This window comes from Staphylococcus caprae, from assembly GCF_002902725.1.
In the GTDB taxonomy this organism is placed as follows: Bacteria; Bacillota; Bacilli; order Staphylococcales; family Staphylococcaceae; genus Staphylococcus; species Staphylococcus caprae.
The window spans coordinates 1-56166 of sequence record NZ_PPRT01000022.1; the positions used below are offsets into that span (position 1 = coordinate 1).

At 34.4% G+C, this 56166-nt stretch carries 70 protein-coding genes and 2 pseudogenes; 13 read left to right on the forward strand and 59 right to left on the reverse strand.

All coding sequences use genetic code 11. From position 1 onward, the window contains the following. The first annotated feature begins 157 nt into the window (after positions 1–157). The 4 genes from CD155_RS04225 to CD155_RS04240 all read left to right on the forward strand — a co-directional run bounded on the left by CD155_RS04225 (position 158) and on the right by CD155_RS04240 (position 7006). Positions 158–1408, forward strand: a complete 1251-nt coding sequence (locus tag CD155_RS04225) for an LCP family protein (protein ID WP_103212611.1) — start codon at positions 158–160, stop codon at positions 1406–1408. 58 nt (positions 1409–1466) lie between these two features. Beyond that, complete coding sequence (locus CD155_RS04230) at positions 1467–1937, forward strand: DUF2538 family protein (protein WP_070831927.1); 471 nt, start codon at positions 1467–1469, stop codon at positions 1935–1937. A gap of 219 nt (positions 1938–2156) precedes the next feature. Beyond that, positions 2157–2585 (forward strand): GNAT family N-acetyltransferase, encoded by a 429-nt coding sequence (locus CD155_RS04235; RefSeq protein WP_172605840.1) that lies wholly within the window; start codon positions 2157–2159, stop codon positions 2583–2585. 233 nt (positions 2586–2818) lie between these two features. Continuing rightward, on the forward strand, positions 2819–7006 hold the full coding sequence (locus CD155_RS04240; RefSeq protein WP_103212613.1) for a glucosaminidase domain-containing protein: 4188 nt from the start codon (positions 2819–2821) through the stop codon (positions 7004–7006). A 490-nt stretch (positions 7007–7496) separates the two neighbouring features. Here the strand turns inward: CD155_RS04240 and CD155_RS04245 are convergent, their stop codons facing one another. Then, positions 7497–7916: a MarR family transcriptional regulator gene (locus CD155_RS04245; protein ID WP_002442071.1), complete on the reverse strand. Its 420-nt coding sequence runs from the start codon at positions 7914–7916 to the stop codon at positions 7497–7499. Positions 7917–8071: 155 nt separating this feature from the next. Here CD155_RS04245 and CD155_RS04250 point away from each other — a divergent pair, with 155 nt between their 5' ends. After that, positions 8072–9079 carry an acyltransferase family protein gene (locus tag CD155_RS04250; protein ID WP_103212614.1) on the forward strand — a complete coding sequence of 336 codons (1008 nt, stop codon included), beginning with the start codon at positions 8072–8074 and terminating at the stop codon, positions 9077–9079. A 139-nt stretch (positions 9080–9218) separates the two neighbouring features. Beyond that, positions 9219–10391 carry an aminotransferase class I/II-fold pyridoxal phosphate-dependent enzyme gene (locus CD155_RS04255; RefSeq protein WP_103212615.1) on the forward strand — a complete coding sequence of 391 codons (1173 nt, stop codon included), beginning with the start codon at positions 9219–9221 and terminating at the stop codon, positions 10389–10391. A gap of 105 nt (positions 10392–10496) precedes the next feature. On the opposite strand, the gene menB is transcribed toward CD155_RS04255, so the two are convergent. From menB to CD155_RS04275, 4 genes are read right to left on the reverse strand one after another with little or no spacing between them, the layout of a single operon-like run. Next, complete coding sequence (menB, locus tag CD155_RS04260; RefSeq protein ID WP_002442063.1) at positions 10497–11315, reverse strand: 1,4-dihydroxy-2-naphthoyl-CoA synthase; 819 nt, start codon at positions 11313–11315, stop codon at positions 10497–10499. Further along, positions 11308–12111: a 2-succinyl-6-hydroxy-2,4-cyclohexadiene-1-carboxylate synthase gene (gene menH, locus CD155_RS04265; protein ID WP_103212616.1), complete on the reverse strand. Its 804-nt coding sequence runs from the start codon at positions 12109–12111 to the stop codon at positions 11308–11310. Before menH ends, menB begins: the two co-directional genes overlap by 8 nt. After that, positions 12098–13771 carry a 2-succinyl-5-enolpyruvyl-6-hydroxy-3-cyclohexene-1-carboxylic-acid synthase gene (gene menD, locus CD155_RS04270; protein ID WP_103212617.1) on the reverse strand — a complete coding sequence of 558 codons (1674 nt, stop codon included), beginning with the start codon at positions 13769–13771 and terminating at the stop codon, positions 12098–12100. The genes menH and menD overlap by 14 nt, the downstream gene beginning before the upstream one ends. After that, positions 13758–15119, reverse strand: coding sequence for an isochorismate synthase (locus CD155_RS04275; RefSeq protein ID WP_103212618.1), 1362 nt, complete (start codon positions 15117–15119; stop codon positions 13758–13760). Before CD155_RS04275 ends, menD begins: the two co-directional genes overlap by 14 nt. Positions 15120–15299: 180 nt before the next feature. On the opposite strand from CD155_RS04275, the gene CD155_RS04280 reads away from it, so the two are divergent. Next, a complete protein-coding gene (locus CD155_RS04280) occupies positions 15300–16238 on the forward strand; it encodes a 1,4-dihydroxy-2-naphthoate polyprenyltransferase (protein ID WP_037541296.1) in 939 nt (312 codons plus the stop codon). A gap of 55 nt (positions 16239–16293) precedes the next feature. Here CD155_RS04280 and CD155_RS04285 read toward each other — a convergent pair whose 3' ends face one another. Further along, positions 16294–16845 carry a GNAT family N-acetyltransferase gene (locus tag CD155_RS04285; RefSeq protein WP_172605871.1) on the reverse strand — a complete coding sequence of 184 codons (552 nt, stop codon included), beginning with the start codon at positions 16843–16845 and terminating at the stop codon, positions 16294–16296. A 194-nt stretch (positions 16846–17039) separates the two neighbouring features. On the opposite strand from CD155_RS04285, the gene CD155_RS13075 reads away from it, so the two are divergent. After that, complete coding sequence (locus tag CD155_RS13075) at positions 17040–17165, forward strand: SAR1012 family small protein (protein WP_002442051.1); 126 nt, start codon at positions 17040–17042, stop codon at positions 17163–17165. A gap of 467 nt (positions 17166–17632) precedes the next feature. Here the strand turns inward: CD155_RS13075 and CD155_RS04290 are convergent, their stop codons facing one another. Beyond that, entirely contained in the window at positions 17633–18127 is a 495-nt protein-coding gene (locus CD155_RS04290) for a hypothetical protein (RefSeq protein ID WP_103212620.1), read from the reverse strand. A 751-nt stretch (positions 18128–18878) separates the two neighbouring features. Here CD155_RS04290 and CD155_RS04300 point away from each other — a divergent pair. After that, a complete protein-coding gene (locus CD155_RS04300; RefSeq protein WP_103212621.1) occupies positions 18879–19445 on the forward strand; it encodes a hypothetical protein in 567 nt (188 codons plus the stop codon). Positions 19446–19463: 18 nt separating this feature from the next. Continuing rightward, complete coding sequence (locus CD155_RS04305) at positions 19464–19667, forward strand: hypothetical protein (RefSeq protein WP_172605841.1); 204 nt, start codon at positions 19464–19466, stop codon at positions 19665–19667. A gap of 540 nt (positions 19668–20207) precedes the next feature. On the opposite strand, the pseudogene CD155_RS04310 reads toward CD155_RS04305, so the two are convergent. The 48 genes and pseudogenes from CD155_RS04310 to CD155_RS12915 all read right to left on the reverse strand — a co-directional run bounded on the left by CD155_RS04310 (position 20208) and on the right by CD155_RS12915 (position 52920). Continuing rightward, positions 20208–21612, reverse strand: a pseudogene (locus CD155_RS04310) (N-acetylmuramoyl-L-alanine amidase). Next, positions 21612–21875: a phage holin gene (locus CD155_RS04315; RefSeq protein WP_172605872.1), complete on the reverse strand. Its 264-nt coding sequence runs from the start codon at positions 21873–21875 to the stop codon at positions 21612–21614. The pseudogene CD155_RS04310 and the gene CD155_RS04315 overlap by 1 nt, the downstream one beginning before the upstream one ends. Before the next feature lie 61 nt (positions 21876–21936). After that, positions 21937–22407 (reverse strand): hypothetical protein, encoded by a 471-nt coding sequence (locus tag CD155_RS04320; protein ID WP_103212624.1) that lies wholly within the window; start codon positions 22405–22407, stop codon positions 21937–21939. Beyond that, on the reverse strand, positions 22386–22811 hold the full coding sequence (locus CD155_RS04325) for a hypothetical protein (RefSeq protein WP_103212625.1): 426 nt from the start codon (positions 22809–22811) through the stop codon (positions 22386–22388). Before CD155_RS04325 ends, CD155_RS04320 begins: the two co-directional genes overlap by 22 nt. A gap of 57 nt (positions 22812–22868) precedes the next feature. Then, complete coding sequence (locus tag CD155_RS04330) at positions 22869–23189, reverse strand: hypothetical protein (protein WP_174888057.1); 321 nt, start codon at positions 23187–23189, stop codon at positions 22869–22871. 44 nt (positions 23190–23233) lie between these two features. Further along, positions 23234–23386, reverse strand: coding sequence for a hypothetical protein (locus CD155_RS12890; protein ID WP_172605842.1), 153 nt, complete (start codon positions 23384–23386; stop codon positions 23234–23236). Next, positions 23379–28139: a phage tail spike protein gene (locus CD155_RS04335; RefSeq protein ID WP_103212626.1), complete on the reverse strand. Its 4761-nt coding sequence runs from the start codon at positions 28137–28139 to the stop codon at positions 23379–23381. Before CD155_RS04335 ends, CD155_RS12890 begins: the two co-directional genes overlap by 8 nt. A gap of 12 nt (positions 28140–28151) precedes the next feature. Then, a complete protein-coding gene (locus tag CD155_RS04340) occupies positions 28152–29642 on the reverse strand; it encodes a phage distal tail protein (RefSeq protein ID WP_103212627.1) in 1491 nt (496 codons plus the stop codon). Positions 29643–29645: 3 nt separating this feature from the next. Beyond that, entirely contained in the window at positions 29646–35072 is a 5427-nt protein-coding gene (locus tag CD155_RS04345) for a peptidoglycan DD-metalloendopeptidase family protein (RefSeq protein WP_103212628.1), read from the reverse strand. Positions 35073–35124: 52 nt separating this feature from the next. Further along, complete coding sequence (locus tag CD155_RS04350; RefSeq protein WP_227416384.1) at positions 35125–35367, reverse strand: UPF0158 family protein; 243 nt, start codon at positions 35365–35367, stop codon at positions 35125–35127. After that, positions 35364–35681 (reverse strand): phage tail assembly chaperone G, encoded by a 318-nt coding sequence (gpG, locus tag CD155_RS04355; protein WP_002469772.1) that lies wholly within the window; start codon positions 35679–35681, stop codon positions 35364–35366. The genes CD155_RS04350 and gpG overlap by 4 nt, the downstream gene beginning before the upstream one ends. A gap of 100 nt (positions 35682–35781) precedes the next feature. Continuing rightward, complete coding sequence (locus tag CD155_RS04360) at positions 35782–36441, reverse strand: major tail protein (RefSeq protein WP_103212629.1); 660 nt, start codon at positions 36439–36441, stop codon at positions 35782–35784. A 56-nt stretch (positions 36442–36497) separates the two neighbouring features. After that, positions 36498–36893 carry a hypothetical protein gene (locus CD155_RS04365; protein WP_103212630.1) on the reverse strand — a complete coding sequence of 132 codons (396 nt, stop codon included), beginning with the start codon at positions 36891–36893 and terminating at the stop codon, positions 36498–36500. A gap of 1 nt (position 36894) precedes the next feature. Further along, positions 36895–37290, reverse strand: a complete 396-nt coding sequence (locus CD155_RS04370) for a hypothetical protein (protein WP_103212631.1) — start codon at positions 37288–37290, stop codon at positions 36895–36897. Further along, positions 37287–37637: a phage head-tail adapter protein gene (locus CD155_RS04375; protein ID WP_103212632.1), complete on the reverse strand. Its 351-nt coding sequence runs from the start codon at positions 37635–37637 to the stop codon at positions 37287–37289. Before CD155_RS04375 ends, CD155_RS04370 begins: the two co-directional genes overlap by 4 nt. After that, positions 37621–37908, reverse strand: a complete 288-nt coding sequence (locus tag CD155_RS04380; protein ID WP_103212633.1) for a hypothetical protein — start codon at positions 37906–37908, stop codon at positions 37621–37623. Before CD155_RS04380 ends, CD155_RS04375 begins: the two co-directional genes overlap by 17 nt. Positions 37909–37913: 5 nt before the next feature. Continuing rightward, on the reverse strand, positions 37914–38084 hold the full coding sequence (locus tag CD155_RS12895) for a hypothetical protein (RefSeq protein ID WP_172605843.1): 171 nt from the start codon (positions 38082–38084) through the stop codon (positions 37914–37916). 12 nt (positions 38085–38096) lie between these two features. Beyond that, complete coding sequence (locus CD155_RS04385; protein WP_103212634.1) at positions 38097–39305, reverse strand: phage major capsid protein; 1209 nt, start codon at positions 39303–39305, stop codon at positions 38097–38099. Positions 39306–39323: 18 nt separating this feature from the next. Continuing rightward, the gene (locus tag CD155_RS04390; protein WP_256605075.1) at positions 39324–40175 is read right to left on the reverse strand and encodes a head maturation protease, ClpP-related; all 852 of its coding nucleotides are present in this window, start codon (positions 40173–40175) and stop codon (positions 39324–39326) included. Positions 40176–40244: 69 nt separating this feature from the next. Next, on the reverse strand, positions 40245–41381 hold the full coding sequence (locus CD155_RS04395; protein ID WP_103212636.1) for a phage portal protein: 1137 nt from the start codon (positions 41379–41381) through the stop codon (positions 40245–40247). An 18-nt stretch (positions 41382–41399) separates the two neighbouring features. Then, entirely contained in the window at positions 41400–43052 is a 1653-nt protein-coding gene (locus tag CD155_RS04400; protein ID WP_103212637.1) for a terminase TerL endonuclease subunit, read from the reverse strand. Next, on the reverse strand, positions 43049–43399 hold the full coding sequence (locus CD155_RS04405; RefSeq protein WP_002469752.1) for a hypothetical protein: 351 nt from the start codon (positions 43397–43399) through the stop codon (positions 43049–43051). The genes CD155_RS04400 and CD155_RS04405 overlap by 4 nt, the downstream gene beginning before the upstream one ends. A gap of 141 nt (positions 43400–43540) precedes the next feature. Next, positions 43541–43852, reverse strand: coding sequence for an HNH endonuclease (locus CD155_RS04410; RefSeq protein ID WP_103212638.1), 312 nt, complete (start codon positions 43850–43852; stop codon positions 43541–43543). Positions 43853–43992: 140 nt separating this feature from the next. Further along, positions 43993–44406 (reverse strand): hypothetical protein, encoded by a 414-nt coding sequence (locus CD155_RS04415; protein ID WP_103212639.1) that lies wholly within the window; start codon positions 44404–44406, stop codon positions 43993–43995. 12 nt (positions 44407–44418) lie between these two features. Continuing rightward, positions 44419–44607 carry a DUF1514 family protein gene (locus tag CD155_RS04420; protein ID WP_103212640.1) on the reverse strand — a complete coding sequence of 63 codons (189 nt, stop codon included), beginning with the start codon at positions 44605–44607 and terminating at the stop codon, positions 44419–44421. A gap of 1 nt (position 44608) precedes the next feature. Beyond that, the gene (gene rinB, locus CD155_RS04425) at positions 44609–44767 is read right to left on the reverse strand and encodes a transcriptional activator RinB (protein WP_103212641.1); all 159 of its coding nucleotides are present in this window, start codon (positions 44765–44767) and stop codon (positions 44609–44611) included. Between the two features lie 5 nt (positions 44768–44772). Next, positions 44773–44913 (reverse strand): DUF1381 domain-containing protein, encoded by a 141-nt coding sequence (locus tag CD155_RS12785; RefSeq protein WP_115177463.1) that lies wholly within the window; start codon positions 44911–44913, stop codon positions 44773–44775. 36 nt (positions 44914–44949) lie between these two features. Continuing rightward, on the reverse strand, positions 44950–45375 hold the full coding sequence (gene dut, locus CD155_RS04430; RefSeq protein ID WP_103212642.1) for a dUTP diphosphatase: 426 nt from the start codon (positions 45373–45375) through the stop codon (positions 44950–44952). Position 45376: 1 nt separating this feature from the next. After that, positions 45377–45601 carry a DUF1024 family protein gene (locus CD155_RS04435; RefSeq protein WP_103212643.1) on the reverse strand — a complete coding sequence of 75 codons (225 nt, stop codon included), beginning with the start codon at positions 45599–45601 and terminating at the stop codon, positions 45377–45379. 20 nt (positions 45602–45621) lie between these two features. Next, positions 45622–45849 carry a hypothetical protein gene (locus tag CD155_RS04440; RefSeq protein ID WP_103212644.1) on the reverse strand — a complete coding sequence of 76 codons (228 nt, stop codon included), beginning with the start codon at positions 45847–45849 and terminating at the stop codon, positions 45622–45624. 28 nt (positions 45850–45877) lie between these two features. Continuing rightward, positions 45878–46282: a DNA N-6-adenine-methyltransferase gene (locus CD155_RS04445; protein WP_256605076.1), complete on the reverse strand. Its 405-nt coding sequence runs from the start codon at positions 46280–46282 to the stop codon at positions 45878–45880. A 13-nt stretch (positions 46283–46295) separates the two neighbouring features. Then, on the reverse strand, positions 46296–46454 hold the full coding sequence (locus tag CD155_RS12900; protein WP_002469958.1) for a hypothetical protein: 159 nt from the start codon (positions 46452–46454) through the stop codon (positions 46296–46298). Between the two features lie 202 nt (positions 46455–46656). Further along, positions 46657–47022 carry an SA1788 family PVL leukocidin-associated protein gene (locus tag CD155_RS04455; protein ID WP_103212645.1) on the reverse strand — a complete coding sequence of 122 codons (366 nt, stop codon included), beginning with the start codon at positions 47020–47022 and terminating at the stop codon, positions 46657–46659. Then, entirely contained in the window at positions 47023–47217 is a 195-nt protein-coding gene (locus CD155_RS04460; protein ID WP_103212646.1) for a hypothetical protein, read from the reverse strand. Then, entirely contained in the window at positions 47210–47617 is a 408-nt protein-coding gene (locus tag CD155_RS04465; RefSeq protein WP_002442307.1) for a DUF1064 domain-containing protein, read from the reverse strand. The genes CD155_RS04460 and CD155_RS04465 overlap by 8 nt, the downstream gene beginning before the upstream one ends. Positions 47618–47625: 8 nt before the next feature. Next, the gene (locus CD155_RS04470; RefSeq protein WP_002469995.1) at positions 47626–47871 is read right to left on the reverse strand and encodes a DUF3269 family protein; all 246 of its coding nucleotides are present in this window, start codon (positions 47869–47871) and stop codon (positions 47626–47628) included. Positions 47872–47873: 2 nt separating this feature from the next. Further along, positions 47874–48029 (reverse strand): hypothetical protein, encoded by a 156-nt coding sequence (locus CD155_RS12905; RefSeq protein WP_002442304.1) that lies wholly within the window; start codon positions 48027–48029, stop codon positions 47874–47876. Further along, positions 48023–48784, reverse strand: a complete 762-nt coding sequence (locus CD155_RS04475; RefSeq protein WP_370444556.1) for an ATP-binding protein — start codon at positions 48782–48784, stop codon at positions 48023–48025. Before CD155_RS04475 ends, CD155_RS12905 begins: the two co-directional genes overlap by 7 nt. Before the next feature lie 19 nt (positions 48785–48803). Then, a complete protein-coding gene (locus tag CD155_RS04480; RefSeq protein ID WP_103212648.1) occupies positions 48804–49580 on the reverse strand; it encodes a conserved phage C-terminal domain-containing protein in 777 nt (258 codons plus the stop codon). Continuing rightward, complete coding sequence (locus CD155_RS04485) at positions 49577–49816, reverse strand: helix-turn-helix domain-containing protein (protein ID WP_103212649.1); 240 nt, start codon at positions 49814–49816, stop codon at positions 49577–49579. Before CD155_RS04485 ends, CD155_RS04480 begins: the two co-directional genes overlap by 4 nt. Beyond that, positions 49797–50486, reverse strand: coding sequence for a putative HNHc nuclease (locus CD155_RS04490; protein WP_103212650.1), 690 nt, complete (start codon positions 50484–50486; stop codon positions 49797–49799). The genes CD155_RS04485 and CD155_RS04490 overlap by 20 nt, the downstream gene beginning before the upstream one ends. Before the next feature lie 14 nt (positions 50487–50500). Continuing rightward, positions 50501–51025 (reverse strand): single stranded DNA-binding domain-containing protein, encoded by a 525-nt coding sequence (locus tag CD155_RS04495; RefSeq protein ID WP_103212651.1) that lies wholly within the window; start codon positions 51023–51025, stop codon positions 50501–50503. A 28-nt stretch (positions 51026–51053) separates the two neighbouring features. Then, the gene (locus CD155_RS04500) at positions 51054–51830 is read right to left on the reverse strand and encodes an ATP-binding protein (protein WP_103212652.1); all 777 of its coding nucleotides are present in this window, start codon (positions 51828–51830) and stop codon (positions 51054–51056) included. Next, on the reverse strand, positions 51823–52044 hold the full coding sequence (locus tag CD155_RS04505; RefSeq protein ID WP_103212653.1) for a DUF2483 family protein: 222 nt from the start codon (positions 52042–52044) through the stop codon (positions 51823–51825). Before CD155_RS04505 ends, CD155_RS04500 begins: the two co-directional genes overlap by 8 nt. Beyond that, positions 52010–52292: pseudogene (locus CD155_RS04510) on the reverse strand (chordopoxvirus fusion protein). Before CD155_RS04510 ends, CD155_RS04505 begins: the two are co-directional and overlap by 35 nt. A gap of 64 nt (positions 52293–52356) precedes the next feature. Continuing rightward, complete coding sequence (locus CD155_RS12910; protein WP_172605844.1) at positions 52357–52530, reverse strand: hypothetical protein; 174 nt, start codon at positions 52528–52530, stop codon at positions 52357–52359. 13 nt (positions 52531–52543) lie between these two features. Further along, on the reverse strand, positions 52544–52753 hold the full coding sequence (locus CD155_RS04515; protein WP_103212655.1) for a hypothetical protein: 210 nt from the start codon (positions 52751–52753) through the stop codon (positions 52544–52546). After that, entirely contained in the window at positions 52753–52920 is a 168-nt protein-coding gene (locus tag CD155_RS12915) for a hypothetical protein (protein WP_172605845.1), read from the reverse strand. The genes CD155_RS04515 and CD155_RS12915 overlap by 1 nt, the downstream gene beginning before the upstream one ends. Before the next feature lie 60 nt (positions 52921–52980). Between CD155_RS12915 and CD155_RS12920 the strand changes: the two genes are divergently transcribed. Further along, on the forward strand, positions 52981–53157 hold the full coding sequence (locus CD155_RS12920; protein WP_172605846.1) for a hypothetical protein: 177 nt from the start codon (positions 52981–52983) through the stop codon (positions 53155–53157). A 137-nt stretch (positions 53158–53294) separates the two neighbouring features. Here CD155_RS12920 and CD155_RS04520 read toward each other — a convergent pair whose 3' ends face one another. Then, positions 53295–54062, reverse strand: a complete 768-nt coding sequence (locus CD155_RS04520) for a phage regulatory protein/antirepressor Ant (RefSeq protein WP_103212656.1) — start codon at positions 54060–54062, stop codon at positions 53295–53297. 47 nt (positions 54063–54109) lie between these two features. On the opposite strand from CD155_RS04520, the gene CD155_RS04525 reads away from it, so the two are divergent. Then, positions 54110–54487 carry a DUF2513 domain-containing protein gene (locus tag CD155_RS04525; protein WP_165764688.1) on the forward strand — a complete coding sequence of 126 codons (378 nt, stop codon included), beginning with the start codon at positions 54110–54112 and terminating at the stop codon, positions 54485–54487. Here CD155_RS04525 and CD155_RS12930 read toward each other — a convergent pair. The 3 genes from CD155_RS12930 to CD155_RS04535 are packed head-to-tail and all read right to left on the reverse strand — an operon-like array spanning position 54479 to position 55366. Next, the gene (locus CD155_RS12930) at positions 54479–54655 is read right to left on the reverse strand and encodes a hypothetical protein (protein ID WP_165764687.1); all 177 of its coding nucleotides are present in this window, start codon (positions 54653–54655) and stop codon (positions 54479–54481) included. The two genes, CD155_RS04525 and CD155_RS12930, sit on opposite strands and share 9 nt — an antisense overlap. Positions 54656–54667: 12 nt before the next feature. Further along, complete coding sequence (locus CD155_RS04530) at positions 54668–55114, reverse strand: hypothetical protein (RefSeq protein WP_103212657.1); 447 nt, start codon at positions 55112–55114, stop codon at positions 54668–54670. 24 nt (positions 55115–55138) lie between these two features. Then, entirely contained in the window at positions 55139–55366 is a 228-nt protein-coding gene (locus tag CD155_RS04535) for a BetR domain protein (protein ID WP_099816465.1), read from the reverse strand. A 171-nt stretch (positions 55367–55537) separates the two neighbouring features. Here CD155_RS04535 and CD155_RS04540 point away from each other — a divergent pair, with 171 nt between their 5' ends. Next, positions 55538–56149, forward strand: coding sequence for a LexA family protein (locus CD155_RS04540; RefSeq protein WP_103212658.1), 612 nt, complete (start codon positions 55538–55540; stop codon positions 56147–56149). Positions 56150–56166 lie beyond the last annotated feature (17 nt).

The following is a 56166-nucleotide window of genomic DNA, read 5'->3' on the forward strand; positions in this document are numbered from 1 at the left end:
ATATGAATCTAAGAGTTGTAATTTTGCTAATAAAGTAATACAATTTAAGGCTATAGTGCATAAGTACGAAATGTAATAGTACTTCTATTAATAATGCTTACATAACAACTTAGAATTAGATAATGATAAATTTTAAAATAAATTAGGAGCACTCCCGATGAACAAATTTTTAAAGTATTTTTTAATATTATTAACATTAGTTCTTGTCGTTGGTCCGATCCTATTTGCTACTCAATTATATAAAAGTTCAGAATCCGCTTTTGAAAAGTCTCAAGATAAAAATGACGCACAACGTCAATCAAATTTAAGAGATTCAAAAGTTAATCCTGAAAAACAACCTATTTCAATTTTATTCTTAGGAATAGATGATAATGAAGGTAGAGAAAAGAATGGACAAAGTATAGAACATTCCCGATCAGATGCAATGATATTATCCACATTCAATCAGAAAAAGCATCAAATTAGAATGCTTAGTATCCCACGAGATACAATTAGTTATATACCTAAAGTTGGTTATTACGATAAAATTACACATGCGCATGCCTATGGTGGCCCAATTGCTTCAATGGATTCAGTCGAAGCAACAATGAATGTACCAGTTGACTATTATGTTCGCGTTAATATGAAAGCTTTCGTTGAAGCAGTTGATGAATTAGGTGGCATTTATTACGATGTGCCTTATAACTTAAACGAACCAAATAGTGATGATACTGGAAGAATTAAAATTAAAAAAGGTTATCAAAAACTTAATGGTGATCAAGCTTTAGCAGTAGCCAGAACAAGACATCAAGATTCAGACTTAAAACGCGGACAAAGACAAATGGACTTAATTAAAATTCTTTTCCAAAAAGCACAAAGTTTAGATTCTATTGATAAATTAGATAATGTAGTAACGATTGTTGGTAAAAATGCTAAACACAACCTTACTAAAAAAGAAATTAAAGCTTTAGCAAAAATGTATTTATCTGGAGACACAGATATAAAAACTTCACAACTTGAAGGTAAAGATGACTACCTAGACGGCATTTATTATTACAATCCAAGCGTAAAAAGCATTATGAAATATTCAAATATCTTGCGCTCTGATTTAGGCTTATCTAAAATAACAGATAAAGATGAATTTTTAGATTACAGAGTTATCAAGCATTATGGTTCACTCGTGCCTCTAACAGAACTAGATGATAGTTTATTACGTAAGAATCAAAAAGATACTACAAGTGACGATAATGATAGTAACAATAACAACGATGAGAATACCAATAACAATGATAATGAACAGAATAACGTTCAAAATAATCAAACTACAGATAACCAAAATACTTACGAGAATAATAATCAAGACCAATATCAACAAAATGATTATCAAAACAATACTATGAATGATGGTAATAATATGAACGTACAATAAAAGGTTGAATAAGTATTCATATTTCAGTATTGGAACATTTAAGAGAGGAGCTAAAACAATGAGTCGTAAAACGTACGAAAAAGTCGCTCATATTAATGGCATGTTTAATATGTTAGAACAACAAATTATCCATAGTAAAGATATGGCGCTATTTCGAAATGAATTCTTCTATGTTAATCATGAACATAGAGAAAATTATGAGGCCCTTTTAATTTATTATAAGAATAGTATCGATAATCCAGTAGTAGACGGCGCATGTTATATTGTTGCCCTACCCGAAATTTTCGATAAAGTGGATGTGTTCGAATCTGAATTACCATTCACATGGGTTTATGATGAAAATGGTATTACAGAAACAATGAAAAGTATTAGCATACCATTACAATATTTAATAGCTGCTGCTCTTGAAGTTACAGATGTGAATCTCTTTAAACCATCAGGATTTACAATGGGGATGAATAACTGGAATATTGCACAATTACGTATATTTTGGCAATATTGTGCCATTGTTCGAAAGGAAGCTTTATAAAATAGCTTGATCCTTTCATTAATAAATAAAATAGTACTTAACCGCTAATAAGTTAGTTAGCTTTATTAGCGGTTTTTTTTATGCTTTTATCAAAAACGATGACGACTTCGATTTAAAGTGTGTACATTTTTATGTGTGAAAAATTCAATAAATTTTCATCTTGTTTTTGATTTATTTACTTAATTTCGGGAAGAACTAGAGATAATGGAGGTGTTTAAAATGTTTAAAAAAGTGCTTGATGATAATATGTTGAACGATTGTTATACAGTTAGAAAAAAAGTATTCGTTGAAGAACAAAATGTTCCCCTAGCCAATGAAATTGATGATAAAGAATCGATTTCTTACCATATTATTGGTTACAAAGTGAATGGAGAACCTTTTGCTACTGCAAGAATAAGACCAATTGATAACTATTCAGGGAAAATTGAACGTGTCGCGATTACAAAAGAAAACAGAGGTTTAGGTTATGGCATTCAATTAATGGAAGCCATTGAAGAAATTGCCAAAGATTTGAATTTTAAAGAATTGATGATGCATGCTCAAACACAAGCACAAGGCTTTTATACTCGTCTTGGATATAGCACTCACGGGGAAACCTTTATAGAAGAGAATATAGAGCACATTATTATGAAGAAAACTATGGAATGACCTTTCATCGAGAAAGCAACTTAATTAAAAATCAAAAATGTAATACTACGTATACATTTTAAGTCCCCTTTTTACTGAGGAACGCTGAAATCAGTGGTTTGGCCAAAAATTTTACAAAAAATCTTTATAAGCTACAGGTTAAAGTTATATTACAAATCTGTTAAAAGTAATACAGAAATTACAACTAATATTATAATTGACTCAAAATAACATATTAAGAGGAGTAAATAAATATGACGAAGAAATTCAATTACAAATTACCGTCGATGGTTGCATTAACGTTATTTGGAACTGCCTTTACTGCCCACCATGCACATGCTGCAGAAGAAACACAAGATCAAACTAAAAATTCAAATGTACTTGATGACCAAGCCACACTTAAGCAAGCCGAACAAGCTAAAAATGAAGTGACACAATCTGCACAAAATGTTTCAGGCACTCAAACTTATCAAGATCCAACAAAAGTTCAATCTAAACAAGATACTACTTCTAACAATTATGATGCATCATTAGATGAGTTAAACGATTCTTCTAGTAAAGCTTCTCAACAAGAACAATCGAATAATTCAAATCAACCTACAGATTCAAAGGAAACAAGTACACCATCAGTCAATACATATCAAGATTCAACTAAAGATATTAACAATAATGACATTTCTAAAGATGCTGTCACTTCAGAAGATAATGAAACTTCAAAAGTAGACAACACGAATAAAGAGATTTCAGAAACTGAACAACAAGAACCAACTGTTGAGAATGTTAATAAAGATGAAAACAGTAATAACAATATTCAAGCCTCTTCTAATCAAACTAATAACCTTAATAATCAAGAAAAACAAGAAGCTACATCTAATCAAGCATCTAACAATAAAACATCTCAACAGGCAACAACAGATTCAACTGAGAAATCTAATACTAAGGTAAGTCATACAAATAGTTCAGGTTATAATTTTGACGATGATGAAGATGACGTTGATACTACAAACGCTCAAAGTAAAAATACTAAAGCTGACCAACCTCAAGTTGCATCACTTTCAGCACAAAACAATGTAAATACTAAGTCAGAATCAAATCCTACTATTAAAAATAGTACTAACAGTACAAATACTAGCAAATCAGCAACTCAAAATACAAAAGTTTCTAACACTCAAGCTAATAACACGACAACTGAAAGTAATAACAAAGTTTCAACATTCAGTTCAGTTGCCAAACCTAGAATGATGTATGCAGTAAATAAGAAAACGACTTCTTCTTTACCTAAATACACACCTCAAGTGAAATCTTCAATCAATGATTATATTCGTAAGAAAAACTATAAAGCACCACAAATTGAAGAAAACTATACTTCTTATTTCCCTAAATATGGATATAGAAATGGTGTAGGTCGCCCAGAAGGTATCGTTGTACATGATACTGCAAATGATAATTCAACAATTGATGGCGAAATTAATTACATGAAGAATAATTACCAATCAGCCTTTGTTCATGCCTTTGTAGACGGTAACAGAATTGTAGAAACAGCTCCTACTGATTATCTATCTTGGGGTGCTGGGCCACAAGGTAACGAACGTTTCATTAATGTTGAGATTGTACACACTCACGATTATGATTCCTTTGCACGTTCTATGAACAACTATGCTGATTATGCTGCGACACAACTTCAATACTATGGTTTAAAACCTGATAGCGCAGAAAACGATGGTCAAGGTACAGTATGGACGCACTATGCAATTAGTAGATATCTAGGCGGAACTGACCATACAGACCCACATCAATACTTTAGAAGCCATAACTACTCTTATGCAGAGCTTTATGACTTAATTTATGAAAAATATTTAATCAAAACTGGTCAAGTGGCACCTTGGGGTACATCTTCTACAAGTCCATCTAAGCCATCTAAACCATCAGATAGTTCAAACAACAATAAATTAACTGTTTCTGCTAATAGTGGTGTTGCTCAAATTAAACCTAGCAATAGTGGCCTTTACACAACTGTTTATGACGAAAAAGGACATTCAACAGATCAAGCTCAAAAAACATTATCTGTTACTAAATCTGCAACACTTGGCAATAATAAATTCTATTTAGTCGAAGATTACAACACTGGTAAAAAGTATGGCTGGGTAAAACAAGGCGATGTTGTTTATAATACAGCTAAATCACCTGTTAAAGTTAACCAAACATATAATGTAAAAGCTGGTTCAACTTTATACACAGTACCTTGGGGTACGCCTAGTCAAGTAGCTTCAAAGGTTTCAGGTTCTGGAAATCAAACATTTAAAGCTACAAAACAACAACAAATTGATAAAGCCATTTATTTATACGGAACAGTGAACGGTAAATCTGGTTGGATTAGTAAATATTACTTAACAACACCTTCATCGTCTAATACGAAACCAAGTAAACCATCGACAGATAATAGTTCAAGTAATAATAAATTAACTGTTTCTGCTAACAGTGGTGTTGCTCAAATTAAAGCTAAAAATAATGGTGTTTACACAACTGTTTACGACAAAAAAGGTAAAACTACTGATCAAGTTCAACGTACATTATCAGTTACAAAATCAGCTACTTTAGGAAATGATAAATTCTACCTTGTAGAAGATTATAATACTGGTAAAAAATATGGTTGGGTAAAACAAGACGATGTTGTTTACAACACTGCTAAATCACCTGTCAAAGTTAATCAAAATTACAGTATTAAACCTGGTGTTAAATTATATACAGTGCCTTGGGGTACATATAACCAAGTTGCTAGCACTGTCTCAGGTTCTGGAAACCAAACATTTAAAGCTACAAAACAACAACAGATCGATAAAGCTACTTATTTATATGGTACAGTAAATGGTAAATCTGGTTGGGTTAGCAAATACTATCTAACTACTCCTACTCAATCTAAAGTAGCAGTATCTAAACCAAAGACTTCTACTAAAGCCGTAAGTACGAATAGTAAAGCTACAACAGCAGATAGAGCTGCTACAACGCAAACATCTGCTAAAGCGTCTAACACTAACTCGACTCAAACGATAAATAAAATCGCGCAAGTTAAAGCTAACAATTCAGGTATCAGAGCTTCTGTATTTGATAAAAAAGCTAAAAGTGGTGCTAAATATGGTAACCGTACTTACATCATTACGAAACAACGTACTGAAGGTAATAACACGTATGTCTTACTTCAAGATAGTACTCGAAACACACCATTAGGCTGGGTAAATGTTAAAGATGTAACAAGTCAAAATATTGGTAACCAATCTAAAGCTACTGGCCAATATAAAGTTAGCCAAACAAATAATGGATTATACTCTATTGCTTGGGGTACTAAAAATCAACAATTACTTCCATCAAATACAATTGTTAGTAAAACATTTAATGCTTCAAAATCACTTTATGTTGGAAAAGACTTGTATTTATATGGAACTGTTAACAATCGTACTGGATGGATTGCAGCAAAAGATCTTATCCAAAGTAATAAAGATGTACAAGCTCGTCCTTATAATTACACATTTGTAATCAGCAATAGTAATAGCTATTACTATGAAGATCTTGGTAAGAATGCACGTTACTCATTGAAACCTTATTACGACAAGACATTTGTAGTTTCTAAACAAAAAAATATCAATGGTGTAACTTGGTATTACGGAAAATTAACAAATGGTAAATATGTATGGATTAAATCAACAGATGTCGCTAAAGAATCTGTAAAATATGTTAATACTGGATATACTTTAACTCATGCTGCAGAGATACAAAATGACCTTTATGATACTCCACAAGTTCAAAAGGTTCCAGGCCAATGGACAAATGCTAATTATAATGAAATCAAAGACGCTATGGACCCTAACAAGTTAACTAAAGATTCAGGTGCTAGATATCAATTCTTACGCTTAGATCAGCCTCAATCTTTATCTGTAGCAGCGCTTAATGAATTATTAAAAGGACAAGGCGTATTAGAAGGACAAGGTGCAGCATTTAGTGAAGCAGCTAAAAAGTATGGCATCAATGAAATTTACTTAGTCGCACATGCTTTAGTCGAAACTGGAAATGGTACTTCACAATTAGCTAAAGGTGGAGACATTGTAAATGGTAAATTCACTGATAAAACAAAAACGAAATATCATAATGTCTTTGGTATAGGCGCTTATGACAGTAGCCCATTAATTGAAGGCATCAAATATGCCAAAAACGCTGGATGGGATTCAGTATCTAAGGCAATTATTGGTGGAGCTAAATTCATCGGTCAATCTTATATTAAAGCAGGACAAAATACGCTTTATAAAATGCGTTGGAACCCATCAAATCCAGGTACTCATCAATATGCTACAGATATTCACTGGGCAACTGTAAATGCTCAAACTATTAAAGGCTTTTACGATAAAATTGGTGAAGTTGGTAAATACTACGAAATTCCAAAATATAAATAATTATTAATGTTAAGCGGCTGGGACATAATTAATTGTCTCAGCTTCTTTAACATATTGGCAGTAGATGTCTGAATTAAAAGTGCGCTTATATCAAGCTTCTTTTAATCCTAGCCATCCTTGCCGGCGGGGCCCCAACACAGAGAATTTCTTTTTAAGAAATTCTACAAACAATGAAAGTTGGGTGAGGGACAACGAAAATAATTTCACTAAATTATATTCTGTCCCGCTCCCTTCATTATATATCAACGAGTTAACCGTCATAATTACTCTTATAAATTCCAAATTAAATCTCTCACATTAAACATAGAAGAGCATTAACAACGCAACTCTATACCAAAATCAACCTCCCCCTCCCATTCTTTTCTCCAATAAAAAAATAAGCAACTTTGATGAGTAATAAAGCATTACTTCAAAGTTACTTACCTTTTTAGTCAAATATTTAATTAGATGTATATTGCACCCTAAAACAAAAATTAAAATAAAGCGTGCATTAAATGTAAATATGTCTACTATTCAATTTATTTAATAGCTGATTTAGGCTTTCAATTTCCTCAGGCGATAAACACTGGCATCTTGCTTCAATCAATTCACATCTTGCAGTGTTAATTTGTTGAATAAGTGAGCGAGCCTCATCAGTTAAAATTAATTCCTTACATCGTAAATCTTCATGAGATTGTTGACTCGTAATATATCCCTTTAATACTAGTTTTTTAATCCATCGAGATACGATTGATTGTTCTCGGCTTATTTTCATCGTTAAATCATATTGTGATAAACGATCGTAATTATATAAAATACGTAATAATTCTAATTGCTCAGAAGTAATATCTGTGCGCTGTCCGAAACGTCTGTTTACTAAATTTAAATCATTATTTGTAAGTGTTATAAGTTTTTCAAGTTGTTTATACATGTTGTTCTACTCCACTATATTAAGTTGTTAATATTATATGCTTTATTTATAAAATATACAATACTATTATACACTTTGCACAAATTCGTTGCATAATTACCTACAAGTATACTAAATTAGAAGAAGTCTAAACAGAGAGAAAAAGGAGACGCTTTATGACAGCCATCAAGGATAGGGATTATTTTTTCGATAATGCCCGTGCAGTACTCATATTTTTAGTTGTCTTCGGTCATCTTTTACAACCTTATACTACCGAAGATAAATATTTATCAGCTCTATATTTGCTTATTTATAGTTTTCATATGCCGACATTTCTATTTATTTCAGGCTATTTTGCTAAAAATTTAGATAAGCCACATTACCTTGAAAAAATTGCGAAGAAATTACTTGTACCATATGTCATTTTTTTCGCATTCTTTTCGATATATTATTATTTAACGGGCAAAGAAGATGCAATTCAATTAGATCCATTTAACCCTGTCTTTGCATTATGGTTCTTACTTACACTATTCTTCTTCCACGTCGTACTAGTTATTGTTCGTAGATACAATCCTTATATCGTGTTATCTGTAGCAATACTGGTATCAGTGTTAGCAGGATTTTCAGGGAATATAGATAGTTATATGAGTATTTCAAGAACCATTGTATTCTTTCCTATTTTTTATATAGGTCATTTAGTCACTAAGGAACACACTATGAAACTACGTAATAAAAAGTGGGTACCCATATCAATCATTATTCTAGTAGCCTTCTTCATAGGTTATGTTATCCACCCTATCAACGGTGATTGGCTATTAGGTAGTTCTCCTTATACATCGTTAGAAAGTAACGGTGAAGACGTATATAGCCCATTCAAACGATTACTCTTATATATCATTATTCTAGTAACAATGGGTGCATTCCTTAATCTGACATCCCAGAAGAAGCGTTTCTATACCTATATTGGACGTCGAACAATGTTTGTCTACTTACTTCACGGCATTGTTATTGGTGTCTTAAGAGGTTTTGAAATATATCCATTCAAAGACAACGTTTCAATATTAACTTATTTATTCTTATTGATAAGTTCAGGCATTATTGTTCTCATTTTATCATCAAGATTTGTTTGCAAATGGACGAATCCTGTGATTAACCTACGCAGACCTTCAGAATTTAGAGATTAACAATTAAATATTAATGTATTTCATACCAGAATGTAGTGCTATAAATATGTTATGATAGTAATAATTTGAAAGAATTATGAGACTATTTTAACAATTCAAATACTACATTTTGGTATTTTTTTAGAGGTGTTTTCGGAAAATGAAGCTATCATTAAATACAAATTCAAAGTTTTTAAGAGCGCCAAGCATACGTCAATTTTCAAATCGAATTAAACACATCGATGATTGCGTAAACTTAACCATTGGCCAACCAGACTTCCCAATGCCAGACGTGGTTAAAGAGGCATATATCAATGCGATAAAAGAAGATAAAACAAGTTATTCACACAATAAAGGGCTACCAGAAACAAGACAAGCAATCAGCCACTACTTTAATCAAAAGTATGGATTTGCCTATAGCGAAGAGGAAATCATTGTCACAAATGGTGCCAGCGAAGCATTAGACACCTCTCTTCGAAGTATCATTGAACCAGGAGACGAAATTTTAATCCCAGGTCCCATTTATGCAGGCTATATTCCGCTTATTGAAACATTAGGTGGATCTCCTATTTATATGGATACAACGCAATCTGAGTTCAAAGTGACTTCAGAGCTTATTAAGAGCCATATAACGCATAAAACGAAAGCCATATTACTCAACTATCCTACTAACCCTACAGGCGTTATTCTGGAGCGCTCAGAGGTTAAAGCTATCGTAGAAACACTCGTCGATAAAGAACTATTTATTATTAGTGATGAAATTTATGCTGAAAATACATTCAAAGGCAATCATACGTCATTTGCAGAATTTGAAGAAATTCGAGACCAATTATTGCTTATTGGTGGTTTAAGTAAGTCACATTCTGCAACTGGTATTCGCATAGGCTTTTTAATAGGTCCAGAATACTTAATTGAAAAATTAACATTTATGCATGCCTACAATTGCATTTGTGCCAATGTTCCAGCTCAAATTGCCTGTATCGCTGCTTTAAATGAAGGATTAGAAGCACCTCAATATATGAATGAAGCCTACATTAAACGTCGCGATTACCTAAAAGATAAACTAGAATCACTCGGTTTTGATTTAACTGCTCAACCAGAAGGTGCATTCTACATCTTTCCAAGTATTAAAAAATTCACCGACAATGACTTTGATTTTTGTGTAGATGTTTTAGAGCAAGCACATGTTGCCATTGTTCCCGGCTCTTCATTCACAAACATAGGTAAAGGATATATTCGTATCTCATATGCCTATGAAATGGAAATGCTTAAAGAAGGCATGCGCCGTTTAGAAAAATATTTACAAGAGAATTATCCTGATAAAATGTCATAACATCTCGCTCTTCTTTTCATCTAAAAATCATCAATAAACAAAAAATCCACTCGATTGACATCATCTTATCAATCAAGTGGATTTATTTATATATTCACTAAACGCTTATGGGAATTTAGGGAATTGGTCGAAATCAGGATCACGTTTCTCTTTGAAAGCGTCACGACCCTCTTTCGCTTCATCAGTTGTATAGTAAAGTAATGTCGCGTCCCCAGCCATTTGTTGTAAGCCAGCTAAACCATCAGTATCTGCGTTCATCGCTGCTTTTAAGAAACGAAGTGCAGTTGGAGAATGTTTCATCATTTCTTTACACCATTGAACTGTTTCATCTTCAACTTTATCTAAAGGTACGACTGTGTTAACGAGTCCCATATCTAAAGCTTCTTGAGCATTGTATTGGCGACATAAGTACCAAATTTCTCTCGCTTTTTTATGACCCACGATACGAGCTAAATAACCTGAACCGTAACCTGCATCAAATGAACCTACTTTAGGTCCTGTTTGACCAAAGATTGCATTATCAGCAGCAATAGTTAAGTCACATACAACGTTTAATACGTTACCGCCACCAATCGCATAGCCTCTAACCATTGCGATAACTGGTTTAGGAATGACACGAATTAAGCGTTGTAAATCTAATACATTTAAACGAGGAATCTCATCTTCGCCTACATAACCACCATGTCCACGTTTCTTTTGATCTCCGCCTGAACAGAAAGCTTTGTCGCCTTCACCAGTTAAGATAATGACTGATATATTTTGATCATCACGTGCACGTGAGAATGCATCAATCATTTCAGCTACTGTTTTAGGTGTAAACGCATTACGTACTTCTGGACGATTAATCGTTACTTTTGCAATTCCTTCGAAAAATTCATATTTAATTTCATCATATTCTCTAAGTGTTTCCCACTGTCTAGTCATTTTGCTCCTCCTTTAAAAAACCTACTACCATTGTATCAAATTCCGTACTATCTTCCACATGAATTGTATGCCCAACATTCGAAATGTTTACCGTACGACTATGAGGTATCGCTTCAGCTAATTTTTGACCAATACGAACAAATTTTTCATCCTTTTCACCCGTTAAAATGAACGTGCGAACAGCTATCGATGAAATTTGAGGCCAAAGATTCGGCATATTGCCCGTACCATAATCACGTAGCGCTTTAGCCAACCTCACAGGGTTCTGGCTCATTCGATTCGCCCGTATGGCTTTCCGCACCTCAGCATCAAGCCCATACTGCGACCGGAAAAGCGGCAACTTCTCCCAATCATTCACAAATATCTCCAACCCAGCAATCTCAAGCACCTTCGCACGAGCCGCATCCACTTGAACACGTTCCACTTTATCCGCCTCATCTTGAATCCCCGCTGAAGTACTCTCTAAGAGCAACCCTCGTAGCGCTACACTGCCATATAAAGCATAGTATAGCGCTACGCGGCCGCCCATAGAATAGCCGAGTAGGTACACGTCATACGTGTCAAATTGCGACAGTACTTCATCAAGTGCATGCGCAATATACGGGAAATCCCAAGTATCTAGCATGTCTGAATTATCTTGACCATGTCCGGGTAAATCAATCGTTAATACATTCACATGTTGACTCAAATACGCCATATGACTATCGTACGTTGTTGAATCACTAATAAAACCATGTAACATAACAAGCAATTGCTTGCTATCATTTTCAGATTCAAAAAATTTAAAGTGTAACATTAACGATATCACTCAATTTCTTATATAAAATTTGATGTTGTTGCATATTATCTTCTCGACTAGTTAAAACCTCATAAATATGAGAATCCATAGAAGATAATTCAGCATATTTAAAGTCATTTAAGCTTTCAAAACGTTCGTAAGTAAAATCATAAAGTAACGCCGCATGTTCAAAATCTAAGCCAGTTGGCGTGCCAAATAAACGTTCGAAATAGTCACTGGCCGAATCTTTTTGAGGAAGATAAGAGAAGATACCTCCACCATCATTGTTCACTAAAACAATATTAATGTTGATGTCATTTAATTTCGCCATTAATAAGCCATTCATATCATGATAAAACGATAAATCACCGATTAATAACGTTACTTTTTTATGTGCTGCCATTCCAATAGCAGTAGATACGACGCCATCGATACCATTAGCGCCACGATTGGCATAAACTTCGGCTTCAGTTTCAAACATTAAATTATCAACGTCTCGGATTGGCATGCTGTTACCTACAAAAAGTGCGTCACCTTTAGATAATTTATGAATGACCTCTCCTACATAAACCGCTTCATCAGATGCATGATTGAGATAGTCTTTAATTTCAACTCGAGACTGCTGTTCTAGTGATTGCCATAGTTCCAACCAATCTTTACGTTGAACACTCTCTTCCTCCATCAATGATCTAAAGAAATCATTTGCCGAAATTTCATATGAAATATTAGGCGGCATTGGGAAAACATCAATTTTATCATTATTCTGCACTAAAATTTGGTACGCTTTCGTACGTTTTAACCATTGGTTTAATTTCTTAGAAATCACCGGTTTACCCACACGAATAACGAAATCCACATCTAAATCTAAACCTGCACGATAAAGTAAATCATATGTTGTTATCACATTGGGATGATTACTTTTACGTAATTGACTTAATGGGTCAGCTAAAATCGGCATATCATAAACTGTAGAGTACGTCAGAATTTGGTCGACTTCTTGATGTTGCATATCTCCTACAATGATAAGTCCTTTTTTCTTTTGCAGTATCGCACTAATCCCTTTTACCGCAATACTCTTTTGATAATGCGGTAATGTTTTAACTTGAGACTTCAGTAAATCTACACGATTCATATCAGGCGTTAATGGTTCTCTAAAAGGCATATTAAAATGAATCGGGCCTCGATGTGGGCCGTATAAATACTGGCTAGCAATTTGCATTTGATAGTGAATCGTATAAAGCATTTGCTCAGTGCCATCCGCGATAGGTAGATCAAATTGGAAATTAACATAATTACTAAACATATTAACTTGATTGATTGCCTGCGGTGCGCCCACACTACGTAATTCATGTGGTCTATCACTTGTTAACACAATCAGTGGCACTCGACTAATTTGACATTCAGCAATTGCAGGCGTGTAGTTCGCAGCTGCTGTACCTGACGTACATAATATCGCAACTGGCTTTCCGCTTCCTTTAATCAGCCCTAAAGCGAAGAATGCTGCGCTACGTTCATCAGGATGTATCCAGGTTTTAATTTTCGGATGTGCCTCAAATGCAAGCGCTAATGGTGTAGAACGAGATCCTGGACTAATAACAACTTCTCTTACGCCATACGCATATAATTCTGATGCAAACGTAAACACTTGTTGTGTCAAAGCATCGCTATGATTCGTCATAATTATCTACTCCTAATGCATTCATCATTGGTGAAAATTTGACTGCCGTTTCAGCAACTTCGCTATCAGGATCAGAATTCTTAACAATACCGCAACCTGCAAATAACGTTGCTTGATCACCCTTAATCAACATGGAACGAATCGCTACGATAAATTCACAATCATCGTACACGTCAATATAACCTACAGGAGATCCATAAAGGCCACGCGTACCGAATTCATTATTCTCAATAAATTCTAATGCTTCGGCTTTAGGATAACCACCCAACGCTGGTGTTGGATGTAAGCAATCGATTAAACCAATGTATGATTTGTCGTTTAAATGACCTTTTATTTCTGTATATAAATGATATAAATGATCATTCTTTAGAATATTTGGCGTTTCATTATAATCGATATCTTGCACAAAGGGTTTAATATCATTCAAAATACTTTCAACAACAAACTGATGTTCACCTAGGTTTTTCTTATCTTTTAAGAACGCCTTAATATTCTCTTCATCTTGTGCTTCATTATGAAAACGTTTAATTGTACCTGCTACAGCCTTTGTCGAAAGAATGCCATCTTCAACTTTAATTAATTGTTCAGGTGTTTGTGAAAAGAATATAGATTGATTAGATTCTAATAAGAAAATATAACTATTCTTCTCATTCTGGAGTGCTCGATTCAACACATAAGGAATATCAATTTCTTTATCAAACTTAATTAAACGTCTACGTGCAAGAACAATTTTTTTAGATTCATCAATCTTTTCAATGGATTCTTCAACGAGTTCACGCCAATCATCTTTATAAATATCTTCCATACGTGTGACGTTACCTCGTTCTGTTTCCGAAGAATCAACTTTCGTATGCTCGAAATACGAAACCAATTGTTTGAACGCTTCAATATCAAAATCTTGACGTTCAGTAGTATAAGTGATGAATGTACGTTCCCCTTCATTAGATATCAATACTTTAGGTAATACAAAGTGATTCAATCCATACTCTCGCCACTCATCATCAGACTTATGACTTGAAAATTGAAATCCGCCACATAATCTAAGATGGTGTCTACTTGTATCTGGATGAATTAATTCGATTTCATCTTTTAATTTTTCCCATTCCCTAAAGATAGACTGCTTATTTTCAAAGTTATTTTTAAACCTTTGAACAGCGTGATATCCAAAATATGAAGAATAATTGTCGTTCAATCGCATGTAAAAACGGTCTCCCGCTTCTTGTTCTGTTAAACGGAACAAAGCACTTGGTTCAATCGTTCTGTCTATTTCGACTTCTACAGAAACCCAGTCTTTGGTACTTGCGTATAACTTATCGACAATGTCTTCTTCTTTTACATTCACAGCCATTCTTATTTCACTTCTTTCTCCTTCGAATTTGACTCATTAATGTATTGTATCACTTTTATACGTAAGTGTTATCATTATTGCTTAAACTAAAAATGCAATTTTTCACGTCAATTGACCTTTAGCTATGATTCCTTTAAAATATTTATGATAAATATATAAAAATAAGAGGTTATGCATAATATGTCAGATCAATATCAACAATACTCAACCGTTAAGAAATACTGGCAGTTAATGAGACCTCATACCTTAACCGCAGCAGTTGTACCGGTTTTAGTTGGCACAGCCACTGCGAAAATTTATCTACTTGGTAGTGAAGACCATCTGAAATTTAGTTTATTCTTAGCCATGTTAATTGCATGTTTATTGATACAAGCAGCAACGAATATGTTTAATGAATACTATGATTTCAAAAAAGGTCTTGATGACCACAATTCTGTAGGTATCGGTGGCGCCATCGTGCGAAATGGTATGAGTCCGAAACTTGTCATGAACATAGCAATTGCATTTTACATTATCGCAGCACTGTTAGGTATCTTTTTAGCTATTCAAAGTTCATTCTGGATTATTCCAGTCGGAATCATTTGTATGGCTATCGGTTACCTTTATACTGGCGGACCAATGCCAATTTCATGGACTCCATTTGGTGAGCTATTCTCTGGCTTATTTATGGGTATGATTATCATTGTATTATCATTCTTCATCCAAACTGGAAACGTCCAAGGCTATGCGTTCTGGATTAGTATTCCAATCGTTATTACTATTGGCCTCATTAATATGGCTAATAATATCCGTGACCGTGTTAAAGACAAAGAAAGCGGCAGAAAAACTTTACCTATTTTATTAGGTAAACGCGCATCAATCATTTTTATGGCTGCAATGTATATTGTTGCTTATGTGTTCGTCATTTTCACAGCACTATTTAGAGCACCGGGTTCACTATTCTATTTATTAGTATTGTTATCATTCCCTATGCCAATTAAAGCTGTAAGACGATTCAATAAGAACGATACACCAGCTACAATGATGCCAGCAATGGCTGCCACAGGCAAAACCAACACATTCTTTGGACTTTTATATGCATTAGGTATATATATAAGTGCACTTTGTGGCGGTATCTAATTTCATATTTTCGATAACAAACTCGGCAATGAAATCATATTCAATTGTCGAGTTTTTAATTTAGTGTCATATGATGATACTTATGACCATATAAATCAATGTCCCCTACATCTTCGAAGCCTAACTTTTTATATAGCTTTAGCGCACCCTCATTATCATAATCACAATTCAAACTCCACTTTGCATTCGGATCACTATCAATCAAATGTTTAAATAACTGTGTTGCAATCCCCTGTCCACGATATTCCGGAAAAGTAGCTACCGCTTCAATATAAACTTCATCATCATAGGCTTCTTTTTGAGGTAAAGGAGTACCTAATTCACGAATATCATCTTCGAGTGGCAAATCTAACCACTGTTGTTCCAAATCTAACTCTTGTTTCCCAGGATAAGCAATGATACATCCCGCAACGCTGCCATCTTTCTCATATACCCAAATATGATCATAATACGTACGATATTTAACATTTACAATGCTTAATTCAATTGCTTCAATGACACGTTCTTGAGTCAAGGCCTTTGTTAAATCTAGTTCCATATCTTTCCATATGATATAACACAATTCAGCAATCTGTTTGTTATCACTTGGACGAGCCTTTCTAATCATCATACATTCCCCTTTATAAATTAGGTTGCAATGTCATTATATATAATTTATTTGATTAAATAAAATTATTGCTAAAACGACTGTTTTAACTTTGATGATGTATGAAATTTTCTAAAATTCTAAAATTTACTTTTAAGAGAATCAAAATTCGGGTAGTAGCTAGATAATAAAACTTTAATAAAGGGAGAATGATGATGGATATTTTAAGAAGAGTTTTTAGAATCTTAGTCACTGGCTATATTGTCAAAGTTATTAGAAACCTTATTTCAGGAAAATCAAGCCAAGACAACAAAAATGACAGTGACAATAAAGAAAAGTAGTGAGTGGAATAGAAATATCACTTAACAAAATGAATTGCGTAGTTCCACACCCTACTTGCATTGTTTGTAGAATTTCTTAAAAAAGAAATTCTCTATGTTGGGGGGACACAAGAGCAAGAATGAGTAACATTGAAAGGCGTTTGAGATAATAACTCTTTCAATTTAGAAAATACTCTACTTTGATAAAGAAATTAAAAATATTTCTTAAAGTTAAAGTGATGAGCGACAACACAAGCACTAGAATACTTTGTATTATAATAATCGAATAAAAGCTTTTATAATGGCGGCCATATAAAGTGTCGCCATTTTTTGCATGACATTAACTTCCAATCTATGAACCATTGTCTTACTAGACAGATTGTGATTTTTAGATTAACTATAGCGCAGTACACCAAAAATAGGATTTAACAATCACTAAATATGATTGCTAAATCCTATCTTTAAATGTAAACAAGTTTTAAATAATTTTAATTATCATTACTAATAAGTCTTATATTATTTTCCTGTTCTTCATCTATCTTTACATATTTAAACTCTTGATTTTTGTCAAATTCGTCTTTTTTTCGAACACATAATAATTTAAAATCTTTTCCATCTTTTTCTATTCCGTAAATATATAAAGATTTACTATTTTCTTTATATAACTTTATATTTTGAATGTCATGTCCAAAAATGTGACTAGAGAAGTCTGAAAGAATTAAATATTTTGTATTTCCTTCTTTTTTAATTTTATATTCACCTGTAAATTCTTCGCCAGCATTTGGTTTTCCTTGTGCTGAAACCACTTTGAATGTACCGTCATCTTTAAAAGTAAATATCGCATCTGTTTTTCCATCTACAATACCTTTAAACTCTCTGCCAGCAAGACCATCGCTACTTTTTCCACACCCTATTAATAATATAACCAAAGTACAAATACTGATCGGAATTAAAACTCTTTTAATTGATTTAAAATACCTCATGAAAACCACTCCAATTAAATAAATTTATTATATTATATCAAAAACACCAATTTGATAGTGAACACTTTCAACTTTTTTGAATATTATTCCTATTTTCTTATAAGGCTGCTCTTTATAGATTCTTAATTGAGAATAATCAAATGATTAGGACATTCAAATATTGAAATCACATGGAGTGCATATAGCCATTTATTAGAAGAATTAAAAGATAAGGAAGATGAAAGTTTAGACATTAAACTAACGTCGTTCTAAGGATTGGAGGAATAAGCCGACAACTAAGTCGACAACTTCAAGAAAAATTTCAAATATTGTCGGTCTCGTTGACATTTTAATTTAAAACAGACTTTTACAAATTTCTACCAAAATAAAAAAGAACGTTGATTTAACAACGTTCTAACGTAATTCAGTAAAACAAAAGTTTACTAATTTGTATTATTGTACGGAAACGGAGAGATAAAACTTGATTTTTAACAAATGCTAAAATGGCTTAACAACGCTATTTTTTGCGTTTTGTTTTGTAAGAAAAACTAAATAACTATAACTATTTTGACACGTATTTGACACGCGTGTTTTAGAAGATAAAGAAATGTAAGTTCTAAATAATAAAAGTTCTTCTCTATAAGTAGAAGTAATCTAGGTATTATAAAATAATTTAAACTATTTTATAAACTAACCTTTTTATACTTCATCTTTTAAGGTATTGTAGATGATAGGGGATGTTATTGGGAAATTTAAATTTCAGGAGGAAAACATGAAAAAGTCTACTAAAATGTTAATTGCTTTAATGTCAGGCGTTTTAATTGGAGAAGTTGGTCTTTATTCTGGAGGACAAGTTAAAGCTGCCAGTGAAATAGAAAATAATAAACAAGAATTTTCTACTCAATCAATGAGTTCTAATGAATCAGAAACCGATGTATACATCGAAAATAAAAAAGCTATGAAAAAAGCTATTGAAGAAATTCCAGAATCTGAATTTAAAAACCCAGAAGCCAAACAACAAGCTTTAAATAGCATTAATAAATCAGAAGAACGTGGCAAAGCTACAATGGGCGCTAAATATGCTGCTAAAGCTATAAAAGCTCTAATGAAGAAGATGGGACAAAAAGCTTGGGACAAAATGATTAGAAAAATTGAAAAAAGCACAGGTCGCCAACTTGTAATGTTTCATTATAATTCAATTACTAGTTTACTTAATTTTCTAGTTCATTCCCAAGATAAAGCCCAAACTGCTATAAGTAAATTTTTAAGAAAACAATTTGGTTTTAACAAATATGTAGCTAATGGGGTTGCTAAAGCTTTTGTTTTAATAGTTCTATAATAAATGAGGATGATTTTTATGAGTAATAAAGACAAAAAACATAATATGCCTAAATCACAGCAAATACTTCTAGCAATTGTAATAATACTAGCTGTTCTTAATTTTATTTTAGGTATGTTTGTATTACCCTTATCTTCTTTCACTTTAAGGGCACTTCAATTTATCAATGTTATAATTTTTGGTGTTTTTGTGTATAGACAAATTAGAAGAAAAGGATTTTAAATTTAGCCCCTCCTTAATGGGGCTTTTTTATTAATTGGTATCAGTTATCTAAGTTATTTTTAGATACAAAAACCACGCCTTTTATTGACGTGGTTAGTAAGATTATTATAATAAGAGTGGTTGTATTATTAAATAAAGTACACGTTTAATATTTTATCTTAAATATATAAACCACTTTATATAGGAGTATGAAACGGAAAATTAATGAGAAAAAGTTCTTAAAAGGCGGATATAATACCCGCCTATAACTGTTCAACATTTTTATATGACTCGACTGTATATTCAATAAAAATTCATCATCTAACATAACCTTGAAAATTACTATCCCCAAATTAGATCTTCTCCCAATACCAAGTATAAGCATTAATACTCGGTATTTTTACTATAACAATAATAAGTTTTATAGTCAAATATGTATAAAAATAGGGCAGTACTAGTGACTGCCCAAAAATGTTAAAGAAAAAGTATAAGCCTATACCTTCTGTGAAAGAAGGTAACTTTATTATACTATTTTATAATAGTTTTTCAAGCGTTTTCAAATCATTTCCACTTAATGCTACCCCAATATCTTTCTTTTTTAATTTTTTGTTGTTTATCAGTGATTTTACATATCGCACAATAAAAGTCTTTATTACTAGATCCAGGTTGAACATATTTAAATCGAACAAACCAATAACCATCTTTTTTGATAACTTGGTCGAATGGGACATAGTTACCGTCATAAAGCCATGAATTAGATTCTACTACTGTGCCGTTTAATCCTGGTGATTTTCTTACTTTGATTGTTCTGTCTGCTGTAAATGTTCCTTCCCAATTCCAAGTATTTTTAGACGTAGACGGTTTACTTGCTTTCGCATTGATCTGTCTGCCATTGATAGCCTCAGCGATTCTTTTAGTAAAACTATCTAAATGTGAAGTGATATAGTCCATATCTTTTTTAGATGTAATGAAACCTAATTCAATTAAACGATAATTTAAGCCCAACTGTCCTGTTACATTAGCATTGAGTAAATCATTTCTAGGTGTTACGCCTCTTATTTTACCTACTGTTTTACCTAATGTACTAGATAATGCTTTGTCAATATCGTCTGCAGGGAATTTATCACTTACAATAACATGCCCTCCACTTGCTTGTGGACTTGCAGCATCAAGATGAAACTCTACAATAACGTCTGGCTTAACATTCTTTTTGACCCAATACAAACCATAATCTGAGTAGTTACCTACACGTTGACCGTATAATGTATCTTGATATAAGTCTTGATTCATCGTTTTACCACCGTATAAAACAACAGTGTGCCCGACACTTTCAAGATATTTCTTAACTCTAGGAATAATATTCTTACGGTTAAAGTCACGTTCATTATATCCGTTCGCTACTGCACCAGGATCATTTGAGTATGCGCCTTTGCCGTGACCCGCAACAAGTAATATTTTCTTGCCTTTGCTAGTTTTAGCTTTTTTAACGGGTTTTGTTTTACTTTTAACTTTATTTTTAGTTGTTTCTTTAGCGTAGAATGGTCGAATGAACCACATAGGGAAATCATAGCCATGTGTACGACGTGTAGCAACTTCTGGAGGCGTCCAATAAGCACCGCCAAGCCAATTTTGTTCCAGTATACTTATAGAGTTTAAAGTTGCACTTAATACAACACCTACATGTCCGTATCCACTACCATAATTTCTGTTGAAAATAACAATGTCTCCAGGACGCGCTTGAAAACTTGCTGTATTTTTATATACTGTAGCCTCTCCAGTGAAGTCGTTCCATGTCGGAATATCTGCCGCGCCTACACCTTTTAATGTGTGATTAAATAAATAAAGCCAATATTGATTTGCTACGTCAAAAACACTGAAATCCAAAACTTCTATCCGGATTCCAGGCTTTCTCCTCCATTCCTTTTAAATATGCAATTGCTTGTTTATATGTTCTGACTGATGTCATTAAAAATCATCTCCATTCATTTGAGGTGCACCACCTGTGGAGTTTGTTCCTGCTTTAACTTCATGTATTTTTTCTTGCCCTTTTTTAGCTGCGTGAGAAAAATTATTGTTCTTCCACCAAGCTATCAGTGAAATAATTCCAGTAATAACTGTGCTTATTGTCATCTCATCAACCGGAATAGGTGAAATGTGGTTCATAGCTAAAATTTGGTTGACCCAAGCTAATATTAGTAAAGTTGTTCTTACGATCGTTCCGTTGTCTATTTTCATATTTTCAACCTCCTTTTTAACAAAAAAGTGACCGTCAAATACGACGGCCACAAAGTTATTTAAAGAACAACGGCGCTACATATCTAACGAATACCTCGATAACTCCGATTATAGAAATCGTTATTGTTGTAAATGTAGCTTTACCCATTGTTTTTCCTTCATCTTCTATGCTGTTTAATGTGTTTGCTTTAACCTCTTTATCATTGAGAATGTTTGAAACGCGGTTTTCTACTTTGTTAAATCTACGTTCAACCACCGAACTATATTCAGAATAATTTTTAGTCATATCGTCGATTTTAACAACTAACTTTTCAACACTGTTTACTAATCTATCAACAACTTCTTTAGTGTTCTTGGTATCGGTGTCTAATTTTGCGTTCAATTTTGACATTTCTATATATCTGTCATTCTCACGTTCTTTTAGCTTTTTCAACTCTGATTCAATCTCTGTTATTTGGTTCTCTTGATTTCTCGCGCGTTCATCATGGGCATTTAAGCGGTGTTCTATAAGTTTTTGATTTTCCATATAGAAAACGCCCCATTAATCGCTACTAGAATTTGAATGAAACCAATCAACATATTAATGTAATATGTTGAAGAAACATTCGCAGATTCAACACTTATCATGCCAAAAGCAATGTGAATAATACCACACGGCACTGATCCAACAATAAGCAATATATAACCCGTGATGTTATCAAAAAATGCGCTTAAAAATAGAACGATTGAAAATAAGAAAAGCAACCAACCTACAGTATCAATATCCATATATTTACTCATTTTGACATATAGATCAGATACATGTTTAAGAGTTTCGGTACGTGCTGATATCCAGTTCAAAGAACGGACCAAGCCTAAACCAGCTAAAAGAATGACGAATAATTTAACAAAAATTTCATTAGGGTGTAATTGTAATAACCTCCTTATCATTACTCGTCTCCTTTCGTAATAAATTAAAAGGGCGTAAGAAACGCCCTGTGATAGAAATTATTCACTCACGTTAGATGTTGGCTCTTCGGTATTTTTATCGTTTTCCGTTAGTCCGCCGTCTAAATAAGTACGCTCAACAATTTCTTTAGCTACATGACATTCAAACTCTGATTCAGTCATGTTGTAAAGCATGTTAAGTGTTTGAGAAATCTTTTCTGCGTCCCCTTGTTTGTTAAATGGTGTTGCGTTAGCGACAGTGTATGTTGGTTGGAAACCACCGCCGTATCTATCTTTAAGTAAAACACGTTCCTCTTTTGTGTTCTTATTCACTTGTACAAGGATAATTCTTTCTGTTCTAGTTACTATTTCGTTCGCCATTTAAAATGACCTCCTTAAATTAAGTATAAAAATAGTGCCATTGATTACTCTTCAACGGCACGTGGTTGTTCTTTATTTTCGTTTTGTTCTTGTATGATTGCTTTTAACATTGCGTTCTCTTGCGTTAACTTCGCAACCTCTTGTGTTAAATAATTAATTGTAATTTGCGGGTTTGCTTGTAATCCTTGATTATCCATTTGTTAATGCCTCCAGTTTTTCAATTCTTTTTTCTAACTCATCGTTACGTTCGATTTGCTCTTGTAACGCCTTTGTAACTGTTGATACTAATTCATATAAGTCAATACTATCTTTCTCTTTTACGTGGTCAGGTGTTTCTCTTTCTAGTATAACACCGTGTTTTTTCTGCTCTATACCTTCTTTTAAATCAGATTTATAGTTATATTCGTAAAGTTTTGTATCTTTAACAATTTGAGTCGCATTTATATTCCAATCAGTAATATTAGTTTTAAATTTTTCTGAAGATGACGGATTAATTTTTCCGTAAAATGCGTTTGCTCTTACGTCTTTGAGTGAATAGTCTCCGCCATTATATAGCAAGTTATTTGTTACCCACAGTTCACCAGTTGAAACGCCGATATAAAAGTTTTTACCAGTATTTATACGAATTGAGTTTGCTTGGATTTTATCACACTGTAAATCTTGATAGTTAGGGTTACCGTCATTATACCCTTTCCCGTCAACAATACGTAAACGGCCGCCGGGTGCTGTTTGTACGTAAGCAAAATCATTTTTAGCGGCTAAGTCACCATAAAATCTACTTCCGTAGAAACTTCCTGTACCAATATCACCCGCGTTGTTTGTCGCATATACTACTGGTTCGTATTCGTCCATTCCCATGCCTTTTACGCCATGTTTTCTGAACCTTATACCACTTCCGGCAAGTCCTTTTTCATTACTTACTTCACCGAATAGTATTACACCGTCTGTATTACCCGATCCGTCATTGTCTTTAACGTAAAAAGCAAACTCATTTAAGCCTGGACGTGAATTAAATGTCGGTCGTATATACACAGAATAGTTTTCGCTTCCGATATTCGTTGTCAGGCCACTCTCAAGGACAACACGGTTATTGTCCGATTTAAGTCCGACTACACCGTTAACACTATTCACAGTTACACCTCTTGCTGTACTGTATGTGTAATCAAAGAATTGTATTGTACCGGAAGCCTCATCAGAATTAGCGTCTACATAAGTAGAAATGCCAAAGTCAGAATAATAAAGCGAACGATTACGACTATCATTTCTAAATCGTAAGTATCCATTGTACGCATTCATATAAACTTCGTCTTTTTGTACATCTCCACGCCAATTACGTGTATAAATCCCCGCCATTTTGAAATAATTATTGTTCATCTCAATATAAGTAGTATTATCGCCTCCGCGAATACCTACTCTGTTAACGTCAATATCTAAGCCCTCTGGACTTAAATTTAAACGGTTAATGATTTCATCTTTACTGACTTTATTATTTAAGTTTTGAGCTACAACATTAAATTCTTTATTGACTGTAATATCTACTTTATCGCCGCGTAGCTTTATACCATCGCTACCAATGTTCATGCTTTGGATTGTGCCGTTTTCATCATAGGTAAACGTCATACCAGTAGCTACGTTGTTTGTAAAATCGGATATTGTCTTGCTTAACGTCTTATTACTTGCGTTAAATTCTTCTTTCGTTGCTCGTAAAGTAATGTCTTTACCATTCTGTGAAATATCCGTGTTCATTTTAGTTAAAGTCTTTTGAACATCTGAATTTTTGTTATCAGTATAAGTGTTGGCTTTGGCTAACGTATCAGCATTTGATGTTTTAATATTGCTTTGTACGTCCTCTGGCGCAGGCGTCCAATCAGTCGCAACTGTGCCTTTTTCAATTTTAATTTTAAAACGTTTGACTATTTTTTCTAGTGTAGCTTTATCCGCAGGGAAGAATGAAAAATAGTTATACGATGTTAAAGAACTATCTTTATCAGAATTTCTTAACAAATCCCCTTTAAACATTTCCCAACGAACACCACCATCAGCGTTAGCACCGTTACCCGTGAAACCAAAGAAAATCCCCGTCATATCAACTGATGTGTCATTATCGGTAATTGTTATAACTTTAGGCGTATTTGTATCACTTATTTTACGATAAGCATATAAATTACCAGTATTATACAATGAAAAGTCCTGAACGAATAAATTTCTAGCACCTATGTTCATATTGTCAACTTTATTGTCAGTATATGACTTAGCACCACTTATTCCACTGTTATATTCAGTTAAAGAAACCTTATCACTGATTGAATTAGATAACTGTTTACGTTCACTGTCTGCGTTGTTTAAACGTGTAACTAATTTATTTTGATCTGTGGTGTAATCTTCTTTAGATACTTTGCTGTTAATCTCATTAGGCAATACGTTTAACGTCGCGCTGTTTTGTTCGACTTGATTTTTAATAGGCTGTAACTGGTCATTCAACGTCTGTTCAACGTCTTTCTTTGTTGCCGATAGTTGTAACCCGTCTTTTAATACTTTGATATCACTTTCTGTGCTCGTCACACGTGCAACTAGAGGTTTAATATCGTTTTGAGCGTCTTCAGGAGCAGGCATCCAATCTGTAGCGACTGTGCCTCTTTCTATCTTGATATTCTCAATCGTGAATTTGTCCGTTGCGTCATTATCATTATAAAAATCTAATAACCAATCATTCGTTGCTTTGTTTGCCTCAGTAAGTGTGTAATGTAATTTTATTCGTTGTTTATCGGTACCTATACCATTAAGTTGTTGAGTTCCAAGCATAAAATCATAATGATTGTTCGTGTCATACACTTTCAATATGTTACCTTTTTGCATTTGAACATCAAAACTAATAGTAATATCATCGCCGATTTTAACTTTGTCGTGAATATGCGTAATATCTAATCTAAAGAATTGGTTTAATCCACCTGTTTCATCATCTAAATTCTTTTTAATATTTGCGCTATTCTCTAATAAGTTACGGCCACCGACTTCAATGCCATCTATTTTGCGCTCAACAGAACCAATATGAGCGCTTATTTCATTCTTAGTGTTATTTATCTTGCTGTCGATTTCTTCGCCTATAACACTGCTTAAATCGCTTATTTTGCCATCTGCATATTCTTGTAAGGATTTGCGTAGGTTTTCCAACTCGTCAGCATTCGGAAAATCAGCTGTTAATTGACCTTTTTCACTATCCCACTGACCGTTTGGCAATGCTCTAGCTACTTCGTCCATAGCGTCATTAAATTTTTCATCAGTATATTGTGATTGAAGTAATTTAAGACGTTTGTCTGCACTCACTTGAGCGTCTCTCATGGCTCTGTATAAATCTTGCAATCTTTCGCGGTATGTTAAGAATAATGCTTGTGTATCAATCAATTTTCCGATTGTCGCCGTATCTTCGTCCATACTTTCAAGATTGTTTTTGATTTGTTGATATACACCAACAAGATTATCTTGTGCGTTATTTAAAGCGTTTCTAATATCAGTGTCTACTAAATACTCGTTATTGAGTAATGACGATACTTCTTCAAGTAACTTAGAATGTTGAATATTCAAGTTTTGGAATGTGTTAGTAATTGAGTTGTATAACACATGTTCACGCGTCATACCGCCTAACTGTTCAACATCTTTAGCTGTCTCATTCAACCATTCGCCGTTGTGATAACGTTTAAGTACAGCAACATTAGGATTACTGGTATCATACCAAAGCATATCTTCAATAGGATTATCCGGCTCTGTATCAGACTTGATGATTTTAGGTTCGTAATACTCAAGTTCACCTTGTATCGCGTCGTTAACGATTGTATTAATGTTTGTTACGTTGTCGTTTAGTTTCTTACGTATCTCATCTATTTTTTTGTCAAATATACTTCTTAAACTACTTTCATCATATTCAACAACATTCCCGAATTTATAACTACTTTCATCAAGGATTAAATCATAATCTACACCAATGACTTCAGCTTCAATATAAAGAGGAGGTCTGAAATCTCTGTCTTTAATTCTAACCGTATCGTGCATAGATACAACCATTTCAGGATAGTGTTTGTGAATGTCAATAGAACTAATTTCATAACTAATAGCAGATTGGTTACGCTTGTTCAATTCTGTTTGAGCTAATGTAGTTAAACGTTCTTCCGTCATGCTACTGTCATCTGATTCAGGTTCATACACACTCCATAAATAACGGCCTGGCAAACCAAACTGAGCTTGTGCTTCGTCGTCTTTAACAACAACACTAATACGTTCACCTTTATCATTTTCTGGACCAATGGCATATAGTGCAGTCCGTACTTCTGACATATCAACGGTACGTGTCATCTCTGTTAAATCTTTACCTTTTGTGATTTCTTTACCTTTGAATAAACTTACAGGTTGCTTAAGTGTTACATATCTATGCTCAACTGTATGCGAACCAAGTTCAATGGAATAGTCTGCAACCATGCCATACGTTGTGCATAACATGTTGATAACTTCGTAAGGTGTTGAGTAAGAAGTCCAAGACGTTGTGCGCATACCACCGTGTTCAGTGTCTTCTGATATTTCCCACCCCGTGTTGCGTAACGTCTCATTTAGAGCTTGAGTTGTACTATAAGCACTATATTTTCCGGGTTTTATAGGTTTTGACTTGTCAATATCTTCTAGGTAAGAGGCGTTACTCTCAATATCAGTTGTACCGTCAAAGTTATCAACAACATGTGATATGACAAATTCCCTATAAATTCCGTTGTTATCTTGAGCGATAATACGATTACGTTCTCGTAATTTACTTGCACGTTTATTAACGACAGTAAAATCAAAAGTTTCCGATTTTTCTTCTGCATTATTGCTCATTACAGCATGTATTAAAGCGCCGTCATCACGACTTATATAATCAATGATTTTATCATTGAAATCTAATACATGAATACCTATATTTTTCACTTTGTCACCTCCTTAATAATTTCTGTCTTGCCAATAAAGCGTTGTATCAAAAGTACCTTCAGGATAAATAATACATTCGTTATAGCCACTATCTATATTAAAAAAGTCGCTACCAAACGTTTTTAAATCAAGTGAAGGATCTTCGTTAATTGTAACCGTCTTATCTTGCGTATTAATGTTAATCACATCGCCTTTTTTTATAATCATGTCACGCGCTTTAGGTGGCTTAGGCAACTTCTCATGGGTATAGCTACCTAACACATACGTAGGCATATGGTAATAACTACCGTTTTTAGCAACATAAACGCTAACTGCTGCAATAGGGCGTTGATAAAACTTTCCACTATCTTCCCATTGTTTTTCATGTACATCGACTGGTATAACACGTTTGGGATATTCAAGTTCTTTATATTTCCAAGTTTTTATTTTAAACGTTGTTCCTGAACGCTCTAAACGCATATACAATACGATGTCATCCCACTTGTAAAACATAGGTAAATTTGTGTACTCATATATTTTCTTTTGTTGGCCTAATTGGTCAAATAACGTTATTACAATACTACCTATTGCTTGGCTAGCCCTAGTGTTACGATAGCCAATACTGGCAATCAAACGGTTATCAGTATCATATAAATATTGAGCAAAGTGGGTTGAGCCTTTCTTTTTTTGATTGACGTGAATTTTACAAGTAGAAACAAAATCCTGAGCAGATTTACCAAAACTGTGTTTATATTCTGCACCGTTCCAACCTGTTGTAGAGGTGATTGTGTCTTGCTTCAATACAAAAGAGTCTTTAGAACCGGAAAGTTCCATACCTCCACCGGTCGAACCACCTGTATAACCGTCTATATTTGTACTAGCTGTTTGTTTTGTCCATCCTGTAAAATTACGCATTTCATTATCCCACAGTGTAGGTGTATAATCTTCAACTGGTTTGTCTAAATCATCGTCACCTATCATGAAATAATCTTCATCGTTTTTAGTAACCATATAATAGCTAGCGTTTTTTAATGCTGTAGCTTGCACAATAACTGGTGTATCTGCTGTACCTGTATTAACTGCACTAACTTGGTCTGAAATGGCTGTGTTTTTTGTACCTTCAACTGCGTATTTATAAGGGTCTGTAAGTACTACATTAACTTTAAACGACCAAAAACCTATCCTATCTTTATCTAGTTCGATAGGACCTTCTATATATGCGTTCCAATACCAATTCTGAGATGTGAATTGTAATCTAACCGGTTCGTCATAATTAAAAAATTTAACTAATTCATTTGTTACATCATTAATATCTTTCATACCACCGTGTGAAATATAATCGTTGCGCACGATTAGTGGGAGTTCAAAACGATATTCTTTTAAATTTCTATTTTTTATAATACTGCCGGGTCTACCGGCTACTTCCTCAGTTTCTAAGGCAAAATTAAAAGAGGGTATTGCAAACCCTCTTTCAACTATCAACCACGGAAGTGTTTTATCGTTAACTTTAATTGTATCGAGCATTATCTAACCTCCTACCGGTTTAAATTTTGCCTTTCTTGATTTTTGTCTATTGTATTTGTCTATAGAGTTGAAAACTTGTTTTTCGTGTGTGAACTGATCAATGGTAGGGTTAAAGTCCTTGTCTGCTATTTCTTGATTACTACGAGCTAATTGCATAAGTAGTGAAATTTGTTGTTGTTGTCCTTCAATCATTCTAAGTAGTAACTCAGTATCATTACTGTTACTAGATACACTTTTACTACTAAACGCACTAGGGCGTTTGTTTCCTTTAGTTTTTGAACCTTGAATATCTTTTGCAGCTAATGCGAGTAATTTCATTGCATCTGTACGACGGTTAGGGTCTGTAGGAATTACCCATTCAGGATATCCACCTTCTGCAATATTATACCAACCAGAATTTTTAATAAGTCCACCAGTGGCATAACCATGACCATGACCTATGACGCTAAGCATACTGCCACCGTATCTTGATTTAGCATAATGAATACCAGCCATTAAGTTGTCTAAACCATTAAGGATATTACCATGTCCGGGCATTTTGAACGCCCTGAATGTAGAAGGCGTAACCTGTACTAAACCTTGAGCTTCATTACCACCGCTGTTTATATCACGTATGCCTTGGTGTGCGCCTGCATTACCACTTGACTCACTATCTATTTGCCTGATCCAAGCATTAACATAAGCACCGGAAGTAGGCAGATGATTGGCTCTTAACGCTTTAATAACTTCAGGTCGCCATGCACTTGCTGCACGACTACCACCAGATTTACCGCCACCGCCGTTATGTGATTTCAACCACTTAACAGGGTCAATAGGTTTACCATTTCTATGCATTTCGTAGTGTAAGTGAGCTCCTGTCGAGGCACCTGTATTACCAGAAATACCAAGTTTTGTACCAGGATGTACTTTTTGTCCATTTTTAACAAGCCACTTACTTAAATGACCATAAATTACTTCAAGCGCGCCACCAATAACAGAAATGTAGTGTCCAAAACCACCTGGCATTTCTTTCGTGTGCGCTGTACCGCTTATTGTCGAATAAACAGGTTCGTATTTGTAAGGTAAATCAATACCCGGGTGAGCCCAATGGAATGGATAGCCCGGAGGTGGACCATTAGGACTATATGGCGTTGTGATGTTATCTAAATATTTAATATATCCGCCATCACCGCCACCTGCTTCTTCAAGCCAATCTTTAACTTTATCTACAGCACCTTTTTTAAGTTTGCCAAACATACCTTTCATCATATTAAAAGGTAATTCAGCACCTTTAGGGATTCCGAAACTACCCATATTAATACCAAAGATATCGAAGACTTTATTGACTAATTTACCTGGCTTTTCGATGTAATCTAGTACATCTCCGATGGCTTTACTTGCAATCTTAGCCATACCTTTACCAGTTTGTACAGCAGTATTGACACCACCTAAAACTTTGCCACCGACTTTAGCGGCTGCACCTTTAACGCCACCCCACATATTGCCTAACTTACTACCTAACGAACTATCTGAATCATTAGCTTTACTATGTTTTTCTTTTTTAGGTTTTTTTCCTCCACCTATGAGATTACCTAACATCGAACCAATACTGAATTTGGGAATTGTACCTGTATTAAATTGCGGTCTATTTAACATTGCGTGTGTTTGAGCACCATTCAAAATACGTGTGCCTTTTTGTAGTGGCATAGTTGTATCTTTGGCAGGAGTAATAAATGGTTTTCCTTTAGGAGGAATAACTGTTTCATGTCTAAATCCTCCAGGACCATTACCTTTTCCTTTATCTCCCACAGTGGCTAGTGTATTTTGGTTTAACTTACCCTTTGTGATGTAACTTTGAGTATGTGTGCTTTCTGTACCAGTGGACAATTTAATCTTAGGTAGTTTGTCTATGCTAAGTTTTCCGGCTACCCAGTTCACACCATCGATTAATTTATTTAATCCTTTTTTAACGGCATTTACCATTCCACCAATATGGCCTTTGATTTTGCCTATAATATTTCTGAGTCCGCCAGCCATAGCGTTGAATGTACCACGAACCTTAGACCAGAGTGTTTTTGCTAAATTAACAACTGAATTTTTAATTGATCTCCAAGTGCTAACCATACTATTTTTGACTCTGCTAAATGTTCGTTTTGTTCCGCTACTTAGGGCACTCCAAACTCTTTTAATGCCACTCCAAAGAGATTTAACGATGTTAACAACTGAATTTTTAATTTTCTTCCAAGTATTAACAAGCCAATTTCTCAATCTACTAAAAATTGATTTAGTCAGTTTCCAAATATTATTGAACCAACGCTTAACATTGTTATACCAAGATTTGATGATGGATATTATTCTGTTTTTAATTGAAGTCCAAAGTTTAATTATCCAGTTTTTAAGTTTGGTAAATATAGATTTAGTAAATTTCCATATATTATTAAACCAACGTTTAATGTTATTATACATGGCTTTTACAATGGCGATAGTTTTATTCTTAACAAATGTCCAAGTTTTAACAATCCAATTACGTAAGACAGACATTACTTTTTTAATGCCATTCCACATTGAAGTGAATAGTCTTTTTACAGTAGTGCCCATTGCCCTAACTATTGCAACTGTTTTATTTTTAATGAAATTCCAAGCCGCAACAATCCAAGTACGCAATGTTGAAATGATTCGACGAATTCCAATATTCAATGCTCGAATTGAAGCTAACACACTGTTTTTTATCGCATTCCAAACTCGAATAGATACAGCTTTAATGCCGTTCCATACTGCAGTAACGAACGTTCTTAAACCACTCATAACCACTTTAATACCGTTGATTAAACCTCTGACTAGAGTTAAAACAACGTTTTTTATGGCAGTCCAAACTATGACTGAAACGGTTTTAATGCCATTCCATATAGCACTAAAGAAAGCACGTAAAATTCTGAATTCAGCCTTTACTAATGCTAACCAAACTCTAATTATCGTCATTACTGAGTTTTTAATACCGTTCCAAATACCGGTGATATATGGTTTCAAGAATCCAAATGTAGCAATTGCTGCAGCTTTAATGGAATTCCAGGCAGTAATTACAAAGTTTCTGAAAGTTGCGTTGTTTTTCCACAAATATATAATTGCAGCAGTTAATGCGCCAATAATTGTAATAACAATACCTACCGGACCAGTCATAAATCGAATTGCTAAACCTAAACCACGTGTAGCTAACGCTGCAGCTTTAGTAACACCCGTCCAAACTACTGTTGCAGCACTTGCTAGTTTAGTTTTGAGTGTTGCAAACGCCCCAGCTTTACCGAAGAGTGTTTCGGCACCAGTTGCAGCTAATAAAGCTGTTCTGAAAATAGCGAATTGAGGCACTAATGACATTAATGCCCCACCCATTACCGTTAAAACGCCTAATAAAGCACCTACAGCTGGATGTGCATTTACAACTTTAGCGATAAAACCTGTAATCGCTGTTGTTACTTTCAACATTACAGCCCCTACCGGAGCCATACCTTTTACAATACCAACAATGATACTGCCGATATTTTTAAGTAGTTGCCAAACAACAGGTCCATTTTCTTCTAAATATTTTAAGAAGTCTTTGAAACCTTCTGTGTTTTTTAAGTTTTTAGCCCAATTTTTAAATGATTCACTGACTTGTTCAGTTGCTACTAAAACTTTATGTGAATGTCCTGCAAAAGCCCCAAATAAACTAAATATTCCACTAAATACATTGCCGAATATTCTACCCACAATAGGTAAGTTTGCTTTTGTATAATCAATAAATCTTGCTATACCTTTATCTGTTTGACTGCTATTTGCGAATTTATTAAATTTGTTTGCTAATCCTTCTAATTGTTGTCCTGCCCATGTAAATAAAGGGCCAAATTGAGTGAATATGTGTGTGAGTCCATCTCCAACCTTCATTGCAGAGTTTAAAATATTTTGGAATATAGGAGGACCAATGTTGTTGATCATTTTGAATGCATTATTCGCATTTTGTGATGATTTTACCCAATCTCTCATACGTCCTGATGCTGCAGCAATCTGATTTGTAGTTTTAGTGATGAAAGGCGTAAGTCTTGTTAACGCAATACGTGCTATATTAATGCCGTTAGACATTGTATTGAATATTGCTGCTTGATTTGCTTGTACTAGACCTTTCCATTGGTTCTGCAAACCACTCAAAGATGCTTTATAACGTGTGACTTCTGCTGTAACGGCTAGTTGTCCATCTTCTAACATTTTTAAAGCTGTCGTTGCTTGTCCACTGAAAGCTGTAATAGCATCCAACGCAGTACCATAAACACCAGCCATACCAATAGCGCCACCTGTTGCTGCAGTTGCTGCGCCACCAATTCCAGCAATCGCACTTACTGCACTTCCAGCTACAGGAATAACGGTACTAATATTGGAAACTAAGCCACCAAAACCTATACCATTAACCACATAACCTACGTTACGGAAACTATCTCCAATAGCATCGATTTTTCGTTGAGTTTCTGTCCACGCATTACCCATACGAGCAAACATACCACTTATACCTGCAGCTTTTATTTGCTCACGTTCAAATTCTTTAAGTTCGTCAGTTGTTTCATCAATACGTCCTTGCAATACATTGTATGCTGTGGCCTCTTTTAAAGCTGAAATAGAAGCTTTATCTAATTTAGAAGGTAACTGTGACACTTCTCTATTCAATGCAGCATATGAACGCTCAGCTTGGTCTGCATCTTTTTTAGCTGAACTCATCGCAGCTTTAGCAGTAGTCATTGCCTCACGGTTTGCATCACTAAAATCTTGCAAAGCGTTTTTTGCATTAACTGTGGCTACTTTAGATTCATTCAAATCACGTTTAGCACTATCAACAGAACGAGATAAATTGTTATATTCAGTTTTTGCAGTTGTAAGTTGACGACCTAATGCCTCTAATTCTCTTTCAGATGCGTTACCGGAATCTTTCAACTCATCAAACTCTTGTTGTAAGCTATCTACAGAGCTTTTAGCGTTTCTCATTTTAGCACTTAAAGCTGTAACTGTGTTTTGCATATGTTTCTGTGCATTTTGCGCATCGCTAACATTTTTCTTATATTGTTTTAACTCATTGTCCATTTCTTCATAAGTTCTAGACAAAGATTCATAATTTCTCTTAGCACTTTGTGCAGATTTAGCAGCCTCTTCTAATTTGTCATTTGCACTTTCTTGTGCACGTTTGAGTTGGTCAACTTTTTTCTGCGCTTGTTCACTCGCTCTACCTTGTTGAGTGAGTTTTTTATTTAAACTTTCAATTTCAGTTTCATACTTTTCAACTGATCTTTCAGCTTTATCAAATGTCGAAAGGTTTTTCTTCATTTCAGCATCAGTTGTTTGCAACTTACGCTTTAAGTTGGCCATCCCTTTGTCAATATCTGAAGTATCGAGTCCGAGGTCGATTGTAAAACCTTCGATTTTTTCGTGTGCCATATATTCACTCTCCTTTCTTCAAAATTTTTGATACAAAAAAAGAGGGAGCAAATCACGCCCCCTCTTCTCTAGGGTCTTTGCCGGTTATCGCAGCTATTAATGATTCGTTTGCCCCTACTTTCTTAACTTTTGCATCTTTTTTATCATTCATAATTCGGAGAAGTTGGTATATATCCGTGTTGTCAATCTCCGGCATTTTCCAACCATTCTCCATCAATTCTTTATATAACGTATCAAGATATTCAGATTGTTTTTCGTAAGTAAAGTCTTCAGGTTTTAAACGGGAGTCGTCTATTTCGTTGTCTTTCCCTCGTCACCTAAAATACCTGATAATTGTTCCATTGCTACACGTAACACATCACGTGCATCTAAACCATCTTCAAATTGTTCTGGTGTGAATTGATCATCATATAAGTCGTGAGCTACAAAGCCATATAACTTATCTAATAATTCATCGTCAAATTCTCCACCGTCGTTTTCAAGTTTTTGGAATTCTTTACCTAATTTGAAACCTTTACGTGCCACGCTACCTTTAATAAAAGCAGGTGCATGGTACTTTTTGATTTCCCCGTTTTCATCTTGTAATTCAATATATTTTTTAACTGCCATAGTTTATATTCTCCTTTTCATCGGGTTTTCTATTCGTCCGAATAATTAGTTTTTTTATTTTTGTATACAAAAATAGACGACCGAAGTCGTCTAATAATCCTTATGCTTCAGGTTGAGTGCCGTCAGTTGTTCGTACTGCTAATGGTTCAGCACCAGTTTGAACTTTATCAAACGTTTTCTCTGCGCCGAAAATTGAAGAAAAGATAGCGTCACGACCTTCAGTTGAACCTTTTGGATCATAAGCCATCATAACTGCTAATTCTTCAGTAAATCCGTCGACGTAACGTTCCATGAATTGACCTTCAATTTCATCTGAACCGAATTCTACTTTATCTTCTTTCGTTTGCCCTTCTTTGTCTGGACGAGTGAATACACCTTTTGAAAGTCCAAACCACTCAGTAGAGCCATCTTCCATAGTACGTGGGATAGCAACCGCTGTATATGTGATACCTGCTGATTTACCAAAACCATAAACGTTTTTAGCTGATTCATGTTCAATTAATCCTAATAAGTCTTTTTGAACATCAATTGGTAATTTATGGAAAGTTAGAGATAATTGTGTTTCTCCTGCTGATTTAGCAATTTCTGCCACTTTGTTTGAACCATAAGCTTTTTCTAATTCTTCACCGAATTCGATTTTTAACTCTTGTACATAGTCAACTTCTTTAACGTTTGAAGTTGTAACGTTTTTGCCATCTTCACTTTGGATAACTGCATAATACATTTTTCCTAAACCTGTTGCAGCATTATATCTAGCCATTAATAATTCCTCCTTAATTTTGAGCATAAAAATAGCCTTCCATTACTCATGGAAAACTAGCCTATATGTCTTAATTCATCTATTGTGTATGGATTGCCACGATAACGTCGTGCATCCATATATATTTTAATTTCGTGGTCATATTCATCGATTCCATCTTGTTGTCTGAAACCGATGTCCCACATTGTTTTGCGTATTTCTTCTTGAATAAGTTTGACCACATCATATTGTGGCCCTCTCACATCAATTTGATATAAGTATTCTGTGGTTAAAGAAACATCACTTGCATACGTTGATGGATGTGGTGCAGCTAAAGGTGTGATTAAAATATAAGGCCCTGATGTATCGGCAGTTTCATCATAATGATAGGCACGAATACGACCTGTACAATATTGAGCAACTGTTGCGTTTTTTAATAAATATTTTTGTAAAGTTTTCAACATATCAAACATTTTACAAGTCACCTGCCATTGATTGTTTTATGATTTCTCTATATGGTTTTTCTGTAGTAAACATGGTTCTAGCAATTGCACCTTTACCTCGAGGAGTTGGGTTTTTCACTGTTCCCCATTCGTTAAGATGAATGATTGCATAACGGTTCATTGGTCCTTGCCAATGCACTTTGACCATTCTTGTTTTACCGTATATATAGTAAGGATCGGTTACTTCAATCTCCTCAATACTTGCTCCTGTATCTCTGAAAACTTGGAAATTTGTTTTTAAGACACTTACAAAGTATTTAGAGCCTCGTCTTAAAGCCTTATCTTGCGCTTTAACCATTTCACCTTCACCATATTTCTCACCGATTTTACGCAACATCTGATGGACACCTTTAATTTCCACACTCATTGTTTTAAACTTCCAATCACTTTTAAATTACGGTGATAATCTGTATCGTCAAAAGTTTGAATCACATTAAATTTCTTTCCTTTGTAGCGGGATAATGCTATTTCAAAATACATATCATCAGTAATTTCATTGTCCATTGGGTACCACGTAACCATTGTTATGCTTGCTTCTTTATCTGTCATATCCAAATCCTTTTGCGATGGAGAATATACATTGGCGAAACATCGATAAATCACTTCATCTACCGTTTCACCAGGCATAAAATCATCTGATGGCATTGCTTTATAAAAAATGACTGGTGTTCTCATATCTCCACCAGCCACAAAATCTCTATTTGATTGTGCCATCATCTGACACCTCCATATTTATGATTTGAAATTGAACAATACTTGATAAAAAGTTGTTGTGAAATTCTTCTAACTTATCATTGAATACGTAACGCGTACGTTCAAATACTAATTCTCGCCCTAACGAACTTTCATCCATTTCAAACGGGCCACATTTAGCCTGTATATCTTGATATGACATTTCTAAATCGTTTTTAATACGTTCGTCTTCCATGTCATAAAAAATACGATTTCTCGATTTAAATTCAGTTACATGTTTGTCTGTAACCATTCAAATCACTTCGTTTCTTTGATGCGTTCTAAGAAAGGTCCCTCATAGCCTTTATCTGATAAAGTTTTTTCAACTTCTTCAGCACGTTTTACTGACATTTCTACTTTGTCATTCTTTTTTAAAGACTTATCTAACTGTTTGTCTTTATAATTTTTTAAAACTTTAAATTCAGCCATTAGTAACCCTCCTTATGCTTCTGGTGTATTTGATGCAGCAGGTGCTCCGAATGCACTAAAATCTACATCATATACGAATGAAGTTTTGTTATCATCTGGCTCTGCGTATAAGAATTGTTTAGCGGTGTACAAGTCCATATCCTCTAATGCTAATGTTTGGTCGAACTCACGAACGATGACTTCACTGCCTGCATAGAAGTTGTAACGTGTTTTATCGAATGCTACTGCTTTGCCTTGTGGTACAAACTCAGATTGTTCGAATGTAACGTTAAATGGTACTGGACTTACAAACTGGCCATTGTGTAATTGCATAAATGCAATACCAGTATAAATGTAATCTGCAGGGTTTAACGCAATAACAACATTATTTAGTACGCTTGCACCTTTAGAACGTTTAACATTACCATCTTTATCGTAATATTCTTTAATAGATAAGTTTTTGATGATATTGCCAATTTCTTTAATTGATGTTTCTGCGTCAGCTAATGTTACTGTACCATCAGAAGCTTTTTCTGATACTGCTCCATTTGTACGATTAATTTCATTCATTAATCCTACTGGTTGATTCTTAGCAGCTCCTAAACCTTGAATTGCAGTTTTTTCAATTGCTACTGCATATGCTTCTTTGATTTGTAAACGTACATATCGGTCAACCCATTGTACACCGGCATCTTTTAAATCTTTAGGAACAACAACAAATGCAGTCGCTTTACCTAGCGTTACATCTTGTTCAAAGAATGAAGTCTCTAATTGGCCTTTAATTTCTGAGAACACTGGTCCCCATACAACTTGGCCTTCAGGAACTGAACGAATCACACGTGCACGTAAACCTGTACGTTGAATAGAGATGTGTTTTAATAATGGATGCTCAGTTTCGATATCTTCAAAGATACGGTCTACAACTGTTTCAGGTAATAATTCTCCATCTTTCCAATAAGTATCTGTATTAACATGATCTTCCGAAACTAAGGCATTGTAAAATTTCTTTTCTTCGTTAGTTAAACGGTTAACGTTACGTGCATTTAACACTGCATTGTCACCTTGTTCTTGTTTCATGTCTTTACGAATTGCGTTTGCTAATTCTTCAGAATAAGCATTCATATATTCTGTGTATTTCTCTTTTACTTCTTCATCAGAAGCTTTAGGGCTCATATCCGAAAACTCTTTTAAAAGTTTTTGCGAATTTTGGAATTCTTGTTTATTTTCTAAATCAATCGCCATTATAATTGGCCTCCTTTATTATTTGATATTCATATTAAATAAACGTGCAAATGAATTTTCTGCAGGTTTACTTTCTGTTTGTTTTTGAGGGTCATCTTCTTTTTTATCCACTGCTTGACGGATTGCTTTTACATCAGATTTAATTTCCTCTAATAATGTCATTACATCGTCCACTGAAACATCTTCTTGTTTTTGTGGTTGTGGGTCTTCATTACGGTATCTGCTCATTAATTTGTCACCTCCTAAAACAGGCATATTTTTAAATCTCGCTTCCATTTCTGGTGAGATTTTAGCTGATGCTCTGTTAGCTTCAGTAATTTCGTCAATTAATCCCAGTTCTAAACATTCATTGCTTGTTAACCATGTTTCTTTTGCCATCATATCTTTTAGAAGCGCATGGTCAATGTCAGGATTCTTATTTAAATAGCTATTAAAAACAGTTGTGTTTATTTTTTCTAAATCATCAGCAAATTTCCTCATTTCAGAATGGTTTCCCATAAATGGTGCCCACACTTCATGAATCATCATCATGCTATTAGATTCCATTTTTACAGTATCTGCAGCAACAGCTATAACAGATGCGATAGATGCAGCTACTCCACTTACATTGACAGTGATATGTGCGGGGTGGTTAGCTATCTGGTTGGCAATATTTATTCCTGAAAATACTGAGCCACCTGATGAATTAACTGTGATTTCAATTTCTTTAACATTTCCGAATTCTTTTAATGCATCTCTAAAGGAAACGGCACTAGTTTGAGAATCCATTAGTTTATCATCAACAATTTCACCGTATATATCCATGACCGCCTTACTATCCGATTCCTTCTTAGCGTTAAAGAAACCTTCAGTTCGGTCTATTTTCATCATCTCACCCCCTTTCAATGCATAATAAAAAGCACGCTCTATTGATCATGCTTTAAAAACGGGCATATTTTATTATTCTTCACTCATATCTTCTTTCTTAATATAGTTTTTTGTAACCATAACTTTGTCCATTTCCTCGTCTTCAATATGAGGATAATTAAACATGTCTCTCACTTCGTTTGGTGTAAAACTTCCGCTTGCTACCAACTTATCAACAGCCTCAGCTTTCTCTACAGGTGTTTTAGCTCCTATTGTTATTGCTTTTATTCTCTTTCCTTCTTTATAACCACGTTCACTAAACAATTTAGCGTTCAATTCATCAACGATTTTTTCAATAAAATGGTTTATACAGAATTTCATATAATTTTCAGTCATAGCTTCAATGTCGGCCACCGAACCGTCAAGTAAAGGTAATGGTATACCTAAATTAGAAGCCACATAACTTAATAACTGGTTAGGTACTTTGGCCATTTCTTCAATCTGCGACTTACTACTCGTGTTGTCATTTGTGTGTTCTGTGTAGTTGTAACCTTTTTGGACAGGTACGATTGCTATATCGTTACTTTCAAACGCTTTATAAGCTTTGTTTATAAATTTTTTCATTTCTTCATTAGTTGTGGTTTTTAATGCTACGTTTGTATCCATAGATAATGTTGCTCTAATCTGATTATTCATTAAATTAGACTTAATCATTCGTCCGAAGATATCGCCATAATCACTGAATAAGCCCATAAGCATATTTGTAATGGATTCATTATTGTATTCAAGATAAATAACTTCACTCATTCTGAATGAGCGCTCATATTCAAAATCTCCAATCATTATATGGTCAAAAATATCATCATATAATGCGTATTCTTCTCTAACAAAGTCATCTGCAATAATTAAATCTTTGCTATCTGTTACTACAATCAGAACTTCATTATCGTAAATGAGCTTACGAATTACTTTTTGCCAAAACGTTGCCGCACTTTCATCTGTATTAGGCCGAACATTCAATTTATAGTGTGTGGTTGAAGATGTGTCTTTACTTTCACTATCTATAATTTCAAATTTCGTTTGACTAATCGTTCTAGCAATATGATTTATACATGTATCTAAAGCCCATTTTTTTATGTAAGCTTTTTGTGATGTTTCATGTAATAACTCAAAGTCATAACTAAACTCAATTGCCTCGTTTCTACCCATAATTCTGTCGAATATACTCAAAATCTCACCTCCTAACCACTAAAAGTTTATGTCTGCCATAATAAAAGGTTGATCATACTCAAGAATTTCATCTGCTCTATATAAGGCATGGAGCATTGCATGAAATCCATCTGTTTTACGTCTAACTTCATCTTTCTTGATGTATTTCTTACTGCCATCCGGTTGCATTTTTACTGCGACATTGTTTGTGAACCATCTCATCAAAGGGTTATTACCAAATGTGATTTGTTTTTTAGCAAACATGGTGTCTATTCTTGGTGCAAGCAAACCATGTATCGCAGTCGGATTTTTAATAACTTCTAACGGAATACCCGCTTCTTCAAATGGTCGTCTTACAATGTCTGTTCTGAAATTATCTGATATTACTTTAGTTAAATTGTGTTTACTTTGTTGCTGAATAAACCAATTAACGATGTAAGAAATATCAATTACATCATCATCAACGATTGTTAACAGTCCGTCGTCTGCCCATTGCTCTATTGGAGGTTCCATATGTGTTGTTTCCAAGAATTCTCGACGAATGAACGAGTGCGTTTTCCAATAATAGGTGTCATTATCTCTAAACAATAAGCCTACACTGGCAAAATCTCGAACTAACGCATAGTCAAGACCACCAATGCAGGCTTTATTTTCAAGATTAGGAAACTCTTTATTTGTAGCTAATATTTCCTCCCATGGTGCTACTACCTTTTCTTCATCAACTTCAGGTAAGTTCATTCGTTTAGTCATGAACTCTGGTTTGTTCGAGCGGTTGATGTGTAACACGTTATATTCCTCTTTAATCTTACGTTTTAAGTTACGGGCATAGCCTGTTAAAGGAGGGTGTAACATCGGATTTGATTTCTCCCACATCTGTTCATTATCAACTTCTTTAGGGTCATCAAGTTTGCAGTAGAATGGGAATATACGGTCATTCGGATTATTACGTTTCAATACTTCTGTGACACGTTCTTTCATTTGGTCCATAAATCCTTCACGAACAAAACCATCTGTAGAAATGTAAAACGTTCTATCGTGAATAACCTTACCTAAACCACCACGTTTGACGTTTACCATATCAGAACTTTCATAAATGGCAATCTCATCAAAGATGACACACCCTTCTCTTCCACCATCTTTTGTTTTCGTATTCGACGTATTATATCTAATTATCGAACCAGTTGAGCGATTTTTTATTTCTGTTTTACTCACTTCATAAGGTGCTTTAGGTCGTTCCCCTGTTTTATTACGCTTATGTTCTAACAAAACATCGTATATCTCATTGAATGATGTTTTAGCTTGTTCCTCACTGTTCGCAACGATTGAAATGTCGTATTTCTTGATGCCGTGTATAGGAGTGGTTAAAAAGTCACTAATTGCGCTAATAAAACCATTCTTGCCAGCACCGCGACCCATAAATAAAGCAAATTCAGTGAAATACGGTGTATCTTCAACTTCATCTATTAAAAATAAGAAAGCGATAATAAATCGTTGGAAAGGTTGTGTTGGAAAGTACCATTTCTCAATAAACTTAATACACTTTTCTATTTTTTCTTCCTCGAAATGAACAGTTGAGAGAGTAAGTACATCTTTTTCGAGATATTCGATTAAATCAACGCGTTCCTGGTTGAAGACTATCTTGCCATCACGCCATTGTTGAATATATTCATCTACGTATTTGTTATGAATCATACGTAATCATCAACAGGTTCATCTGTTTCAACTTGCTTATTTTCTTTTGGTAACAAGTCTGTAAGTTGTTTTATTACACGTTGATATGATTGATCGCGTGTATTGTATAAACGCGCCACAGGACGTTCACGTTCGTATGATGGTAGGTTTTGAGATTGTTGGAACATGTTATATTCGCCATTTTCTTGGATATCTTTCCACATGTAATCAAGCATGACACGTAAACGTGCGGCCTGAATAATCAAACCTTCAACAACTTTTAGCTTTTCGGAAGGAATGTCTTTGTAAATTGCCTCTAATCGCTTACGCTCTTTAATTACATTCTTATCATTATCATTTACTTTCATAAAATCACTCCTTTCTGCATATACGGGTAGGGGGTATAGGTTTCATGTAATATTTCCTCAAAAAGTTGCGGAGTAGAGCCCACCCGCCGTTCTCCCACTTGGGAAATAACCGGGAAATGTTTTGACCCGGGGCGTGTTCTTTTACCATTTTTCATCTTGCCACTTTTGTTCTTTTGGTTTAAATTGATTTCCTCCATATTGAAAACGCGTGTGCCTTTTGTTATGACATGCTTTACACAACACACGTAAATTATCAGGCTCCAATTTCAAATCTGGTCTGTCTTGTAATTCTTCAATGTGGTCAACTTCCAAATTATCGGTTGTTACCTTTCCTTCTTCACGGCACCAGACACATTCAAAATTACTACGTTTCAATACCTGCTGTCTCACTTCATTCCACGCTTTACTATTATAGAATTGTTTACGTGCTTTAAACTCGTTATAATCTTCCATCACATAACCTCGTATAATAAAGAAAGACACACCACTATGTGATGTGCCTGTGTATTCGTATCGTATGACTCTAGTATAATATTATTAATGTTATTAACGCACACATAGTTCGATGTGTTCGAATGGTTCGATGTGTTCGATTAATCATAGTACCCTTGTTGTGCGTCCATGTATACATTGACTATCTCGTTAACACATCCATAGAATGTAGACTTACTCTTTATCTCCATAAGTTCCATGATAGTCTTGTGCTTGATGCCTATCTTAATCAATTGTAATATATGATAGTTCATATCATCAGTTACATATTCTTCGTACTTATCTATAAACTGTAATTTATTAAGCAACTTAACATTACGTCGATACTCTCTATTCCTATCTAACACTTTAACTAATACCTTGTCACCCTTACCACCTTTAGCTTTAGGCATCACCGCTTCTATACCATACTGTGCTGTTGATGTGCTGTCTGCATCATACACCTGCGCTTCTATAATGTTATGCATCCACTTATAATTGTCTATCATGTTTCTTACTTCATCACGTGTATACATCTACTACCTCCATTACTTAAACTGTTTCTTCGCTCTCTCAATCTCACGTTCAATGTTCTCTATATCACTTTCTCTTACAAACTTGCTAAAGAGATATACGTTAGTGTACTTCAGCGCATCTAATTCATTACGCAACATAGCGTTGTTACCTAACACAATAAGTAATACTATTGCGAGTATGATTGATATTGTTATCCACATACTATTTACTTACCTCCATATTCAAGTGTGCATGATCTGTTTGGTTGAATGTGTCAATATCATCTTCACTTTGTAACTTAATGATTATCTGATTGGTTATGTACTTGCCTAGTTCATACATAGCGATAGTAAACCAATTCTTTAATATGCGTTTAATCATTCTGTTCACTCCTTAATTTTACGTTCTGCTTGTTCTCTACTCTCTGCCTCCACAATAGAGAGCGTTTCGTTTATACGTGCTTTCTCCACATTAGTGTGGATATGTCCTGTGCTGTCTTCGAATTGACGTATTAGGTATTGTGTCACTTCCCTAACACTTCCTTTATACGTTCCACTATATCTTTATTCTCCTGTGCTTCCATATGCACCTCTGTCGCTTTCATTTTCGAACCAATCAACCTGTTTGGGTGTAGGATATACAACTGGCGCTACAACTAACTGTGCCAGTCTTTCACCTTTTTCTACTGTGATATCTTCATCACCTATATTGTCTGTGATGATACCTATTTCTTTATGATATGTTTTGTCTATTGTTCCTAATGCTACACGTAACTTCGTTTTAAGCGATTTACCTGAACGTGGTCTTACCTGTGCCTCATACCCATAAGGTAAATTAATTGCTATATCTGTTTTAACTATTGTTGTTGTATGCGCTGGAATAGTGATTGTTTCTGATACATATAAGTCCAAACCGGAGTCAAATTCATTAGCTCGTGTTGGCATTGTTGCGTTCTTTGATAATCTTTTAAATTCTAATGTGTTGGTCATTTTATTCGTCCTCCAATAACTCTGGGTTTGAGCGATAGAATGCTTGGCTTACTGCTTTGACGTCATCGCCTATATCCATAGAATTGCCATCTAAACAAACTAAATCTTCAAAACAGTTTGCCTTTCTATAAATTTTATCCAATTCGCTTAACAACGCCTCTGTATCTTCGCCTGTGAATGCACCAGCACTGATAATCGCCTGTTCAATTTGTTCACGTTTACTCATTGATTGTATCCTCCACTTCATCAATTTGTTCTTGATATAATATCCAATACGTCTGCATCAGTATATAGCTCCCCATCTTCAAAAACGTCTGCAATTACATCGAAAGCCTCTGCCTTAGTTTCTAGTTGTCCTAATTCATTCTTTAAGCTATTTACGTTAATATTGAATTTAACTTTCTCTCCTGTAACTAATGCGTTTAATTTTCTATTCAGATAACTTTTTAATTTGTTTACGTGTTCATACGCCATAACTAACGCTCCTCTTTAGGTTTAAATACTACGATCGCACTTGGAAACGGCGCACTGTTTGACGCCCCCCGAATTTGATACGACCTTTTAAAAATTTTATGTTATATGCATTGTTAAAGATGTAATCGTGCCAATACGTCGTGTCTGTTCTTGCTGGTATCAAACAAACAACTGTTGCACCTTTAACACTTTCCTCATATGCTTTCTTAATCCAATGTTTTATGTTGCGTCCATATGGTGGATTCATGAAAACTATATCTTTAGACCAATCTTTCGTTAAACCGTCGTCTTCAATAGTGAAATATTTATCACATTTAGCATTTTCATGACTTGCACACGGATCTAAGGTGAATTGATATTTTTCATTCAACTCGTCGAATAAGTATTGAGGTGTATACCACTCGTTCGACTTCGAACTAAAGTGAACGCTCATTCTTTCTCCTCCTCTACGCTTGCGTATCTTCACTACTTAAAAAATTATATTCACTATCAATGCTGTACTGCTTGATTTCTTCAAATTCCTCTTTAGTGATGTTTATGCTGTTGTCATTGCTATCGTAAATAGTGTATGTGCCATCTGTTTGTATTTCTTTTATCTTGACCATATTTAATCCTCCTTAATAAATGTGTAGTCCTCATAAGCTCTCAGAACCGTTTCTACGCCCACTTTTACATTTACGTATGATTTAACCCTCAAAATTAAAATTAAGGCTCTCTACGGTACCCCCAGTGGCTAAATGAGGCATATGGTTTTTTAAACCAAATGTTATCGCCAACCTGCAATTCATGAAATAAAACTCTATCCATTTATCCGACTACCTTTTTAATAAAGATGTCATTCTCCATAAGATGTTTGCACCACTTACCACGAGGGTGTTTTTGAGGCACGTTGAACAAGTGAGGTTTCTTACGTCTAAGTTCTTCCATTCTTCGTCTTTGGATACGTTCTTTTAAACTTTCGGCTTCTTCCATTTCATTTAATCGTTCCATTCTTTTTAATTTATCCCATTCCTTGCGACGCATACCTACTGGTGCTTCTATAGCTTCGTTGTAATCCCAACCTTTTTTAATTCTTTGTCTAACAACGTAAATATCGATAAAGTTTTCTTCCATTTTCTTTTCATCTTTTTCAGTCATCACAAAAGTTTGTTTGCCTACTCTGATATTTCTCATTTACTCCACCTCAACTAAATCTATAAATTCAAAGTTCTCGTTCATCAATTCTTTTTCTGGGTTCTCCGCAATCACATCGAGTAATTTCTCTTTTTCATCTTCTACAGTAGTATACTTATTAAGCCATACCGGAAACTTGCATTTGATTTTCACTGTAGCGTTTACCGTGACTGTTTCCTCTCTAGGTTCAGTCATTCTTCTCCCTCTTTCTCTTTCGTCTGACTTTGATTAATTCGTCATATTCAATCCATTCAAGACCTGTATATTTAGGTGCTTTACATATCCATGTGAGCTTGACGTCAGGATATTTATATCTGAACAACTTAGCTTTCAACTTTGCTGTATCTGTTGCCATTCCTTTAACATCTATCACTTCGACTAGCTCTCCATCTAGGTATAAGGCAAAGTCTGCAATGTATTCTGTCTTGCGTTGTTTACCAAACTTAGGAATTAACTCGTACCTTGGTTGTAGTTCTATTCGGTTGTAATACACACCATTCATCTTGTTTTCTAAGTGTTTATAATAGTCACATTCGACTGCGCTATCGAATACTATTCCGTTGTATTCTGTTTTCTTAGCGTTGTATTTACTCATATGCCACCTCAAAATAAATAGTCATCAATCGTGGTTTGTTGTTGTAACTCTTCCTTGCGATACAATTTATATTTACGTTTTAACTTGTTAAGCTCTTCTTTGGTTACATTGCCATTGAACACCTTTTGAAAGTGCATACCTGCATAATTACCAATGTTGAATACATCTTCTGCTAAAGGTATGACACTGCACATTTTCCAACCGTCTATGGTATATAAGTAATATTTGTCTTTATATCCCTCACGTAGTCCCATCACTACACCTCCACAATCGGTTGTCTGTAAGCTTTTTCTTCTAATTTGCTATTAATTAAGTTGTTCAATTCCTCATCATCTTTCGCCCAATCAATCATCTTTTGAGCATACAGATCACTGCATTTCAATATCTCTATGATGTTTTCTTTCGTTACCATGCGTCACGCTCCCTAAAGTCATCGCCTAGCACTTTTACTGTTCTAGCGTTATGTTTCATTCTTGAATTGATACGCTGCCAATTCATATCTTGATTTAAGTGTTTATCACTAAAGTTAGTAGTAAAGATGTTATTTTTGCCTACTCTGTTATCTACTATGCTAAATAGCTTATTGAGTGTATGTTCTGTGTTTTCTACGCCTACATCATCAAGTACAAGCAAGTCTATATTGCTTAATAACTTAACGAGTTCGTCCGTCGTCTCAGTCGCATTTTTGTTGTAAGTCGCTTTAATACGTTCCATAAGCATTGGAATGTGCATAAACGCCACCGAATAACCTTCATTTTTTATTGCCTTTGCTATGGCATAGGCTAGATGGCTTTTTCCGGTACCATATGAGCCCTGTAATATTAATGACTTAGGTTTATCCACTGAGAACGTTTTGACGTACTCTATAGCCGTATTTTTAGCGTGTGTTTGTTGTTCGTTTTGTGGTTTGTAACTGTTAACCGTTGCTCCTTGTAATGAATGGTTAACAGTGGATTGATTAAAGATATTGTTAATATATTTTTGCTTACGTTTTTTCTCTGCCTCTTTACCAGCTTGTATCATTGTACAGTCACAACCATGTCTGAATTCATGTCCGTTGCTAAATTTGTAATAGTCGTAACGATTTCCGCATTTCTCACACTTTAAGTCGTGTTTTTCTTCTACAATGTTTCTATTGGGCTTTAGATTTCTGGCTAGGCTTTCCATTGATTGCATTCAATCACTCCTAATCCCAGTAGCTAGGGTCGTACTTCATTCTTTCAAGTTGATCCATGCCACTAGGTTGTGTTTCTTGATTAAGATATCCTTCAAATTTAGTACCAAATAACGTTTCAGGTCGTAGATACTTTTCTTGACTTGTACCTAACCATTCTGAAGTTTTAATATCGATAACTTTTTTGAAGTCATCTAATCTAAAATCTTCGTTCCAACGTGCTTCTATAAATCGTCTCGTCTTACCAGTAGTGTGTTTATAATTTTTATTTGTTTTACCATTTAGGTAAGCAACAATTCCTTTATACGGTATAGGTTCCACAGTCGACGAAGGAGACAATATATTATTGTTAGAAGTCTCTGAAGAAATCTCTGTGAAATCTCTGGTATTGGTCGGGTCATTTTGACCTTTTCCATCGTTCCATTTTGACCTCATCGTCGGGTCATTTTGACCTGATGGTCGGGTCACCAATTTATTTAAGGTATCATAATTGATTGAATACCATTTTGTTCTATCAAAACCGGCTTTATTGTAATTACCGACAAATATTAATTTTTGTTTCTCTAAACTTGTTATTGTTCTTTTTATCGTGCTTTCGCTCCAAAAAGGGAATTGCTCGATCCATTTAGGATAGGAGTTGTATATCCAACGTTTACCATCGTGTTTGTGATTGCTGTTATTTAACCAATAGTGCATTTGTTGTAGTACAATCGCTTCATTAAGTCCTATCTCAGTTGCTAACTTAGGTAATACAAGTATTGGATAATCATCGATTAGTAGATTACTCATGTTTCATCACTTCCATACAATATCCATTCAGGCGTAGTGCTGAATTCCTCTGCCATTTTTCTTATTGTTTTCATTGGTGGTAACTGCGCTCTATTTTCCCAACGACACACAGCTAATCGTCCTACGCCTAAACGCTCACCAAATTCAGATTGGAGCATATTAGCATTTAATCTTATTTCATTTATGCGTTGAGCGATTTTCATTCTATCCTCTGGTCTAATCATTATTGATCGCATTTGTTTTCTCTCCTTTCAGCATTCGGTTGAGCCTACTATCAACATCCACCCAACTGTCCTGTAATTTGTATTTCTCATTGAAACTATTCATGCCTATGTTGTGCTGTTCTCGATGGTGGCTTGAACATAAAGCTAATACTTTGTTTCCTATATGATTAATCTTGCGTCTGTTACGTCCTCGTCCTACTGCTTGATAATGTGCGAGTTCAGCTCTTGGCTTACCACAAATGACACAGTTACGATTGACTGTTGACCAGTAAAGGAATGACTTATCATTTTTAAGCAGGTCACTCGTCTTATAATTAAGTGGAATATTGTTATGGAATATCCAGTCGAGAATAACTTCTATAACTTGTTTAGCTTGTTCTCTTGTGCAATTACTTAATGAGAGACGTTTTTCGTAGCCGTAGAGGACTTCTACGTAATCCATGAACAAATACCTCATATAGTCACGAGGCTGTCCCGTATATGCTTCTATGTCGTTGCAGAGAGCAAATATCTTCCTTCGTTGTTTGCCAGTGATAGAGTTTGGATCTATCACTGAACAATCAACATCAACAGGTTGGCCTATGTTTAATAATTCAATAGCTTGTTCTGGCACTTCTACACCAGTAATCACAGCATCATACAAACCATCTTCTCTTTGGTTATATTTGATAATCTTCGACACTTATATCAACCCAATCAGAACGGGAGATCTGATTCTTGTATATCAATAGGTGCGTTCGCATTTGCAAAAGGATTGCCGTTGTCATTCACACTTGGTTTGCCTGATTGCTCATTACCTTCATTCTTTTCATTCTCTTTAATGCCAACCTTTTCATATACTGGAGTTCCATCAAATTTCCAAAAACGTTTTAAAACTGTGTTCCATTTTTCTGTATAGTCGTTATATTTACGTTCAAGTTCGATGTTGATTGGTTTTCTTATTACATCTCTTTCCGTAAAGCTAAAGTGACCGTTGTTATCTTGGATTCCGATTACTTTTAAGAATGTGTATAACCAGTTTTTAGCGAAATCATTAGAAGTATCGCCGTTAGCGTAGTGAGTGAATTCTCCTTCTTCTTTATGTGAGAATGTGATCGCTAATTGTGGGTGTCCGTTTTTAGACTCTTTACTTTCAAAGTTTTTGATTTTCACGCTATATTGACCTGGTTGCATGTAGTTACCTAATTCTTGTGCGCCTTGTAAATTTAAATTGAAGTTCATAATTTTATACCGTCCTTTTAATTAATTTTTAGTTTCCATTTCTAATTGCTTCTACTACGTCTGTAATGCTAGGGTTTGCAAATTTCTTATTATTAATTGTTATATTGCTTGCATGTCTAATTTTTGTTTCAAACAAGTTAGAGGGTTCAGCATTAAGCACATATTCATATGACTTTTGACCGTTTTCCTCATGTTCTTCGATAGTCATTCTTGCTAGAACATCTGATTGACTTACAACCGCTTTTCTTATTTGATCTTGTGCTTCAATCGTGATAGTGGGATTAATCGTGCTGCCTTCATCGTCTTTATCTTTGTTGATACCTTCATGACCACTTATCGCTAAATGAAATTGATATTGTTCTTGTAACTTAGAAACATATCTGTACATATGCACAATGCGTGTTGCACACTCTCCCCAATCATTAAATGTAGGTTTCTTAGTCTTACCGTTCATGATGTCATCTATAGTGATGTCACGAAGTTTTTGTATCGTTTCGATTACAATGACATCGATTTTCTTTCCGTTATCTCTAAGTTTTTCGATAATTTGAGGTAACATTTTTATTACATAAGCAAAGTGTTTGTAATTTTTTATCTGTATAACTGCACCGTCTTCAGTTACTGTTGTTCCATCTTCATTAATATCAAGCACAAGTGCGTTGTTATCTTTGGTTAAAAAGGTTGTTTTACCTGTACCGAATTTTCCGTAGATAGCGAATTTATAAAATTTGTTAGCATTTTGTTTGCTGATATCTTTAACCCCTAGTTGAGTTAGGATATCTTGCTCTTGTTTTTCTTCAGTCATACTCAACCTCCTCATATATATCTTGTTCTATGTGCGTACGTTTGATAGCTTTGTGTTCAGTCATATCTATTGAACTTCTATCTATTCCGTTGAATTCCTTAGCATCTCTGAACTCTGTTGAGTATTTAATCGCAGGGAAATTATGGCTAGGTATGTTAGTGATATATAGATCGTTATCTTTACGCTTGATGATATATGTCACTGTCTCTTTCATTAGCGATTCACACCTTTCTCTAAAATGTTGATTGATTCTTCCATAGTTTTAATTGTTTTATCTAAACGAATACATGATTGTATTTGTTCTGTATAATCTTTTCTTAACTCTGCGTATCTATCGCACATATCCTCGTACTGTCTATTTAAGAAATCATAATCGCTACGTAAAAAATCTAACTGAACAGATTTGGCAATAAGTTGAGAATATTCTTCTTTAGGCAATCTAATTGTGATAAACTCTTGCATTTCCTCTCCTCCAAAGGTATATTTAAGTTATTAATTAATTTTTAAATTGTTTTTGTTTCGACTGTTAGACGTTGGCGCGTCTTTCAGTCTTTTTTATTTTTAACCACTCATTCCAAAAGAATGTACTTGCGATAAAAACTAAGATTGCAACGCCTATAATTGTTGTAAAACCACCTCCAAATAGTAATGTGATGATCATTGCGAGTATCATAGTCATGTAGCTCAATAGGTATTTCATTTAAAATCCTCCTTTATAATGCCGTTTCCGATATCAATATATTTTGTTTAATAAACTCGATTCCTGGTTTAATCTCGATGTAACGTTTATGATTCTTTCCGAACCGATACATACAAGATTGTTGAAACTCTTTATTTGAATAAACGTGTTTTTCTAAGTCGTTCTTAGAAATGCCACTCACTTTTACAAATTTGTTTGCATCTGCAAATCCGATGTATTCCATTATTGTTCCTCCTCTTCGTTAGGCTCAAATATTGGTTGAGGCGCGACACTGATTTCAATATCTAAACCTATATAGTCTAGGTCTTTTGTCTCTTCCTCAATTTGCTCTACTGCTTGTTTGATATCAGATAATTTTGCTACTCCGTGTTGAATTTTTAAGTTTTCCATTTTTTATCCTCCGTTAATTTGTTTTAGCGTTTGGTATAATCACCTGTGGAGGTGATATTAATGAGTAAAATTTATTTCGACCCTCAACAGTTTGCAAATGCATATTTAAGCACTCAAGAGTTCAAACCAAGTAATTATGAAAGTGAACAAGATATGCTTGATGAAGCGTTTGCCGTATATTTAATGGCGTTTGAACACGCTAGAAAATATGTTGAGAAGAACCAAAACGACGAGTAGTTTTCGCATTTTCATTATTCGTAAAGTTAATTGTCGTTTTCCTTGTATTTACTTCAATCTTCATTACCTTCCAAGTCACAACTGCCATTGTGATGAGGAGGGTTGTTTTGTATAAGCCTTGCATTGGATTTCCTCCTTTAAGTTGTTTGTTCGATTGTGGGTAAAATATCGTTATCTTTTAGCAAGTTGTATAAGAATATGCGTCCTTTCTGTGTCCACTTAGTGTGTAATCTAAAATCTTCAGTTCCGTCTTTCTTTGTGTAGTGGTGAGGTTCCGATGATGTGTAGCCTTTATCATGATATTTTGCGTACAAGAACCACTGACCTGATTGTTTAAATTGGATTTTTAATTCATGCAGTAGTTTGTTGAATGCTTGACCAGACATTCCGTAATCTTTTGCTATCGCATTTACAGTAATAAGTTTTTTACTTTTTAATATTTGGTCGTAATAATCTGCTTTAGGTTTCAATTCTCCTATTTGTTGGCTTTGCATTTGATTTTCGATTTGCAACTGTTGTTTTTCTTTTTGTTCCTCTATCCAAAGTTCAGCACGTTTGACTGGGTCCTCAATCATGTAACTTGCGACAGGTTGTGCGATTTGACGTTCCATTTCGTTAAATTTATTAATGTAAGCCATTTTGAAATCGTTGTGACCTTGAATGTTGAACATGTATAAAGTGAAACCGTCTTTAGTTAGTAGGTATTCTTTTCTTGTTTCGCCTTTATTATCTTTATAATTGCTAGGTATAATTAACGAGCCCACATTTGGGTCGGTTAAAATTCTCTCTAAATCTCTAATTACATGGGCGTGTCTTTTTTCTAACTCTTGAGCAATAACTCGACTAGAAACGACTGCTCCTAATTCTGAATTGTTTTCAATTTGTATTTTTTGTAATGTTTGCATATTGCTTATGCTCCTTTCTGCTATACTCCTATTTAGGAGGTGATATTATGGAATTGAAATATGAACTAATTCGACAAGTTCTATTAGTTGTCGAAAGTAAGAAAGACTTAAGAAATTTTCTAGACCTTGAAGATATATATGTTGATATCGATTCAGATAGATATTCTAAAGACGATGTAGCTTACACACTGTTAAAGTCTAGAGATGCTGGTTTAATCGATGCTCAACCTATAAAAGGTACTGAACTTTCTAGTTTTATGATTGGTCATCTTACATTCACTGGTCACGAATTTCTAAATAGTGTTGCAGATGATACAGTTTGGGAAGAAACTAAATCAAAAGCATCTAAATTAAAATCGGTCACTTTACCTGTCCTTCAACAATTGGCAGTATCTATAATGAATAAACAGTTAGGCTTAGAGTAATTTGAATTCCTTTCCATCAATTTGTGCATAAAAGTTATTTTTGATGATAGGAAATTTACTTTCTAAATTTTTGTAGTCATCTAAAAGGGTTTCGCTTTCAAAAATAGGTCGTCTATTATCCTCTTGATCATAGTAGTAATAGATGACTTTTTTGTTTTGTTCGTGCATTTGTTATCCTCCTTATTCGAAATCGTCGATAGTTAGTTTTGAAATTCTTCTTTTGTATAAATCTAAATACATGTCTTTAAAATATTGATAATAAAGAACGGCATCTTTAAATTCTTCTTCGCTCAAATCAGAGTTTTTTGTAACACCAAACACCGCTAAAGTAAGTTTTCTAATATGGTCGTGGATGTGATCGTCACAAACTTTACCGTTAAAATAATCATTTCCACCACACGGAAATTTCTTTAACGACAACGGCTTATAATGACTTCCTCTATAAGGTGTTTTGATTAATTTAGTAAATTTAATTTTTTCATTTACGTTTCTAATGTCATCTTCTTGAAGTCTTACATCTGAAAATATCGACATCGGTTTGATTGGTCTAACACCGTCCAACCTTTTACTTATTTCTTGTTGAACAATTTCAGCAAGTTCTTGTTTTGTTAATATGATTTGTTCCATTTAAGCCCCTCCTATAAGTGTCTTTTATGACACTAATTCTTCAAAAAAAATATCGTTCATTTGTTCTCTAGTTAAATTAAGAACCTTGACAATAGTTTTTATTTCTTTAATGTCGAATTCTTGTTCTCCTCTAATCCTACTATAATAGGCGCTTTTAGAAAGTTTTAAACCATGATTATTTAACTCTTTTAAAAAATCATTCACATGCATTTCTTTCATCGCCAAAGCAGAATACAGCTTTGCTTTGTTCATTATTTAACACCTCCGTGTCTTTTAGGATACTTCAATAATACACGTTTATTACAAGTGCGTCAACACAAAAGTGTCTAAAAATACATTTTTATTTTTATTTCCTATATAAGTGTTGCCTTTAAGATACTTTAGTGCTATATTTAGTACATACCAATTAGGAGGAAAATTAACATGAAACCCGACATTAAAAGTAGACGTAAAGAATTGAATTTAACTCTAGAACAAGTTGGAGATTTAGTAGGCGTTGGAAAATCAACAGTGAGAAAATGGGAAACTGGCGATATTGAAAATATGAAAAGAGATAAAATAGTAAAACTTGCAAAAGCTTTAAAAGTATCTCCGTCATATATTATGGGTATAGAAGACGAACAACCAACTATCGAAACCCTACCAGTCAAAAAGATTCCAGTTGTTTCTAAAATATCTGCTGGCTTACCTATCTATAGTGAAGAAAATTTAGTTGATTACATATACTTCGCTACTAAAAATCTTAATTCTGACAAAGAAGAATTTGGTTTGAGAGTGTCTGGCGATAGCATGGATAAGATTTTCCAAGATGGAGATATAGTGGTAGTTGAAAAGGACTCGGTAGTAGAAAATGGTCAGTTAGGTGTTGTTATGGTTAACGGCTATAACGCGACTGTTAAACGTATAAGATATAATGGTGACCAAATTATATTAATTCCAGAATCAAATAATCAAAGTCATTATCCACAAGTTTATGGTAATAATGACGAAGTTAAAGTCGTTGGCAGAGTTGTAGCGAGTCAAAAGTTATTTTAAACATTCAATAGAGTGTT

Excerpts from the sequence above, each read along its gene's own strand:
- menD (WP_103212617.1), bottom strand. The coding sequence starts at position 13,771 with ATGACGAATCATAGCGATGCTTTGACACAACAAGTGTTTACGTTTGCA.
- CD155_RS12930 (WP_165764687.1), bottom strand. The coding sequence starts at position 54,655 with ATGCACGAACAAAACAAAAAAGTCATCTATTACTACTATGATCAAGAG.
- CD155_RS04285 (WP_172605871.1), bottom strand. The coding sequence starts at position 16,845 with ATGATTAGAAAGGCTCGTCCAAGTGATAACAAACAGATTGCTGAATTG.
- CD155_RS04420 (WP_103212640.1), bottom strand. The coding sequence starts at position 44,607 with ATGTGGATAACAATATCAATCATACTCGCAATAGTATTACTTATTGTG.
- gpG (WP_002469772.1), bottom strand. The coding sequence starts at position 35,681 with ATGGCAGTTAAAAAATATATTGAATTACAAGATGAAAACGGGGAAATC.
- CD155_RS04520 (WP_103212656.1), bottom strand. The coding sequence starts at position 54,062 with ATGCAAACATTACAAAAAATACAAATTGAAAACAATTCAGAATTAGGA.
- CD155_RS04245 (WP_002442071.1), bottom strand. The coding sequence starts at position 7,916 with ATGTATAAACAACTTGAAAAACTTATAACACTTACAAATAATGATTTA.
- menB (WP_002442063.1), bottom strand. The coding sequence starts at position 11,315 with ATGACTAGACAGTGGGAAACACTTAGAGAATATGATGAAATTAAATAT.
- CD155_RS04455 (WP_103212645.1), bottom strand. The coding sequence starts at position 47,022 with ATGAGAAATATCAGAGTAGGCAAACAAACTTTTGTGATGACTGAAAAA.
- CD155_RS04225 (WP_103212611.1), top strand. The coding sequence starts at position 158 with ATGAACAAATTTTTAAAGTATTTTTTAATATTATTAACATTAGTTCTT.
- dut (WP_103212642.1), bottom strand. The coding sequence starts at position 45,375 with ATGACCAACACATTAGAATTTAAAAGATTATCAAAGAACGCAACAATG.
- CD155_RS04250 (WP_103212614.1), top strand. The coding sequence starts at position 8,072 with ATGACAGCCATCAAGGATAGGGATTATTTTTTCGATAATGCCCGTGCA.
- CD155_RS12890 (WP_172605842.1), bottom strand. The coding sequence starts at position 23,386 with ATGGATAATCAAGGATTACAAGCAAACCCGCAAATTACAATTAATTAT.
- CD155_RS12915 (WP_172605845.1), bottom strand. The coding sequence starts at position 52,920 with ATGGAAAACTTAAAAATTCAACACGGAGTAGCAAAATTATCTGATATC.
- CD155_RS13075 (WP_002442051.1), top strand. The coding sequence starts at position 17,040 with ATGGATATTTTAAGAAGAGTTTTTAGAATCTTAGTCACTGGCTATATT.
- CD155_RS04470 (WP_002469995.1), bottom strand. The coding sequence starts at position 47,871 with ATGGGACTACGTGAGGGATATAAAGACAAATATTACTTATATACCATA.
- CD155_RS12920 (WP_172605846.1), top strand. The coding sequence starts at position 52,981 with ATGAGTAAAATTTATTTCGACCCTCAACAGTTTGCAAATGCATATTTA.
- CD155_RS12905 (WP_002442304.1), bottom strand. The coding sequence starts at position 48,029 with ATGGTAACGAAAGAAAACATCATAGAGATATTGAAATGCAGTGATCTG.
- CD155_RS04380 (WP_103212633.1), bottom strand. The coding sequence starts at position 37,908 with ATGGTTACAGACAAACATGTAACTGAATTTAAATCGAGAAATCGTATT.
- CD155_RS04330 (WP_174888057.1), bottom strand. The coding sequence starts at position 23,189 with ATGGCGAACGAAATAGTAACTAGAACAGAAAGAATTATCCTTGTACAA.
- CD155_RS04390 (WP_256605075.1), bottom strand. The coding sequence starts at position 40,175 with ATGATGAAAATAGACCGAACTGAAGGTTTCTTTAACGCTAAGAAGGAA.
- CD155_RS04400 (WP_103212637.1), bottom strand. The coding sequence starts at position 43,052 with ATGATTCATAACAAATACGTAGATGAATATATTCAACAATGGCGTGAT.
- CD155_RS04325 (WP_103212625.1), bottom strand. The coding sequence starts at position 22,811 with ATGATAAGGAGGTTATTACAATTACACCCTAATGAAATTTTTGTTAAA.
- CD155_RS04495 (WP_103212651.1), bottom strand. The coding sequence starts at position 51,025 with ATGAACTTCAATTTAAATTTACAAGGCGCACAAGAATTAGGTAACTAC.
- CD155_RS12895 (WP_172605843.1), bottom strand. The coding sequence starts at position 38,084 with ATGGCTGAATTTAAAGTTTTAAAAAATTATAAAGACAAACAGTTAGAT.
- CD155_RS04290 (WP_103212620.1), bottom strand. The coding sequence starts at position 18,127 with ATGAGGTATTTTAAATCAATTAAAAGAGTTTTAATTCCGATCAGTATT.
- CD155_RS04485 (WP_103212649.1), bottom strand. The coding sequence starts at position 49,816 with ATGCGATCAATAATGATTAGACCAGAGGATAGAATGAAAATCGCTCAA.
- CD155_RS04305 (WP_172605841.1), top strand. The coding sequence starts at position 19,464 with ATGAGTAATAAAGACAAAAAACATAATATGCCTAAATCACAGCAAATA.
- CD155_RS04465 (WP_002442307.1), bottom strand. The coding sequence starts at position 47,617 with ATGAGTAAATACAACGCTAAGAAAACAGAATACAACGGAATAGTATTC.
- CD155_RS04530 (WP_103212657.1), bottom strand. The coding sequence starts at position 55,114 with ATGGAACAAATCATATTAACAAAACAAGAACTTGCTGAAATTGTTCAA.
- CD155_RS04415 (WP_103212639.1), bottom strand. The coding sequence starts at position 44,406 with ATGTATACACGTGATGAAGTAAGAAACATGATAGACAATTATAAGTGG.
- CD155_RS04535 (WP_099816465.1), bottom strand. The coding sequence starts at position 55,366 with ATGAACAAAGCAAAGCTGTATTCTGCTTTGGCGATGAAAGAAATGCAT.
- CD155_RS04320 (WP_103212624.1), bottom strand. The coding sequence starts at position 22,407 with ATGGAAAATCAAAAACTTATAGAACACCGCTTAAATGCCCATGATGAA.
- CD155_RS04480 (WP_103212648.1), bottom strand. The coding sequence starts at position 49,580 with ATGAGTAATCTACTAATCGATGATTATCCAATACTTGTATTACCTAAG.
- CD155_RS04475 (WP_370444556.1), bottom strand. The coding sequence starts at position 48,784 with ATGGAAAGCCTAGCCAGAAATCTAAAGCCCAATAGAAACATTGTAGAA.
- CD155_RS04460 (WP_103212646.1), bottom strand. The coding sequence starts at position 47,217 with ATGACTGAACCTAGAGAGGAAACAGTCACGGTAAACGCTACAGTGAAA.
- CD155_RS04505 (WP_103212653.1), bottom strand. The coding sequence starts at position 52,044 with ATGAAAGAGACAGTGACATATATCATCAAGCGTAAAGATAACGATCTA.
- CD155_RS04365 (WP_103212630.1), bottom strand. The coding sequence starts at position 36,893 with ATGTTTGATATGTTGAAAACTTTACAAAAATATTTATTAAAAAACGCA.
- CD155_RS04340 (WP_103212627.1), bottom strand. The coding sequence starts at position 29,642 with ATGCTCGATACAATTAAAGTTAACGATAAAACACTTCCGTGGTTGATA.
- CD155_RS04360 (WP_103212629.1), bottom strand. The coding sequence starts at position 36,441 with ATGGCTAGATATAATGCTGCAACAGGTTTAGGAAAAATGTATTATGCA.
- CD155_RS04515 (WP_103212655.1), bottom strand. The coding sequence starts at position 52,753 with ATGGAATACATCGGATTTGCAGATGCAAACAAATTTGTAAAAGTGAGT.
- CD155_RS04500 (WP_103212652.1), bottom strand. The coding sequence starts at position 51,830 with ATGACTGAAGAAAAACAAGAGCAAGATATCCTAACTCAACTAGGGGTT.
- CD155_RS04230 (WP_070831927.1), top strand. The coding sequence starts at position 1,467 with ATGAGTCGTAAAACGTACGAAAAAGTCGCTCATATTAATGGCATGTTT.
- CD155_RS04280 (WP_037541296.1), top strand. The coding sequence starts at position 15,300 with ATGTCAGATCAATATCAACAATACTCAACCGTTAAGAAATACTGGCAG.
- CD155_RS12900 (WP_002469958.1), bottom strand. The coding sequence starts at position 46,454 with ATGGTCAAGATAAAAGAAATACAAACAGATGGCACATACACTATTTAC.
- CD155_RS04405 (WP_002469752.1), bottom strand. The coding sequence starts at position 43,399 with ATGAAAGTAAATGATAATGATAAGAATGTAATTAAAGAGCGTAAGCGA.
- CD155_RS04440 (WP_103212644.1), bottom strand. The coding sequence starts at position 45,849 with ATGGCGTATGAACACGTAAACAAATTAAAAAGTTATCTGAATAGAAAA.
- CD155_RS04240 (WP_103212613.1), top strand. The coding sequence starts at position 2,819 with ATGACGAAGAAATTCAATTACAAATTACCGTCGATGGTTGCATTAACG.
- CD155_RS04435 (WP_103212643.1), bottom strand. The coding sequence starts at position 45,601 with ATGAGTAAACGTGAACAAATTGAACAGGCGATTATCAGTGCTGGTGCA.
- CD155_RS04255 (WP_103212615.1), top strand. The coding sequence starts at position 9,219 with ATGAAGCTATCATTAAATACAAATTCAAAGTTTTTAAGAGCGCCAAGC.
- CD155_RS04345 (WP_103212628.1), bottom strand. The coding sequence starts at position 35,072 with ATGGCACACGAAAAAATCGAAGGTTTTACAATCGACCTCGGACTCGAT.
- CD155_RS04385 (WP_103212634.1), bottom strand. The coding sequence starts at position 39,305 with ATGGCGATTGATTTAGAAAATAAACAAGAATTCCAAAATTCGCAAAAA.
- CD155_RS04445 (WP_256605076.1), bottom strand. The coding sequence starts at position 46,282 with ATGAGCGTTCACTTTAGTTCGAAGTCGAACGAGTGGTATACACCTCAA.
- CD155_RS04410 (WP_103212638.1), bottom strand. The coding sequence starts at position 43,852 with ATGGAAGATTATAACGAGTTTAAAGCACGTAAACAATTCTATAATAGT.
- menH (WP_103212616.1), bottom strand. The coding sequence starts at position 12,111 with ATGTTACACTTTAAATTTTTTGAATCTGAAAATGATAGCAAGCAATTG.
- CD155_RS04375 (WP_103212632.1), bottom strand. The coding sequence starts at position 37,637 with ATGGCACAATCAAATAGAGATTTTGTGGCTGGTGGAGATATGAGAACA.
- rinB (WP_103212641.1), bottom strand. The coding sequence starts at position 44,767 with ATGATTAAACGCATATTAAAGAATTGGTTTACTATCGCTATGTATGAA.
- CD155_RS04525 (WP_165764688.1), top strand. The coding sequence starts at position 54,110 with ATGGAATTGAAATATGAACTAATTCGACAAGTTCTATTAGTTGTCGAA.
- CD155_RS04540 (WP_103212658.1), top strand. The coding sequence starts at position 55,538 with ATGAAACCCGACATTAAAAGTAGACGTAAAGAATTGAATTTAACTCTA.
- CD155_RS04300 (WP_103212621.1), top strand. The coding sequence starts at position 18,879 with ATGAAAAAGTCTACTAAAATGTTAATTGCTTTAATGTCAGGCGTTTTA.
- CD155_RS04275 (WP_103212618.1), bottom strand. The coding sequence starts at position 15,119 with ATGGCTGTGAATGTAAAAGAAGAAGACATTGTCGATAAGTTATACGCA.
- CD155_RS04235 (WP_172605840.1), top strand. The coding sequence starts at position 2,157 with ATGTTTAAAAAAGTGCTTGATGATAATATGTTGAACGATTGTTATACA.
- CD155_RS04370 (WP_103212631.1), bottom strand. The coding sequence starts at position 37,290 with ATGAGTGTGGAAATTAAAGGTGTCCATCAGATGTTGCGTAAAATCGGT.
- CD155_RS12910 (WP_172605844.1), bottom strand. The coding sequence starts at position 52,530 with ATGAAATACCTATTGAGCTACATGACTATGATACTCGCAATGATCATC.